Here is a 43,104-nt window from a genome sequence, read left to right on the forward strand (position 1 = left end):
CGCTGCGTTGGGACGAGATGTTGAGGGCGCCATCGGAGCGCAGGCTGCCCCAGGCGAGCCAGAGGAGGTAGGCGACGCCTGCGAATTTCACGATGTTGAAGAGGAGCGCGGAGGTGTGGAGGATCGCCGCCAGGCCAAGCGTGGCTGCGGCGAGGTGGGGGACGATGCCGAAGGTGCAGCCCAAGGCGGCCCAGAGCGCTGCGCGCCGTCCTTGGCCGAGGCCGAGCGCGAGGGTGTAGATCACGCCTGTGCCGGGTGCGATGACCACGACCAGTGCCGTGAGCAGGAATTGAAGGGAGAGCATTGCAGGACCTCGCGCGTTTATCGGACGAGGGTAGGCGGTTGGTGGGGATCGGTAAAGAGCGCAGAGGATGCCTTGAGCGTGTCGGTCCGCGTGATTTCTATACTGGCGATGCCCAAAGTGGCTTTGCGCGCGGCCAACATGCGCGGAGTGCTGCCGCAATGACTGGGCGGGGCCGGTCCTCAGGGGGCAGGACCGGCCCCATGGTCCGGCGCTTAGTTGGTTGCGCCGAACAGGGTTTGGTGCATGAGCGAATAGACATCCGTGGAGTCCATCAGCGGCGCGATCATGTCGCTGTTCAGGCCTGCGCCACGCACCAGGATGCCCCCGGCGACGTCGCTGTAGCCGGTCCAGGCAATGCCGAAGAATTGGGTATTGCCGTTCGCGTCCGGTGCCGTTTCGAACGCATCGCCGAATGTGCCCTGGACACCATGCAGAATGCCACCGCCTGAGGTCGTGGCTTCGACCGGGCCTTCCTCCTGATGGTAGACCTGCATACCACCGGCGTCGGAATCTGCGGCCATGACCAGCAAGGTATCGTCGCGGTCCTCAAGGAATTCGAGGATCGACCCGACGGCGGCATCGGCCCGGCTGAGCGCCTCCAGTGTACCTGCGGCGTTCATGTTGTTGGCGATGTTGTCTGTGCCCTCCTCTTCGATGACGGCGAAAAAGCCGTCTTCGTTGCGGCTGACGATTGCGAGGGCAACCTCGGTCATTTCGGCGATGGATGGGGCGTTTTCGTTGTAGGTGGGTTTGCCGTCGATCAGGTTCCGTTCGCGTTGCTGGTCGTTGAAGGTGTGGTTATGGGCGAAGATGCCCAGCAGCTTGTCGGTGCTGTCCGGGTCAAGCGCCATCAACTCGTCTCGGGTGTAGACGATGGTGTAGCCCAACTCTTCCGCTTTTTCGATGAGGTTCACGCCGTCTTCGCGCTCACCGGGGCCGTGCTGACCGTCGGTGCCCACGGGCAGCAGGTCACGTTCGCCGCCTGCCATGATGACCTGAGCGCCCGATTCGATCACCTGTTGGGCGATTTCCGCTGCGTTGCTGCGGCTTTCGTTGGAGGCCACGAAAACTGCTGTGCCGGGTTCCGAGATGTGGCCCGACTGGACCAGCGCCACAGCCTTGCCTGCCTCCATCGCCTCTTGCGCGATGGACATGTCCTGCCCCGACGCGGCGGTCAGCGGTTCGGTTCCGTTCATGCCGAAGCTGTCGGCCAGCACTTTGACCCCGTAGGCGTGCACGGTCGCACCGCCGTGGGAGGTGCCGCTTACGCGGTCGGCCATGTGGCCGGTATAGACGCCGAGTGCTGGAAGCTTGTCCCAGTTCAATTCGCCATCCGGACCCACCGTGTGCATGCGGGCAGCCAGCCAGTGATTGACCCCGGTGCCATCGGGATGGAAAAAGATGACGTTGCCCCGTTCCTGGGCAAAAGACGCCGCCGCGGAAACGAGGAATAATCCGGTTGCCAAGGCGATGCGTGCAGGTGTGCGCATTGTGTGCTCCGATCTTTGAGTGAGAGTTTGGGTAGCAGCTACCCAAACGACTTAAGAACAGGGGCACGTAACGGAAGTGTGTGGTCCTATGACGTATTCGTGATCGGGGTGGGCGTGGGCAAAATACCGCCCGCGCCGAGGCGCAAGGGACGTGTCAGGCCGGTTCGCGCAGGACGCGGGGCACCTTGAATTCCACGTTTTCGACTGCTGTTTCAACCATTTCCACAGTGACATCGTAGCGGTCGCGGAAGGCGTCGATCACTTCGTTGATCAGCACTTCGGGGGCGGATGCGCCTGCGGTAATGCCCATGGAGGTGATCCCGTCGAGCGCGCGCCAGTCGATGTCTGTCGCCCTTTGCACCAGCTGGGCATAGTTGCAGCCCGCGCGTGCGCCCACTTCGACCAGACGTTTGGAGTTGGAGGAGTTCGGCGCGCCGACCACGAGCATGGCGTCGCATTTTGGGGCCATCGCCTTGACCGCTTCCTGGCGGTTGGTGGTGGCGTAGCAGATGTCTTCCTTGTGCGGGCCGACGATGGCCGGGAAGCGGGACTGGAGCGCTGCCACGATGTCGGCCGTGTCATCGACCGACAGCGTGGTTTGGGTGACGAAGGCGAGTTTGTCGGGGTCGCGCACATCGACCGTTGCCACGTCTTCGACCGTTTCAACGAGCAGCACTTCGCCCTCGGGCAACTGTCCCATGGTGCCGACCGTTTCCGGGTGGCCCGCGTGGCCGATCATGATCATTTGCAGGCCGTTGTCGGCGTGGCGTTGCGCCTCGATATGGACTTTGGAGACCAGCGGGCAGGTGGCGTCCACATAGATCATTTCCCGCGCCTTGGCCGCGTTGGGGACGGATTTGGGCACGCCGTGGGCCGAGAAGATGACGGGGCGGTCATCGGGGCATTCGTCGAGTTCCTCGACAAAAACGGCGCCCTTGTCGCGGAGACCGTCCACGACGAATTTGTTGTGCACGATCTCGTGCCGGACAAAGACGGGTGCGCCCCATTTGTCGAGCGCCATTTCTACGATCTTGATGGCGCGATCGACACCGGCACAGAACCCGCGGGGCGCGGCGAGATAGAGGGTCAGTGCGGGCTGTGGCATGGCGGCTCCTGTTGTTGTCCCAGACCTAAGCGCTTGGGCGCATCGGGTAAAGGGTGCGCGCTAGTCAGGGTTGGCTTGGCCAAAGACCAGCCGCGCCGCTTCGGCCCGGTTGTGGATGCCCAGTTTGCGGTAGGCCGTCTTGGCGTATTCGCTGACGGTGTTGAGGCTGATGCCGCAGACGCGCGCGGCTTCCTTGCGGCTGAGGCCGCGGGCGAGCATGTAGATCACCTCCGCCTCGCGCGGGCTGAGCGCGTCGAGGGAGGCGGGCATTTCCGGGGCGATGAGGGCCGGGGCATGGTCGGTCTGGGTGCCTGCCAGTTCTTCGAGCCTGCGGTGGATCAGAAGGCAGAAGAGCCGGAACTGTTCGGCTTGCAGCCACATCTGTTCGAGGAACGTCTCCCGGTCGAGCGTGGTGCCGAGGTTGAAGCCGCCATAGCGGTCGGCACCGCGCAGGCGGGTTGGGATGCCGAAGCCTGTCAGAAACCCTTCGGCCCTTGCGGTCTTGATGAACGCCTTGGCCGCGTCGGGCAGGTAGTCGTGATCGGGCAGAAATTCGGGGCCGGTGCGCGTGATGTCGTAGCTGTTGCAGCAATGGCTGAGGAACGGGTCGGTGTCGGGGCTGGCCTGCGTGTAGAGCCCCGGACAGGTTGTCATAAGCACGCTACCCTGCGCCGGTGTCCCGGTCGCAGTGATATAGATCACGTGGCGAATGCCCCGTTTGCGCAACGTCTGTACCACGCCGTCCCACAATGCGTTGACGCATGTGAGGTGTTCCAGTTCTTCAGCATCACGAAACATGCTGCGATCCCCCCAATCGGGGGGATATTTACACAGTTGTTTTTGTTTTAAAACTGCGGGGTGTGTCAGAGATGAGGCACGCCATATTTGAGCACGAACCCATTTTTATATGACGGGCAGGGACATTGCGGTGTCACTGCCCGTTCATGCAGGGGCAATTTAGCCTTGTGCTTGCAGCTTCTGTTCCCGCTCGGGCATCGGTTCGCGCGGGGGGCGGCCGATGACGTCCTTCAGCTCGTCGAGCTCGATGAAGTTGTCGGCTTGGCGGCGCAGATCGTCCGAGATCATCGGCGGCTGGCTGCGAATCGTCGAGACGACAGACACGCGCACGCCCTGGCGTTGAAGGCTTTCCACCAGCGGGCGGAAGTCCCCGTCGCCCGAAAACAGCACGATGTGATCCACGCGCGGGGCGAGTTCCATTGCATCGACGGCGAGTTCGATGTCCATGTTCCCCTTGACCTTACGCCGACCCATGGAATCAGTGTATTCCTTGGCCGGTTTGGTCACCATGGTGAACCCGTTGTAATTCAGCCAATCCACGAGTGGACGGATCGGTGAATACTCGTCGTTTTCAAGCAGGGCTGTGTAGTAGAACGCGCGCAGCAATTTGCCTCTACGCATGAATTCTTGCCGCAGGAGTTTGTAGTCGATGTCGAACCCAAGCGCTTTGGCTGCGGCGTATAAGTTCGAGCCGTCGATGAACAGTGCTAACCGTTCGTCTTTGTAAAACATAAAATGTCCTTCCGAAAATTCGGGGTTCCGCCTGTGATTTCCGTGAGTGAGTGCGTAAAAACGCGAAACGGCGGTGGTTGAAAAATAGGTGTTTTTTATTATGTCGCAAGTCACGTCTGGGGTCAAAGCGAGCGAAACCCTGCCGCAAAACCCCTCAAACCTGGTGATTGCACTGGGGTCAAACAAGTCCTCTGACGTAGGGTCACCTGCAGAAACCTTGGAAAAAGCACTCGTGGAGCTAGAAGAATCGGGTGCATCAATTCGTGGGCAAAGCCGCTTTTTTCGGACACCTGCTGTGCCTGCGGGCAGCGGGCCCGACTTTGTGAATGCCGTTGTTTTGCTGAGTGCGACGTGGTCGGCGCCCGAGGCGATCACGCGTTTGCACGAGATCGAAGCCGATCTTGGGCGCCGTCGGATGGTCCGTTGGGAACAACGTGTGATTGATTTGGATCTTTTGGCCTTTGGTCACGAGGTAAGCCCAGACGTTGCGACGTTGCGTCAATGGATGGATTTGCCCCTGGATCAGCAGCAGAAAGCGGCCCCCGGTCAGTTGCTGTTGCCCCACCCCCGGTTGCATGAGCGTGCTTTTGTACTTGTTCCGATGGCAGAGGTCGTGCCGGATTGGGTGCATCCGATCACCCGGCGCACGGTCGTGGAGATGCGGGATGCCCTGCCAGCCGACGATTTGGCCGCCATCACCCCGTTGGAATAGCGACTTGTCATTCGCTGTAATCGGGCCTAGATAACGGCCTTCTATCCTATCTTGCCTAAGCTGGAGCATTCCCATGGCCCGCGTGACCGTTGAAGACTGCGTTGACAAGGTTCCGAACCGTTTCGAACTGGTGATGCTTGCCGCACACCGTGCACGCGAGATTTCCAGCGGCGCGCCGATTACCGTGGACCGCGACAACGACAAGAACCCTGTCGTGTCCCTGCGCGAAATTGCCGAGGAAACACAGTCTTCGGAAGAGCTGCGCGAGCGTTTGATCGAATCAAACCAGAGCCAGATCGAAGTGGACGAGGCCGAAGAGGACGCAATGGCGCTTCTCATGGGGGCCGAGCAGGACAAGCCGGAAGAAGACAGCATGTCCGAAGAGATGCTTCTGCGTCAGCTTATGGCCGCCCAAGGCCAGGGCTGACCCCACCCGGGATGCGGACCGCATGATATCTGCCGATGACCTGATCGCGCTGGTCCGCAACTATAACCCCAAAACGAACGAAGACTTGATCCGCCGCGCCTATGTGTTCGGCGGTGAGATGCATGAGGGGCAGTTCCGCCATTCGGGCGAGCCCTATTTCACGCACCCCGTTGCCGTTGCCGCCATTCTGACCGAGCAACAGCTGGACGATGCCACCATCGTCACCGCCCTGCTTCACGACACGATCGAGGACACCAAGGCCAGCTACGCCATGGTGGCCGAACAGTTCGGGGACGAGATCGCCAAGCTGGTCGATGGCGTCACCAAGCTGACCAACCTGCAACTCAGCAGCGTCGAGACAAAGCAGGCCGAGAACTTCCGCAAGCTGTTCATGGCCATGTCAAAAGACATGCGCGTGATCCTCGTGAAGCTGAGCGACCGTCTGCACAACATGCGGACCATCAAGTCCATGCGCGCCGAAAAGCAGGTGCAGAAGGCGCGCGAGACGATGGACATCTTTGCCCCCCTTGCGGGCCGCATGGGCATGCAGTGGATGCGCGAGGAATTGGAAGATCTGGCCTTCAAGACCCTCAACCCCGATGCGCGGTCGTCGATCATTCGACGGTTCATCACCATGCAGCGCGAAACGGGCGACGTGATCCAGCGTATCACCGGTGATATGCGGCATGAGTTGGAGAAGGTGGATATTGAGGCCGAGGTGTTTGGCCGGGCGAAGAAGCCCCATTCCATCTGGCGCAAGATGCAGGAGAAGGACCAGTCCTTTAGCCGTTTGTCCGACATCTACGGCTTCCGCGTCATCACCGACAGCGAAGAGGATTGCTATCGCGCGCTGGGGGCTATTCACCAGCGCTGGCGGGCGGTGCCAGGGCGCTTCAAGGACTATATCAGCCAGCCCAAGACCAACGGGTATCGGTCTATTCACACCACGGTGTCGGGCCGGGATGGCAAGCGGGTCGAGGTGCAGATTCGCACCCGGCAGATGCATGATGTGGCCGAAACCGGCGTTGCGGCCCACTGGTCGTATCGGGATGGGGTCCGGTCGCAGAACCCCTTTGCCGTGGACCCGGCCAAGTGGATCAGCCAGCTGACCGAGCAGTTCGACAGCGAAGAGGACCACGAGGACTTCCTCGAGGCCGTTAAGCTGGAGATGTATTCGGACCAGGTGTTCTGCTTTACCCCCAAGGGGGAGGTGGTGAAATTGCCGAAAGGCGCCACGCCCATCGATTTTGCCTATGCTATCCACACGCGCATCGGGAATGCGTGCGTAGGCGCAAAGGTTGATGCGATGCGGGTGCCCTTGTGGACACGGATCAAGAACGGTCAGTCCGTTGAGATTATCACCGCCGAAGGGCAGACCCCGCAGGCGACGTGGCTGGAGATTGCCACAACCGGCAAGGCAAAGACGGCCATCCGCCGCAGCCTGCGCGAGGCAGATCGTGACCGGTTCATCACCCTGGGCCGGGAATTGGCGCGCTCGGCCTTTGCTCATGTGCGCAAGAAAGCAACGGATAAGGCGCTTGAGGCCGCGGCCAAGCACCTGCGTCTCAAGGATGCGGACGAGGTGCTGGCGCGCTTGGGGTCCGCCGAGTTGACAGGGCGCGAGGTTGTGCAGGCGATCTATCCCGACCTGACGCCGAAGCCCGGCAAGGTGGTTGATGCGCAGCGGGCGGTGATCGGTCTGTTGCCCGGCCAGTCCTTTCAGCGCGCCACCTGTTGCGAGCCGCTGCCCGGTGAGCGGATCGTCGGCATCACCTTTCGGGGCGAGGGCGTCGTTGTGCATGCCATCGACTGCGGGCGGCTTGTGGAATACGAGAACCAGCCTGATCGCTGGCTGGACCTGCATTGGCATGATGGAACCCATCCTGCCGTGTATGGTGTGACCCTGGATGTGACCATCGGCAACGACGCGGGCGTGTTAGGGCGCATTTGCACATTGATCGGCGAAAGCAAGGCGAATATCTCGAACCTGGAGTTTGTGGATCGGAAACCTGACTTTTACCGATTGCTGGTCTACGTAGAGCTTCGGGATGCGCAACATTTGCATACGCTGATGGGCGCACTCGAGGCTGAGAGTGATGTGGCCGCCATCAACCGGTTTCGCCGTCCTGCCCCGTCCGCAGGTCAGGCGGTTGTGGCGGGTTAGGCGCAAGAAGGGGCGACAAGACATTGGTGTTCAAGCGCCGCGACCCCAAGACGTTTCCGCGCGCGGTGCTGGAGTTTATCTGGCCGCGCGGGGGCTGGGCGCGCGCCTTCCAATACGTCAAGCACCGCGTGCGCCGCTTGCCTGACCGTCCGGAACGGATTGCGCGCGGCATATGGGCCGGGGTCTTCACGACCTTTACCCCGTTCTACGGCCTGCATTTTCTGGTGGCTGCCGTACTCGCGACAGCGATGCGCGGCAATATCGTTGCCTCGCTGATGGCCACGTTTTTTGGCAATCCGCTGACGTACGTTCCTATTGGGGTCGTGTCCCTGCAGACCGGTCACTGGCTCTTGGGTACCGAGATGAAGGAAGAGACCGAACGGTCTTTTGGTGGGAAGTTCGTTGATGCGGGCGCTGATCTTTGGCTTAACCTCAAGCACGTGTGGCTGAGTGAGCCGCGGGACTGGACGAACCTGAGCATCTTTTATGATGAGGTGTTCTTTCCCTATCTGATCGGGGGCATCGTTCCGGGCATCGTGTCGGCCACTGTCTGTTATTACCTGTCCGTGCCCGTCATTCGCGCCTATCAGAAGCGCCGTAAGGGTGCGATCAAGGCCAAGTTCGAGGCGCTGAAGGCCAAGGCGGCGAGCAAGGCTGCAGGTGCAAAACCGAAGATCGACTGACGCCTTGGTACAATTTTGCGCCTTTGTCCGCATTTCCAGACGGTTGCATCCGCACTAGCTTGCGCGTGAGTGACATGGCTTGGAAGGACGAAAGCGATGACATCCCCTTTGGGTAAACTGCGCCTTGGTGTGAATATTGACCATGTGGCGACCGTGCGAAATGCGCGTGGTGGCGACACGCCCGATCCTCTGCGCGCGGCCAAGCTGGCCGAGGCTGCCGGAGCTGACGGCATCACGGCGCATTTGCGCGAGGATCGCCGTCACATCTCGGACGCGGATATCGAAGGGTTGATGGATGTGCTGTCGGTGCCCCTGAATTTCGAGATGGCCGCGACCGAAGAGATGCAGGGCATCGCGCTGCGCCATAAGCCGCATGCGGTGTGCATCGTGCCTGAAAAGCGCGAGGAACGGACGACCGAAGGGGGGCTGGAAGTCGCACGGGAAGAAAACCGGCTTGCCCATTTCATTGCCCCCCTGCGCGATGCGGGCTGCCGTGTGTCGATTTTTATCGCCGCCGACAAACGCCAGATCGAAGCGGCGCACCGGATCGGTGCGCAGGTGATCGAGCTGCATTCAGGTGCCTATTGCGATGCGCATCACGAGGGGCGTCTCGACGATCGGGATCGCGAGTTGGAGGCGATGCGGGAGATGTCGGCCTTTGCCTATTCCCTTGGTCTTGAGGTGCATGTCGGCCATGGGCTGACCTATGAAACCGTGTCGCCGGTTGCGGCCTTTCCGGAGGTGATGGAGTTGAACATCGGTCACTTCCTGATCGGTGAGGCGATTTTCCTCGGCCTGGACCCCGCCATTCGCGAGATGCGCCGTTTGATGGATGAGGCGCGCGCCTGATCGGCATGATCCCGTCGATCTTGGGACTGTTGCTTGTGCTTTTGGCGGAACCGTCCATTCTGGGGTGAATGTTGAGCGTGCCGGTGCCATGCCGTGTGCGGAAAAAGGGAGCCCAAAATGATCCGCCATTGCGTTTTCCTGCGTCTCGCCCCCAAGGCGGACAGCGCCGAGTTGGATAAGGTGATGCTGGGGCTGGCGGACGTGGTGCAACGGCTTCCGGGATGTTCGGGCTTTCGCGCAGGCCCAAACCGGGACTACGAGGGCAAGACGCCGGAGTACCCCTATGGCTTTACGCTGGATGCAATAGATGCCGAGGCACTAGCCACTTACGCGGTGGACCCTGAACATCAGGAACTGGGCGCGCGGCTTGTTGCGCTGTGCGAGGGTGGTGCGGACGGGATCACCGTTTTTGACATCGATGCGGTCTAGCGCCTCGTGAGGGTCTGGCTGGTCCCGATTGCTGCGCTCTTGGTCGCAGCCTGGGCCTTGTTCGTTCTGGAAGGCGCGCGCGCTGGGCTGACCATTGAAGAGCGCCTTGTCGGTGACACGCCCGTAACCGTTTATTTCAGCGAAGCAGGCGGCCCGCCGGTGATTGTCGCCCACGGCTTTGCAGGGTCACGCCAGATGATGCAGGGCTATTCCCTTGTGCTGGCGCAGGCCGGGTACACTGTTCACGCCTTTGACTTCGAAGGACACGGGATGCACCCGACGCCCATGGGCGGTGATGTGAATGCGATTGAGGGCACGACACAGCGGCTGGTGGATCAGACACGCGCGATGATCGATGATGTGGCGGGCGATCTGCCGGTGGCGCTGCTGGGCCACTCCATGGCGACCGATGTGCTGGTGCGTGCAGCACAAGATGATCCGCGCGTTGGTCCGCTTGTTTTGCTGTCTGCCTTTTCTTTGGCGATTGATGCCGGACATCCGGCGCATTTGCTGCTGATAACCGGGGCATGGGAACCGGGACTGACCGATTTTGCCCTTGAAGCGGCGCGGATGGTGGATGCGTCCGCGCGAGAGGGCGAAACGGTGCGGGATGGGGACGTGGCGCGCCGCGCGGTGCTGGCCCCTTATGCCGAGCATGTGGCGATTTTGCAGTCACGCGCTGGACGGGCGGAGGCGCTGGACTGGCTGAACGGGTATTATGATCGCGCGGGGGCTGCGACTGTCCCGGTGGCGGGGTGGGCGCTCATCGCGTTGCTCTTCGCGGTGACGGTTTTGGCGCGGCCTGTGGCATCCTTTTTGCCCGATCGTGCGGCACCTGAAGTGCCGCTGCGCTGGCAACGCTTTGCGTTGGTGGCCGTGGTCCCTGCAATCGGGGCACCGCTTTTGGCTGCCCCGTTGGACACCCGGGTCTTGCCGGTGCTGGTGGCGGATTACCTGGCGCTGCATTTGGCGATTTACGGGGCTCTTCAGCTTGGACTGTTGTACTGGGTTGGGGGGCGTGTGTCGCGACCGTCCGTGTTGGCCGTGTTCATTTTGATCATTTGGGCGTTGGGTGCATTCGGGTTGGCGTTGGATCGCTATGGTGCGAATTTTGTCCCGACCGGTGATCGGTTCGTGATCATTGCCGCGTTGGCGCTGGGGGCCGTGCCCTTTATGCTGGCCGACGCGCGCGCGGCCTTTGGCGCGCCGCTCTGGCAAAGGGTGGTGTTGCGATTGACGCTGCTGGTGTCGCTGGGCATCGCTGTCGCGCTGGATTTCGAGGGGCTGTTTTTCCTGATCATGATTGCCCCCGTTATCCTGCTGTTTTTCCTGACCTTTGGCGTGATGGGCCGTGCCTTTGCCGCGCGCTCTGGCCCGGCGACGTCCGGCTTGGCGTTGGGCCTTGTTCTGGCCTGGGCGTTGGGCGTATCCTTTCCGCTGTTTTCCGCGTGAGGCTTTGAATGATCCTGGGTATCGGCACCGATTTGGCCAACATTGAGCGTATTCAGGGCACACTCGATCGCTTCGGCGACCGGTTTCGCAACCGCGTTTTTACCGACATCGAACAGGCCAAGGCCGAGCGGCGGGCGGACACCGCGGGGACCTATGCCAAACGCTGGGCCGCGAAAGAGGCGTGTTCCAAGGCGCTGGGCACAGGCCTGCGCATGGGGATCGCATGGAAGGATATGGCGGTGTCCAATCTGAAGACAGGTCAGCCAGTGATGAAGGTGACAGGTTGGGCGGCAGAAAGACTGACCGAAATGACACCCGAGGGGCATGAGGCGATCATCCATGTCACCCTGACCGATGATCACCCTTGGGCACAGGCCTTTGTCGTGATCGAAGCGCGTCCTATTCAATCCGACCCGGTGGCTTGACACCCCCGCATGTCGCCCGCATGTAGCGCGGAACCCACCCCGAAGGAGCGCGCAATGGCCGCCAAGGAAAAGTCCCAAAATGGCGTGATCGAGACGATCAAGACCATCGTCTATGCGCTGCTGATTGCGGGTGTGTTTCGGACCCTGTTTTTCCAGCCGTTCTGGATCCCGTCCGGGTCCATGAAAGAGACCCTGCTGATCGGGGATTTCCTGTTCGTGAACAAGATGGCTTATGGCTATTCCTACGCCTCGTGCCCGTCGATCCCGGCGATTGGTTTGGATGCGCAGGGGCTGTGCGGCTTCATCGACGGGGACAACACCCGCATCTGGGCCGGGCAGCCCGAGCGGGGCGACGTGGTTGTGTTCCGGCATCCGGTGTCGGGCGCGGATTTTATCAAGCGTGTGATCGGTTTGCCCGGTGATACGGTGCAGGTGCGTGACGGCCAGATCATCCTGAACGGCGAGCCTGTGCCGCAGGAGCCAGCGGGCACTTTCACCGAGGTGTTTGACCGGCAGGGACCGCAGGGCCTGTTGCCCCGCTGCGAAAGCGGTGCCGTGGGCCAAGGGGCGGCCTGCACCAAGTCGCGGTTCACCGAGACTTTCCCGAATGGTACAGAGCATGTGGTGCTGAACGTAGGTGTTCAGCAATCCGACAACACGCCGATCTACCGCGTGCCGGAGGGGCACTTCTTTTTCATGGGGGACAACCGGGACAACTCGTCCGACAGCCGTTTGGCGCAGGTCGCTGGGGGCGTTGGCTATGTTCCGTTCGAAAACCTGATTGGCCGTGCGGACCGTATCATGTTCTCGTCCGCGGGCCGGTCCATGCTGTTCTTCTGGACTTGGCGCAGCGATCGTTACTTCAAGAGGATCGAGTGAAGCTGGGTGCCGAGCTTTCCGCCTTTGAAGGGCGGATCGGGCATAGCTTTGCCGCGCCCGAATTGCTGGTCGAGGCAGTGACCCATGCGTCGATGTCCTCGCCCACGCGGTCGGACAACCAGCGGCTGGAGTTTCTGGGGGACCGGGTTTTGGGTCTGGTGATGGCGCAGGCGCTTTTGGAGGCAGATACTGCCGCGTCGGAAGGCGCATTGGCGCCGCGTTTCAATGCCTTGGTCCGGAAAGAGACCTGTGCCGATGTGGCGCGTGATGTCGCGCTGGGTGACGTGCTGCGCTTGGGGCGGTCCGAGATGCTGTCTGGGGGCCGACGCAAGCAGGCCTTGCTGGGTGATGCAATGGAGGCGGTGATCGCTGCGGTTTATCTTGACGCTGGTTTCGATGCGGCCAAGGCGCTGATCCTGCGCCTTTGGGGCGACCGGATCGCGCTTGTCGATGCGGATGCGCGGGATGCGAAGACCGCCTTGCAGGAATGGGCGCAGGCCCGTGGCCTGACCCCGCCGCAATATGTTGAGACTGACCGGTCGGGGCCAGATCATCAGCCCGTGTTCACCATTGCGGCCCGCCTGTCGACGGGGGCGGAGGCCACTGCCACTGCCGGGTCGAAGCGCGAGGCGCAGCAGGCGGCGGCGCAGGCGTTGCTGAAGGAAGTGGAGGGGTCGGCATGACAACGCGCGCAGGTTTCATCGCCCTGATCGGAGAGCCCAATGCGGGCAAGTCCACGCTCTTGAACACGATGGTCGGTGCCAAGGTCAGCATCGTGACCCACAAGGTGCAAACCACCCGCGCCCGTATCCGCGGTGTGGCGATGGAGGGCGACAGCCAGCTTGTGTTTGTCGACACGCCGGGACTGTTTCAACCACGCCGTCGGTTGGATCGGGCCATGGTCGCGGCGGCCTGGGGTGGCGCGGCGGATGCGGATGTCGTGGTGCTGATGGTCGAAGCGCATCGCGGCGTAACGCCCGGTGTTGAGCGCATTCTGGAGGGCATGGCCGAGATCGGGCAGGGTCGGACCGTAGCGCTGGTCATCAACAAGATTGACCGGGTCGAAGCGCCCGTGCTGCTGGGTCTGACCAAGGATCTGAACGAGCGGTTCGAGTTTGTTGAGACGTTTATGATTTCCGCCGAGAAGGGCCATGGGGTTCAGACGCTGCGCCAATGGCTTGCCGAACAGGTGCCGGAGGGGCCGTGGCTGTACCCCGAGGACCAGATTGCCGACCTGCCCATGCGCATGATCGCGGCCGAGATGACGCGCGAAAAGCTGACCCTGCGCCTGCATCAGGAGCTGCCCTATCAGCTGACCGTCGAGACGGAGAGTTGGGAGGAGCGCAAGGACGGTTCGGCCAAGGTGGATCAGATCATTTATGTGTCGCGCGATGGGCACAAGGGGATCGTGCTGGGTCATCGGGGCGAGACGATCAAAGCCGTCAGCAAGGCCGCCCGCGAGGAATTGACCGAGTTTCTGGGCCGCAAGGTGCATCTGTTTTTGCAGGTGAAGGTGCGCGAGAAGTGGCTGGAAGAGGCCGAGCGCTATGACCAGATGGGTCTGGATTTCAAAGATGGAAATGCCTGAGCTTTTTGCTGACCGGCCCTCCGGGGGGGATTTTTTTGAAACAGGGAAGCGGGGGACGTGGTGCCTCGTTTGACCTCTCGTTTTTGGGTGGATGCGTATTTGGCGCGCTTGCGGTTTGCTGACATTCCGGGCTTTGTCGTGGCCCATGGGGATGACACGGGCGGGGCGGTTCTGGTGAAGCTGAACACGCTGGATGGCCAAGCGGTGCTCTATCAGCGGTCCTTTGATCTGATGACGGACACGCGGGTCTGGGCGGAGTTGGCCTCTGGGCCTGAGCCCGATGTGGATGCCGCTGTGACCCGGCAGCGTGGGTTTGATCCTGATCTGTGGGTGATCGAGGTGGAGGACCGTGCCGGGCGCCACCTGCTGGATCAGGAGGGGCTGGCCTGAGATGGAGTGGCGCGGCACGGGCATATTGCTGAACGTGCGGCGGCATGGAGAGACCAGTGCCATCATTGACGTTTTTACCGAAGAGAAGGGGCGTCATGCAGGGGTCGTGCGGGGTGGCACCAGCCGCAAGATTGCACCCATCCTGCAGCCGGGCGCGCAGTTGGATGTCGCGTGGCGTGCGCGGCTTGAGGACCATATCGGCAGTTTCGCCGTTGAGCCCGTGCGCAGCCGCGCCGCTTTGGTTATGGGCAACCGGTTGGCGCTGGCGGGGCTGAATGCTGTGACTGGTCTGTTGGTTTTTTGTCTGCCAGAGCGTGAGGCCCATGGCCCGCTATACCGGCGGACTGAGGCTTTGCTGGATCTGCTGGGACAGGATGAGATTTGGCCGTTGGCCTACCTGCAATGGGAGTTGGCGCTGCTTGAGGAGATGGGCTTTGGCCTCGACCTGACCACCTGTGCCGTGACCGGGGCGACGGAGGGGTTGGCCTATGTCTCGCCAAAATCGGGGCGGGCCGTTTCGAAAGCAGGCGCCGGTGTCTGGGCGAGCCGGCTTTTGCCTTTGCCACCTGTGCTGCGGCGCGAGGGGGATGCGCCAGACGCAGAGATTGCGCAGGGGTTGGAAACGACGGGGTACTTCCTGACCAATCATCTTGCACCGGATCTGGGATCAAAGCCGTTGCCTGAAGCGCGGGCGCGCTTTGTCGATGCGTTTAGTCGGACGTTGTGACCGCGATCGCGTCCTCGTCATCATTGCGCAGGAACAGAGCGCCCTCACGCACATCGGATGCCAGCGTGTCGAGATATGTGTTCGCTCGAACCAACGATACGGCATCGTGTTTGTGGTGTAGAGGCTGTTGTGCGGGCCTTGGTTCGATGCCGGATCACCCGCCGCGCATTCGAGCGTCACAGAGCCGAGCAATGCGGTGCCGTAGCGCGCCACGGTTTCGTTTGCCTGACAAGCCTGGAGCGACGCTATAAGGTTCAGCGCCGCGGCCCGGATTACATACGTGTCACTGATGGATCACTTAAGCGCCATCACCAGATCAACCAAGGCGGCAAAGGCAACAAGTGCCTCGCCGTCATCTGTTTGCATCTGTTTGAGGCCGACCAGGGAGCCATAGGCGGAGCGGGCGAAATCTTCGTTCGTGACACCGATGCCGGACATGAGGTCGGTCAGACGCGCAAGGCGTGCCTTGTCGACTTCACCCAGGGCCTTGGCAACTGCTTTGTCCTGCTGCGCCCAGGCGCGCAGGGCGGGGCCTGCGCTGTCTTCCTGCACGCTTTGTCCGAAGCGGATCATCTTGTCCGTCGGGGTGCCATCTTGTGCGCTGTCTTCGGCCAATGTGGCCATTGCACGGCTTTTCCATTCGGCCAGCAGGGCCTTTTGGAAGGCGGGTACATCCTTGAAATGCCAGTAAAAAGACCCTTTGGATGTCTTCAGGTGTCGTGAGAGTGGTTCTGCCCGGAGCGCAAGGGGCCCGTGGGCGGTGAGCTGTTCAAGCCCGGCGTCGATCCAGGCGGCGGGGGAGAGAGGTGCTTTGGCCATAATCGTGCGATACGCTTGGGTATGCAGGGGCGCAAGCGAAAGCGGCTGTGGCTTCCGCTATGAGCGTGTTGCCGCACATGGTGCGAAAAAAGTTGCCACTCTTGTGCGCAAAGCGGGCGTTTGGCGGGTCGTGGCTAGAGGCCGGATGCGACGGCCAAACCGACCACCAAAAGCATGGATGCGGCCATGGCATAGTTGATCCGCCGTTGCAGATGCGGGGCGAGGTCGAGGGCCTTGAGCTGGACGCCGAACCAGACCCACGCAATGTGTATCGGGATCCAGATTGCCTTTATGATCAGGAGCTTCCAGGCAAACTCTGCCATGACGGTCTCTGGCATGAGGGGGAACCCTGTGAAGAGAGCGGTGTTCACTGCGTAGCCCTTGGGATTGATGGGTTGCAGGAGGATGCCGGCCCATACGCCGGGCTCACGTTGCGCCTTGGCAAAGGCGACGTCGGAGCCTGCCAGTGCTATTCGAAGCGCGAGATAGAGAAGGTAGGCCGTTGATACTGTGAAGAGAATTGTGCGCACGATGGGGTTGGCGAGGATGAGCGCGGCCAGCCCGGCGATGACTGCCACGATCACGATGGTATTGCCCAGAAAGAGGCCAAGCACGTATCGCAAGCCGACCCGCATGCCAAAGGCGGCGCCCACGCCAGCAGCTGACAGCACGCCCGGACCCGGCGTGACGATCAGGAAAAAGACGGCGGCGGCGAAGGTGAGCATTGGGTCAGAATGGCGGAGCCTACGCCAAGGTCAATGCGGGAACGGGCACCGTACGCGCAACGGTTAACGGGCGTTTTGCGCGGGAGGGGCGGATATGCGGGTTAACGCCTTTGTTTGTTGGGAAAACGGCGATGCACCAGCCGTGCACCCCCTGTGCACCCCCCCGTACACCGTTTGTGCACCAAAGCGCGGGTTAACGGTGCGTGCGGTGGTGAAGGTTAAGGGTGGGTTAATGATGTATGGAGGGCCCAGATGCAGAGAGGCCGGGCTGACGCCCGGCCTGTGGTTTTGGTGATCTTGGGTGGCGGCGGGGTGAAACCCCGCCCTACCGGTTTTCGTCAGCCGAGGATGCGGCGGGCGATGACCTGCGCCTGAATTTCGGCGGCCCCTTCGAAGATGTTGAGGATGCGGGCGTCGCAGAGGACGCGGGAGATTTTGTACTCAAGCGCGAAACCGTTTCCGCCGTGGATTTGCAGACCGTTGTCCGCAGCGGCCCAGGCCACGCGGGCGCCGAGCAGCTTGGCCATGCCGGCCTCAACATCGCAGCGGCGGCCCTCATCCTTCTCGAAGGCCGAGAAATAGGTGAGCTGACGTGCCACCATGATCTCGACCGCCATCATCGCCAGTTTGTTGGCGACGCGGGGGAAGTTGATCAGCGCCTTGCCGAATTGCTTGCGGTCCAGTGCATATTGCATCGAGATGTCGAGCGCCGATTGCGCCACGCCGATGGCGCGGGCTGCAGTCTGGATACGGGCCGATTCGAAAGTCTCCATCAATTGCTTGAAGCCTTTGCCCTCTTCGCCGCCGAGCAGGTTTTCACCTTTGACGTGGAAGTCATCGAAACCCAGTTCGTATTCTTTCATGCCGCGGTAGCCGAGCACTTCGATCTCGCCGCCGGTCATGCCCTCGGTGGGGAAGGGGTTTTCGTCGGTGCCGGGTGTCTTTTCCGCGAGGAACATTGACAGACCCTTGTAGTCGGTCGTGTTCGGGTCGGTGCGCGCGAGCAGCGTCATCACTTGCGTGCGCGTGGCGTGGGTGATCCAGGTCTTGTTGCCTGTGATCTTGTAGTCGCCGTTGTCGTCCTTGACCGCGCGGGTGCGGAGCGAGCCGAGGTCGGAGCCGGTGTTTGGCTCGGTGAACACGGCGGTGGGCAGCGTTTCGGCGCTGGCCAGTTGCGGCAGCCACTTTTGTTTCTGCTCTTCGGTGCCGCCCGCGATGATCAGTTCGGCGGCAATCTCGGAGCGGGTGCCCAGCGAGCCGACGCCGATATAGCCGCGCGACAATTCTTCGGACACGACGCACATGGATGCTTTCGACAGGCCAAAGCCGCCGTATTCTTCGGGGATGGTCAGGCCGAAGACACCCATCTCGGCCAGTTCCTCGATCACCTCCATGGGGATGAGTTCATCCTTGAGGTGCCAGTCATGGGCAAAGGGCTCGACCTTTTCGATGGCGTAGCGGCGGAACTGTTCGCGGATCATTTCCAGCTCTTCGTCGAGGCCGGAGGCACCCACGGTGATTTCCGCGCTGCGTTCCTGCATCAACTCGACAAGGCGGATGCGCGCCGCTTGGGTGTTGCCGCCTTGGGTCAGCGTCATCACGGCGGGGTCCATCATGCCGCGCATGTCGTCTTGGGACAGGCCCAGATCCTGCAGGCGAAGCACTTCGCCCTGGTTCATCTGGATGCCGCCGTAGATCTGCCAGAGGTATTCGCCGAATGCGATCTGGTGAATCAGCGCCTCGACCTCGCCAAACTTGGATTGGGCATCCAGCGCGTCGGCCCATTTCTGCATTTGGAGCAGTGATTCGGAGTAGGTGGCCAACCAGGCCAGCCCATGTGCGGCCGTCTGATGTTCCTCGACCAGCGCACCGGACACGCGGCCATCGACGCTGAGTTGGTCGCGCAGACGGGTGCGGGCCAGTTCCGTGATCTCTTCGACCGGTTTGAGCGCTGCACGTGTCAGACCAAGCAGGTCATCCAGCAAAATGGGCGTGACCGCCCCCATATCCTGTCCGTCATGTGCCATGGCTTGGCTCCTCATTCTTAGCTCCGTCACGGCTTATCTAGTTCGCAGGTGCAGCGCAACAAATATTCATTTTGGTGCGGCCATTTGTTCGTTTCTTGCGTGGCACTATACTGCAGTGCAGCATGCAATTGGGTGGCTATAGTATTGCACAAAATAAAACCGCGCCCAAGTTGGGCGCGGCGTTACTCGTAAATCTCACTGAAAACTCATGCATTTGCCCCTGGCGTCAGGCGCTATGCATGTCCAATGGAGGTGATCAGGAGGCTTTGCGTGCGACCGTCAGGCCGGACACGTCCTCGATAAATGTCACGATGCGCGACTTGATTCTTTCGTCTTCGATCGTGGCCAGTGCGTTCACGATGTCGAGACCACGGTCGGCCCGAGGTGCAACTTCCTGTTCTGCCAGACCCTCGAAGAAGTATGAGGTGGGGACATCAAGAATGCGCGACAGCTCGTAAAGGCGGCTGGCAGCGATTCGGTTCGACCCGATCTCGTATTTCTGGATCTGCTGGAAAGACAGCTCCAAACGCTTGGCGACATCGGTTTGGGACATCCGCCGCAGGGTGCGAATTTGTTTCAGGCGCTTGCCAACGTGCGTATCGACGGGATGCGACATAACTAATTACCTCCGGTTGTTCTGATGGAAGTGATGGCTCAGTACACGCATTGGTTCAACTGAGTAGATTTACACCCCAGACCACACGTAAATGTTGCATTAGTGTATGATTCATTTAACATAGATGTATTGTGGATCATACATCGGGTTTGATCGTGAATGCACCAACACGCAATTTGACAGACGTAAATCAACCGCTTCTGTTCGAGATGATGCGCTCGTTCACGACGCTTGCGCAGACGCTGAACCTGTCGCACGCCGTGGCGGAGTTGAACAGCACGCGCCAGACCGTGCGGCGCCATATCTCGCAGTTGGAAGAGGCCAAGCAAGCCAAGCTGTTCACGGTTGAAAACAGACGGTACTTGCTGACCGACGCAGGGCGAAAGGCACTGCCCGAGGCATTGGATATCCTGGCGCGAGGCACTGGCTGGTTGACTGGACAGTCCGGGCAGATCAATGGCCTGCAATTTCTCAGGCACGAAGATACGAGTGGGTGGTGCCATTATCAGCAGCAGCACCCCATCGCGCGTGCGTTTTCGTCGACTGGGGACCTTCTGCATTCGGTTATTCGTGCGTGGTCAATGGCCGGAGGATACATTGAGGATGACGCATTCAAAGACGTGCGGCCCTACTGCACCGTATCGCGCTCAGTGAACGGTCGTTGGCTTTTCACCGAGGTAGGGGACTTAAGTTCGTATGTGAGTTGGTTTGGCTGGAAACGTGCACGGTCCAGCATTGGGGCGTCGCTCGGCGAGATGCCGGGCGGGAGTGGGTTTGGCCTTTTGGTGGACGCTGCATACCAAGAGGTCGAGGCGACTCAGTCGATGCGTTTGGACCACGTGTACACGTTGTTCCCCCGCGGGGATGACGGCGTACTATCGCCGATATGCTACGAAAGGTTGTTGCTGGGAGGCCGATATCCGGACCACAGTTATGCAATGATCACCGTCGTGCGCCGTACGTATGATGTGGAAATACACAGTGTTACCAACGACATGTTGCGTCTGATGCCGGAGGACATGCTCATGTAGGAGTACGTATTCACGAAATATGACAAATTTCGGCGACGCAACTTAAAATAGGTTAACTTCAGCCTTGAATGCAGAACGCAGGAGGGGCTAATGGCATTTCATGGAATAGGTGCGGCAGATAAATTCGAGGCCGCGAGTTCGGATATTTTCAACCGATTTGGTATACGGCTGACCTTAGGGCATGATTTTGATGAATATCGAGAATATGTCGCTGAGGCGAGGCCAGATCATGCTGTAGGTGATCCGTTCCGTACGGACCTGCATCGTTTGCACAATCGCAACGCTGTTTGGGTGATCGGCCGGGACGAGACCGGGCAAATCATGCATACGCAAGCACTGCGGGTATTGCCGACGGCGTCAGGTTCTGTCGCGGATTATTTCCGGGCGAAGTTTCACGGGTTTTCGCCCTCAGAAATGGACATAGACTACGAGCGGTCACGCTATCGTGCTGGACCCGGGGCCAAGCGCATTAAGGGCAAAGTGGTCTACTCCGGCGAGACATGGATTGGCGGTGACAAGAGCCGTTATCGTGGCTCCGGTTTGTCAAGTATACTGGGTCGCTACGCGCTACTGACTGCGCTCCGTGAGTTGGATGCAAATTACGTGGTGGGTTTCATGATTAAACCTGTGGCCTACAAGGGATTTTGCCTGCGCATGGGTTTCATGCACGCCGAACCGCTGGCGCTACGCTGGTATGTGCACGGCAAGCCGGATCCGATGGAGACCGTGATGGTATACATGAGCGACGAGGACATCCGCTTCCTTCTTGATCTGCCCACCTCTGAGGTCGAAGCCCTAGCGGCTTGATCCGCCAACAGTTTGTGTCCGGCGCGGATCGTGGAAAACGAAACTGCGATCCGCCGTTCTGACCTAGCCATATCTAGCGAGTGTTTCGTGGCGGTTGTAATGATCTTCCATGCCTTTGGCGTAATGCGTCAAAGGAGTGACATTTGTGACTGTGCAGCTTTCCGATCATGCGGCCCCGTTCATTGCGACGAGCCGTAAAATTCTGTTGTCTCAGGGAATCACCCTGACCACTGGAACCGACTTTGAAGCGTACAGGGATATCGTGGAAGAAGAGCGCCTTGTGCAGAAGTTGGGGGCGCCTTTTGATCCTGAAAGATACGGGCTGGGAAAGGCAAATGCGTTCTGGCTGATCGGACGAAGCGAAGATGGAGAATTGATTCACACGCAGGCGGCAAAGCGTGTTCGCCTATCCGCTCGCCCGCTCAGCGGCTATCTGCTGCGGCAGTTCCGGGCTTTTCCGCCGCCGCTGAAAGGTGTCGATCTGGACCGCTCGCGGTTTCGCGCGACACCCGGAACCCACAAGATCAGTGGTATGGCGGCGTACCACGGGGAGTTCTGGGTTGCGCCAGAGCGTGGCAAATATCGCGGCGTGGGACTGGCGCCCGTACTTGGTCGTACGGGTATGCTTGAGATGATGCAGCGCTGGGACCCGGACTGGATCTACGGCTTTATCCTGGATGTGGTGGCGTACAAGGGGTTTGCGGCGCGAATAGGATACCTGCACCTTGAGCCGAGCGTTTTGAAATGGGTGATAGAGGGGCGTGACGCCCCGATCGACACGTTCCTCGCCTATAACAGCCGCGAGGATCTAGAATACCTGTTGAATATACCGCTGTCGGATGTGGTGCCCGAGGCCGCCTGAGGCCCCGGGCGAGAGCCTTTAGCTGATGGCGGCGGCTTTCACGTCGTCATCAATATAGGGCAGGTACTGTTCGAAGTTGTTCGAGAACATATCGACCAGTTTGGCCGCCTGCGTGTCGTAGGCAGCGGCATCATCCCACGTCCGGCGCGGATCGAGCAGGATGTCTGCCACGCCGGGCACGGAGACGGGCACGTCAAAGCCGAAGTTGGGATCCTTGCGGAATTCGCCCTTGGCCAATGTGCCGTCCAGCGCAGCCGTCAGCAACGCGCGTGTGGCGCGGATCGGCATGCGGCTGCCTGTGCCGTATGCGCCGCCGGTCCAGCCGGTGTTCACCAGCCAGCAGGTCGCGCCGTGCTTGGCAATCTTTTCCTGCAGGAGCTTGCCGTACGTCTCGGGCCGACGCGGCATGAACGGTGCGCCGAAGCAGGTCGAGAATGTGGGCTCAGGCTCGGTCACGCCACGCTCGGTGCCCGCAACCTTGGACGTGAAGCCCGACAGGAAGTGGTACATCGCCTGCGCAGGCGTCAGCCGCGCGATTGGGGGCAGGACGCCGAAGGCATCGCAGGTGAGCATGATGATGTTCTTGGGGTGCCCGCCAAGCGCCGAGGACGACGCATTTGAGATATAGTGCAGCGGGTAGGCGCAGCGCATGTTCGCGGTCAGGCTGTCATCTTCGAAGTCGAGATCCTTGGTGTCGGGATCGAACACCATGTTTTCGATCACCGTGCCGAATTTCTCGGTTGTGGCGTAGATTTCCGGCTCAGCTTCCGCGCTGAGGTTGATGGTCTTGGCGTAACAGCCCCCTTCGAAGTTGAAGGTGCCGCGGTCGGACCAGCCATGTTCATCGTCGCCGATCAGCACGCGGCCGGGGTCGGCGGAGAGCGTCGTCTTGCCCGTGCCCGAAAGGCCGAAGAAAATCGCCGTGTCGACCGGGTTGCCCTGCGCGTGGTTGGCCGAACAGTGCATCGGCATCACGCCGCGGTCGGGCAGCAGGTAGTTGAGCAGGGTGAACACCGACTTCTTGTTCTCGCCCGCATACTCCGTGCCGCCGATCAGGATCATCTTGCGGTCGAAGTTCATGGCGATGACGGTCTCGGACCGGCAATTATGACGTTCGGGGTTCGCCTGGAAGGACGGGCAGTTGATGACGGTGAAGTCCGCGATGAAGTCCTTGAGGTCTTCGGCATCGGGGCGACGGAGCATGTGGCGGATGAAGAGGCCGTGCCAGGCCAGTTCGGTCACCATGCGGACGTTGATGGAGTAGCTGGGGTCGGCACCGCCGGTCAGGTCCTGCACGAAGTACTCGCGGCCCTTCATATGCTCCAGCATGTCTTCGTAGAGGGCATCGAAGCCTTCCGGCGACATGGCGGCGTTGTTGTCCCACCAGATGCTGTCGGCGACGCTGTCGGTTTTGACGACATGTTTGTCCTTGGGCGAACGGCCTGTGAACTTGCCGGTGGTCACGAGGAACGTGCCGCCCTTGCCCAGCGTGCCTTCCTTCCGTTCGAGCGCGCGCTCGATCAAGGCGGGTTCGATCAGGTTGTAATAGACATCGCCCAGCCCATTGATCCCTTGATCTTCGAGGCGGAACTGCGGGTTTACCCGTCCAAATGTCATGTGAACTCTCCTGAAGCCGCCATGCGGCGTTGTTGGTAAGAGGCTGGCCCGAAGGCCAGTAAGCGACATCGCGTCGCCGTATTCCGGCGTCTTAACACGCGGATTCACAAGGTGAATAGGGCTGCCGCCAAGGTTAGCGCCATCATCGCGACCGGTTGCGCAAACAGTGTTTCAGGGCTGTGCACTCTCGGCGAGAATGTGCGGCAATTTAGTCATTCCTAACCACTTTCTGGTCAGTCTGACCGAGGATTTACCCACTGATTCGCACTTATGGATTGATTCGAAAGGCCAAAACCGAGACAATGGCCGAAAAAACAAATGGTACGAGCAGTATAAGGAAACAGGCAATGTCAAAAATTGCACTAGTGGATGACGACCGGAATATCCTCACGTCCGTCTCCATGACGCTCGAGGCAGAAGGGTTCGAGGTCGAAACATATAACGATGGTCAGGCCGCATTGGATGCGTTCAATAAGCGTCTGCCGGACATGGCGGTGCTGGACATCAAGATGCCGCGTATGGACGGCATGGATCTGCTGCAGCGGTTGCGCCAGAAGACCACTATGCCGGTCATCTTTCTGACGTCCAAGGACGACGAGATTGACGAGGTTCTGGGCCTGCGCATGGGCGCGGACGACTATGTGAAAAAGCCGTTTTCGCAGCGTTTGCTGGTCGAGCGTATCCGCGCGCTGCTGCGTCGGCAGGACGCTGTTGCAGGTGATGTGGTTGGTGACAGCGAAGAGACCAAGGTGATGGAACGCGGCGATCTGCGCATGGATCCGCTGCGTCATGCGGTGAGCTGGAAGGGCAAGGATGTGTCGCTGACGGTGACGGAATTCCTGCTGCTTCAGGCGCTGGCTCAACGCCCCGGGTTCGTGAAGTCGCGGGATCAGTTGATGGACGTTGCCTATGACGATCAGGTCTATGTCGACGACCGCACCATCGACAGTCATATCAAGCGTTTGCGCAAGAAGATGCGCAGCGCCGACGATGAATTCTCGGCGATTGAGACGCTGTATGGCATCGGATATCGTTACAACGAAGAGTAACGCATAGAGGGCGCGCCCAGAATGGGCGCAGGCCGAAAGGGCAGCAGTGCGAGACACAAGCACACCTCCTTCCCGCGACGGTGACGTCCTGCTTGGGGAAGACTGGGTCGCACCGGAGACATCCGCGGCGACAGAGTTGCGTGATGGGCGCGCGCGGCGTGGCCTGATGTCACTGCGCGCCTCGCCGCTGGCGCGCAAGATCATCACGTTCAACCTGATTGCGTTGAACGTTCTGGTCGCTGGCATCCTGTATCTCAATTCGACGCGCGAAAGCCTGGCAATGCAGCGCCTGTCGGCTCTGGTCGCGCAGGCCGAGTTGGTGGCCGATGTGATCGAGGCGCAGTTGCCGACTGGCGCGCCGGTCAGCCTTGCCACCGGTGACGGTGCCAACATACCTGACACCCTTGCCGCGCTTGATCTGCGTGCCGGGCATGAGGTCTATGTGTTTGACCCCGAGGAGGTTCTTGTCGCCCAAAGCGAAGGGACCCTTGCGCCGCTGCCCAACCAGGCAACCGGAACCGAGAATAGGGCGCTTCTCACGGATGGCCTTGGCTGGTTGTGGGAACAGATTTCGCATCCGTTTTCGAGCGCCGAAGAAGCCGAATTTGCGTCTGTAGAAGACCAGCTACGTCCGTTTGTCGCGCGCAGCTTGGCGGGTGACACGCAGATTAGCGAGAACCTCACCGTTGCCGGCGGGGTGATGTTCAGCGTCGTGACCCCAATCGAGCATGATGGCGGGTCCGTGGGCGTGATTGCCCTCACCAGCGCTTCAGGTGAAATCGACGCGCTGGTGCGGGGTGAACGCGAGCGGGTGTTGCAGATGTTTGTCATCGCGACGCTGGTGTCGATTGGCCTGAGCCTGGTGCTCGCCTCGACCATTGCGAATCCCTTGGCCGACCTCGCCGCGGCTGCGGAGCTTGGGCGGGACAAGAATGCGCGCAAGGTGAACCCTGGGCGCATCCGGATCCCCGACCTGACAGCCCGCCCGGACGAGATTGGCCGCCTGTCGGGCGCTTTGCGCGGCATGATCGCGGCGCTCTACAATCGGATCGATGGGAACGAACAATTCGCGGCTGACGTCGCCCATGAGATCAAGAACCCGCTCGCCTCGCTGCGGTCTGCCGTGGGCACGTTGCGGATGATCAAGCGGGAAGATCAACGCGAGAAACTGCTCGACGTGATCGACCACGATGTGCGGCGCCTTGATCGCTTGGTCAGCGATATTTCGAATGCGTCCCGCCTGGACAGCGAGCTGGTCAAGGAAGAGGAAGAGCCGTTCAACCTGCTGCAAATGCTCGGAAATCTGAGCCAGTACCTGGGCGAGGACGCGCGCGGCAAGGGGATCGAATTCATCACTGACCTGCCTGCGCATCCCATCGAGGTGCAGGGGCTGGAGGCGCGGCTGGCGCAGGTCTTTGTCAACCTGATCACCAACGCCATTTCGTTCTGCGAGGATGGCGATGCGATACGGGTCTGGGCGCGCAAGCGCGAGAACCGCGTGCTGGTGGTGGTCGAAGACACCGGTCCCGGCATCCCCGATCAGGCGCTGACCAAGATTTTCAAGCGGTTCTACTCGCAACGCCCCGAAGAGCATTTTGGCAACAATTCAGGCCTTGGCCTCGCCATCTCCAAGCAGATAGTCGAGGCGCATGGCGGCGTGATCTGGGCTGAAAACATTCGCCCCACGGACGCTGACATCACGTCCGAACCCTTGGGCGCCCGCTTTGTTGTTGGCCTGCCCGTCTAACCTCGCATGACCGATACTTTGCGCCTGCATGCCAGCGCAGTCGCCGTGGATGGGCGCGGTGTTCTGATCCGTGGTGCATCCGGCAGCGGAAAGTCCAGCCTGGCGCTACAGCTGATGGGGCTGGGGGCGAGCTTGATCTCGGATGATCAAACGGACCTCACACACGAAACAGGCGGGATTCTGTTAAGTGCACCAACCACGATCCGCGATCAGATCGAAGCGCGTGGGGTGGGCATTCTGAACGCCAAGAGTGTGACGGCGCCGCTGCACCTGGTCGTTGATCTGGACGTGCTGGAGACCCAGCGCTTGCCCGTCCCACATCAAGCCGTCATCCTGAACCAAGCATTTCCGTGTATTCACAAAGTGGACACCCCGGCTTGGCCCTTTGCCGTGTTGCAATACGTGAAAGGCGGACGAAGCGACACGGAGTGAGACCGCGATGCCCACTGCCCGCCGCCTAGTACTTGTGACCGGCCCGTCGGGGGCGGGGCGCTCCAGCGCCATCCGTGTGCTCGAAGATCTTGGCTATGAGGCCATCGACAACATGCCGATGCGGCTGATCCGCGCCCTGTTGGATGACCCGTCGCGCGAAACGCCAGTGGCGCTGGGGCTGGACCCACGAAACCGGGATTTCACCGCGACTGCGATCAACGATGCGTTGGGGCAGATCGCGGCAGTGCCCAGCGTGATGCCGGAGCTTTTGTACCTCGATTGTCAGACCGACGTGCTGCTCAACCGATTTTCCGAAACGCGCCGTCGCCATCCGCTTGCCGAAGCCGACCGGGTGGAGGCGGGTATCTTGCGCGAAAAGGACCTGCTTGCCCCTGTCAGGGCGCGGGCGGATGTGTTGATCGACACGTCTGATTTGAACGTGCACCAACTGAGGGCCGAGGTGGAACACTGGTTCTCACCCGGTGAGCAAAGCCAGTTGGCCGTGTCGGTGCAAAGCTTCAGCTACAAGCGGGGCCTGCCGCGATCCGTGGACATGGTCTTCGACTGCCGGTTTTTGAAGAACCCGTATTGGAAACCTGCGCTGCGTCAGAAAACGGGTCTGGATGCCGACGTGAAAGAGCACATCGCGTCCGACCCACGCGCCCGGGAGTTCGAGACACGATTGCGTGATTTGCTGCTCTGGCAGTTGCCCGCTGTGCTGGATGAAGGCAAATCTCACCTCTCGGTTGCATTCGGTTGCACGGGCGGCCAGCACAGGTCGGTTGCCATGGCGGAAACCGTCGCGGCAGCCCTTGCGGAGGCTGGCTGGCAGGTGTCTATTCGGCATCGGGAACTGGATCGCCGCAAACGCGAAGAGGCATCAGCTTGATCGGGATCGTGATTGTCGCACATGGCGGGCTCGCGGGGGAATACCTTCGCGCGATTGAGCATGTTGTGGGGGCACAACCGGGTGTGCGCGCCATCGCCATCGAGGCTGATCATGACCGCAAGGCCAAGGAAACCGAGATTTGCACCGCAGCCGATGACGTTGATACCGGCGATGGCGTGGTTGTGGTGACCGACCTTTTCGGCGGTTCCCCGTCCAACCTGAGCCTCCTGGCTTGCAAGCCGCAGAACCGGCGGATACTTTATGGTGCCAACCTGCCGATGCTGATCAAGCTGGCCAAGAGCCGGAAGTTGCATGTGTCGGATGCCGTACAGGCCGCCCTGAGCGCAGGTAAGAAATATATCGACAGCCAGAATATAGGCGCAGATACCTGACTATGTCCCAACGCAAGCTGGAAATCGTGAATATCAAAGGATTGCACGCGCGTGCATCCGCCAAATTGGTCGAGGTGGTTGAGGCGTTCGATGCCCGCGCCACCGTCAGCCAGGATGGTATGTCTGCATCAGGCGACAGCATTATGGGCCTTTTAATGTTGGCAGCGCCGAAGGGAAGTTTTATTGACGTTGAAACTTCGGGCCCAGATGCCGAGCCGTTGGCAGATGCGCTCAGCGCGTTGGTGGCTGACAAGTTCGGGGAAGACGCCTGAGCCAACCGGGCCGGCATGGTCCATACGCCGATAGAAGGTGACGTCGCTTGGTCGATAGCACACATAATATGACGAAGGTTGCAAAGCCGGAACCTGAAACGGTGTCGTTCAATACGTATGACCGCCGTAGCCTGTCCTATGCGTCGACCTTTGATGACCCGTGGAAGGCGAGCTTTATCCGGGTGATGGAGGCCTTTACCGGCAAGTTGACCATCCTGCGCCTGATCCGCAAGTTTGAACGGCAGGGCGCACCCAGTGGCCAAGCCTTCTGGCGTGCCTGTCTGGACGTGATGGGCATTGACCTGACCACACCGCAGGAGCAGCTTGATCGCCTTCCCAAAGAGGGTCCGGTGATTGTTGTGGCCAACCACCCGCATGGGATGGTGGATGGGATGATCTTTGCGGATCTGATTGGCCGCGTGCGCCCGGATTACCGCATTCTCACCCGTTCACTTCTGACCGTTATTGACGAGGTGGCAGGCAGCTACATGATCCCTGTTCCGTTCCCGCACGACGCTGACGCGCAGCGTAAAGGGGTCGAGATGCGGGCCAAGGCGATGGCGCATCTGAAAGAGGGGGGTGTGGTTGCCCTGTTTCCGTCAGGCGTTGTCGCCACGTCCGAGACGTGGTGGGGACCGGCGGTTGAGGCCGAATGGAACGTCTTTACCGCGCAGTTGATCCGACGGTCAGGTGCGACCGTCGTGCCGATGCGCTTTCCCGGTTCGAACAGTCGCGCCTACCATATCGCGGACAAGGTGTCGCCGATGCTGCGGCAGGGGTTGCTGCTGCATGAGATCGTGCGGTCGTGCAACAAGCCGCAGGCTCCGATTGTCGGCCATCCGCTCGATCCGGAACTTGTGACGGGCTACAAGGATGACCCGCGGGGGTTCATGGCGTGGCTGCGGGACCATACGATGGCCCTCAAGGACTGAGGGCCCCGGAATTTTACAAAAATTCCGGTCCGTTTTCTGTGTCAGAAAACGCTACCGCGTTGGAACAGGCGTTTCGCCCCGATAGTCGTAGAACCCGCGCTGCGTTTTGCGCCCCAGCCATCCAGCTTCGACATATTTCGTAAGCAGGGGGCAGGGGCGATACTTGGTATCTGCCAGCCCGTCATGCAACACGTTCATGATGGCAAGGCAGGTGTCGAGCCCGATGAAGTCTGCCAGTTCCAGCGGGCCCATCGGGTGGTTTGCGCCCAGCCGCATGGACGAGTCGATGGATTTGACCGACCCGACCCCTTCGTAGAGCGTATAGACCGCCTCGTTGATCATCGGCATCAGGATGCGGTTGACGATAAAGGCAGGGAAATCCTCGGCCGTGGCAGCCGTCTTGCCCAGCTTTTCGACGACGGTTGCGCAGGCTTCAAAGGTTTCTGTGTCGGTCGCGATGCCCCGGATCAGCTCGACCAGCTGCATCACCGGTACGGGGTTCATGAAGTGGAAGCCCATGAATTTTTCGGGCCGGTCCGTGCGGCTCGCCAGTCGCGTGATCGAGATGGACGATGTGTTGGACGTCAGGATCGTGTGCGGCTGCAGATGCGGCACCAGGTCTTCGAAGATGGCTTGTTTCACCGTCTCCCGTTCGGTCGCGGCTTCGATCACCAGATCGGTTTGGCCCAGATCGGGGAGGGTCTGTGTGGTCTGGATGCGCGCAAGTGCTGCGGACTTGTCCTCGGCGCTGATCTTGTCGCGGCTCACTTGCCGTTCGAGGTTGCGATCAATCGTTGCCATCGCGGCGGCCAGCGCCTCGCCCGAGATGTCATTCAGCATGACGTCGTAGCCTGCCAGCGACATCACGTGCGCGATGCCGTTGCCCATTTGCCCGGCACCTACAATCCCGACCGTCTCGATGTCCATAGCCGCCCTCATGTCCAGTCGCCGCACCATAGGGTCAGCCGCACACCGGGGGCAAGGGGATGCGCTGCCTTACTAACGCCCAAATTCGTTAGGGCTTCGTCAACCCACCGCTGCGATGATGATTGCGGGAAAAATAGTGAGAGTGGGTCTCATGAGTATTGAGTCGTTGGGTCCGGGGGGACTTGACTATCTGCCGTGCAGGTACGGCAATTCGAAAGTTTTGTTTCGCGGGCCGCGTCGGTCTCTGGACGGACCGTTTGTTGCGTTCTTTGGTGGGTCAATCACCTACGGGAAATTTGTTGCGTCGCCCTTTCCAGACCTGGTTGAGCAGGCCACGGGTATCACGTGCGTGAATTTTGGCTCGTTGAATGGCGGGGTCGATGTCTTTGCCACCGATCCGTATTTGCGGGATGTGTCGGGTATGGCGCAAACCACGGTGATCCAGATCACCAGCCCACGCAACATGTCGAACCGGTTCTACCGCGTGCATCCGCGCCGCAATGATCGCTTTGTCGAAGCGTCGTCGCTCTTGCGCGCGATCTACCGCGAGGTAGATTTTGCCGAGTTCAACTTCACCAATCATATGCTGGCGCGGTTGGAGTTGATCTCTCCCGAACGGTTCGAGACGGTTGTGGAAGAGTTGCAAACGGCGTGGGTGGCGCGGATGCGACTGGTGCTGAGCCAGATCAAGGGCCGGACGGTACTTCTTTGGGCATCGCGCCAGACACCGGAAGCGTCCGCGACGGATCCGGAGGCGGACTTGGCGTTTGTCTCACGGGAGATGATCGACAAGGTGTCGGAGCTGGCCACCGAATATGTCGAGACGGTTATTTCAGACAGCGCGATCGATGCTGGCACCGATGGCATGGTGTTCAACGAGATGGACGCGCCGGCGGCCAAGCTGATGCTGGGACCTGTGGCTCACAACGAAATTGCCCAATCCCTTGTGCCCGTCATGAATTGAAAAAGCCCGCCGAGGGATCGGCGGGCTTTCAAATCGTTGCATGTCAAAAAAGCGCTTACAGCTTTTCGATCATCTCCGGCACGGCGTCGAACAGGTCGGCGACCAGCCCGTAATCCGCCACCTGGAAGATCGGGGCTTCTTCGTCCTTGTTGATGGCGACGATGACTTTGGAGTCCTTCATGCCTGCAAGGTGCTGAATTGCGCCCGAGATGCCCACGGCCACATAGAGGTCTGGGGCGACAACTTTACCGGTCTGACCCACCTGCCAGTCGTTCGGTGCATAGCCCGAGTCGACAGCGGCACGGGACGCGCCAACGGCGGCGCCCAGCTTGTCCGCCAGCTTTTCGATAAGCGCAAAGTCGTCTTCTGAGCCGACACCGCGCCCACCGGACACAACCACGCCAGCCGAGGTCAGCTCGGGACGGTCGCTTTCGGCCACCTTGTCTTCGACCCAAGCCGACAGGGCAGGATCTGCCGCAGCACCAATGGTTTCGACCGAGGCCGAACCGCCGGTGCCAGCCGCATCGAACGTGGACGTCCGGAAGGTGATGACCTTCTTGCCGTCGCCCGTTTTCACGGTCTGGATGGCGTTACCCGCGTAGATCGGGCGTTCGAACGTGTTGCCGTCGACAACCGCTGTTGCATCCGAGATCACCATCGCATCCAGCAGGGCTGCAACGCGGGGCATGATGTTCTTGGCGTCGGTGGTGGCTGGGGCAACGATGTGTTCGTAGTCGCCAGCCAGCGACACGATCAGGTCCGCGACCGGCTCGGCCAAACGCTTGCTGTACAGCGCATCCTCGGCGCAAAGCACCTTGGCCACGCCTTCAATTGTGGCAGCCGTTGCGGCGGCATCGGCGCAGGTTGCACCGGTGGCCAGAATGGTTACGTCATCCAGCGCTTTGGCGGCGGTCACGGCCTTGGCCGTGGCGTCCATTGCCAGTTCGCCGTCGTTGATTTCTGCGAGAAGAAGAACAGCCATTACACAGCCCCCGCTTCTTTGAGTTTTTCCATAAGCTCTTCGACCGAGCCCACCTTGATGCCTGCAGCGCGTGCTTCGGGCTCTGCCGTTTTCACGATTTCAAGCCGCGGCGCTGTCTCGACGCCGTAATCAGCGGCTGTTTTCTCATCCAGCGGCTTTTTCTTGGCTTTCATGATGTTGGGCAGCGACGCATAGCGCGGTTCGTTCAGGCGCAGGTCAACCGAGATGACGGTCGGCATGTTCACCTCGATGGTCTGCAGACCACCGTCAACCTCGCGGGTGACTTTCGCTTTGTCGCCAGCAACCTCAACCTCGGAGGCGAACGTGGCCTGGCTCCAGCCCAGCAGGGCCGACAGCATCTGGCCGGTGGCGTTCATGTCGTTGTCGATCGCCTGCTTGCCGCACAGCACGAGGCCGGGCTGCTCTTCCTCGACCACTTTGGCGAGGATCTTGGCAACCGTCAGCGGCTCGATATCGGTGTGCACGTCGTCCGCAGCGATGACGAGGATTGCGCGGTCCGCACCCATGGCCAGCGCCGTGCGCAGCGTTTCCTGGCTTTGCTTGACGCCGATGGACACGGCGACGACTTCCTCGGCCTGACCTGCTTCTTTCAGGCGGATGGCCTGTTCGACGGCAATCTCGTCAAACGGGTTCATCGACATTTTCACGTTGGCGAGATCGACCCCGGAACCGTCCGCTTTCACGCGCACCTTCACGTTGTAGTCGATCACGCGTTTGACGGGCACAAGCACCTTCATGAGCGTTCCTCTCCTCAAATTAACGACTCAGCTTTGACAGCCGAACTAGAGTATCCCGCACGGTTTACCCAAGACGCCGTAACGGAAACAGGACAAAATCGTCGCGTCATCGTCTTTGAACGCCGCGTTTTCAACGCGATGCGGCTGAACGGAAACTTTGATACACTGTTGGAAAGCTGGACGGAGGGGCGGGAATGGAAAAGGTGACGGGATTTGGGGGCTTTTTCTTCCGGTCGAAAGACCCGGAAAGCCTCGCCATGTGGTATCGCGATATGCTCGGTATCAATCTGGTGCCCACGGCCACGGACCAGACGCCGTGGATGGCCAAGGGGGGCGCGACCGTGTTTGCGCCATTTGCCGCCGACACAGAGTACTTTGCCGCTGACAAGGCGTTCATGTTGAACTTCCGGGTCCCAAACCTCGACAAGATGGTCGCGCAGCTTGAGGAGGCGGGCGTCTCGGTCGAGAAAGTCGGTGATGTGCCCGAGATTGGACGCTTTGCGCATCTTGCCGATCCCGAAGGCACACCAATTGAGTTGTGGGAGCCGTTGCAGGGTTAGTCGCGGTTTGCTCCGGGTACCCAGAGGACATCATCCTTGCCGCCGTTGTTCGCGATACGCGCCGCCACAAAGAACCAGTCGCTCAGACGGTTCAGGTATTTCACCGCTGCGGGGTTCACCGCCTCCATCGTTGCCAGTTCCACGGCCAGCCGTTCGGCGCGGCGTGCGACGGTGCGGCACACATGCAGATGGGCCGAGAGGGCAGACCCACCTGGCAGAATGAAGCTGCGCAGGGGCTCAAGGTCACCGTTCATGGCGTCAATTTCTGCCTCAAGCCGTGACACTTGCGCGTCGGTCATGCGCAGTGGCGGGTATTCGGCCTCGGCATCTTTTTCCATGTCTGGGCGGCACAGGTCAGCGCCCAGGTCGAACAGGTCGTTCTGGATACGGCTTAGTGACACATCAATGTCGCCCGTCGCTTCCAACCGAGCGACACCGAGAAAGGCGTTCAACTCGTCCGCTGTGCCATAGGCTGTGACCCGCATCGCGTGTTTTGCCACCCGTGCGCCGTTTCCCAGGGCCGTTTCGCCCGCGTCACCCGTTTTCGTGTAGATCTTGTTCAGTACAACCATGCTCAGTTCCCCGTTCCGCGCAGTGCCACATAGGCCAAGATCAATAGGACGGCCACAAATTGTGCGCCGATCCGGTAACGCATCAGTTTGTTCGAATTGGCCTTGGCCCAGCCCGAGCCTTTGGCAAAGCCGCCAAGGCCCAGCATCAGCACGACAACCACGGCCAGACAGGCCAGTACGATCAAGATGAATAATGCGTCAGAACCCATGGTTCACTGTCCCTTTTTCTTGTCTTGGCATCATGTAGGCGGCGCATGTTCAAAAGCGAACGCGGCGTTGGGTCACCCGCGAGAAAGCACCCAGTCGAGCGCGCGCACGGGCAAGATGCGGCGGAGTGCGGCCATCAAATAGGTGGGCGTTGTCACCATGTAGACGGGGCGCGGTTTCGGCGCCTCCAGCGCATGGCGCAGTTTTCTGACGACCGCATCGGCAGGCAATTCGAACGTATCGGGTCCGCTGTCTTCATACAAACGCTTGCGCAACTTCTTGCGATACTGAACGACACGCACCGATCCTTCCCAATCAATCCAGCGCTCGAAATGCGGGATCGAGTTGACCCTGATCTTGCTCGTGATCGGCCCCGGCTGGACCGAGACCACGTGGATCGGCGTGTCCCGCATCTCGACCCGCAGGGTCTGTGTCAGCCCCTCAAGCGCGTATTTGGTGGAGTTGTAAGCCCCCCGCCACGGCATAGTCACAAAACCCAGAACCGATGAACACTGCACGATGCGCCCATGCCCTTGTTCCCGCATTACTGGGATGACGGCGCGCGTCAGTTCGTGCCAGCCAAAGAAATTGGCGTCGAAAATCGCCCTGAGTGCATCGGTTGGCAAGTCTTCCACTGCGCCGGGTGTGCCAAAGGCCCCGTTGTTGAACAGAGCATCCAACGTGCCGCCCGTGGCCTGCAGTATCTCAGCCAGTCCCGCGTGGATCGTGTCGGCATCCGCATAGTCGATCCGGGGGCTGTCGAAACCTTCAGCTTGCAGACGAAGGCAATCCTCGGCCTTGCGACAAGATGCAAAGACCCTCCAACCGGCCTCCCGCAATCCATGTGCCGCCGCGTATCCGATCCCCGAGGAGCACCCGGTGATCAAAACCGATCTTTGTGTCATGGTCTGTCCTGCTCGTTTCCGAGCGGGACAATAGCGCGCGGTGCGCCCTCTGCAATCAGCCTTCGCTCAAAAGGAAATCTGCCATCCAGCCGACTGTGCCGCCGCCGACGGGGCGCAACTTGACCCAGCCATTGCCGGGGTCCTGCAGGATTTCGACAGCATCACCACGTGTGAGGCGGTTGACCACGGAAAAGTCCGTTCCGGGGCCGCCGCGCACGTTGACGCTGCGCGCCGTGACCTCACGTACTTCTTCAGTGCTCTCTTCGACCGCGGCGCGCGCGTTGAAATCCACAGGTGTGATCACCGCCGTGTCCAGGATCAGGCTGGGCAGGATGACGGTGGGTTCCTCTTCGGACAGGGCGACATCGGTCGCAGCGCTGTCGTCAGCCGCGGGCAGTTGGCGTGCGGGGGTTGTAGGCACGTTGCGCTGCGGGCGCAGCACGTCATTCACGCTGTTGAGGTTCAATGACACGCGCGTGACATTCTCAGGCAACACGGCTTGCTGGGCCGGGGCCGCTTCAACCACGCGCTCCAGTTTGTCTTCTTCAACCGCAACCGGCACGTCAATCCGAGCCAACCGGGTGGCTTCAGCATCGAAATCTGCACCCCCGCTCATCTCGTAAAAGGCGAAGGCCAGAAATCCGAACGTCACAATGATAAAACGCCACATACCGTGTGTTTCCCCCAAACATACCCGATGCGTCACAAAAGCAGCTCAATGACACTGGAAACACGATAACAAACCGAACGATTCCAAACACTGGTAAATGTCGGTCAGTTTTCCCCGCGCTGCTGTGCTGTGGTGTCAGGGCAACGCGCCGCGTCGGTCATTGGTTCCGCCACGGCAGAACGATCACCTGACCGCTTGTTCCCGGCCAAGGGGGCGGCTACACCTCATCTATGTCTGATACGACCGACACCCCCAACATGGACCTGTCCGAACCCCTGCGCCGCGCGCTGGGGGAACGGTATCTGACCTATGCGCTGTCGACGATCATGCACCGGGCACTGCCGGATGCGCGCGACGGTCTGAAGCCTGTGCACCGGCGCATCCTGTTCGCCATGCGGGAGCTGCGCCTGTCCTCAACTGGGGGCTTCCGCAAGTCGGCCAAAATCTCGGGCGATGTGATGGGCAACTATCACCCGCACGGCGATGCCGCGATCTACGACGCGATGGCGCGGCTCGCGCAGGACTTTAACGTCCGTTACCCGCTGGTCGACGGGCAGGGCAACTTCGGCAACATCGACGGCGATAACCCAGCCGCCTCCCGTTATACTGAGGCGCGGATGACCGCCGTGGCCGAGGCGCTGCTTGAGGGCCTGAACGAAAACGCTGTGGACTACCGGGAAAACTACGACGGCACGCTGACCGAACCGGTTGTCCTGCCTGCGCAGTTCCCGAACTTGCTGGCCAATGGGTCGTCTGGGATCGCCGTAGGCATGGCTACCAACATCCCGCCCCACAACATCGCAGAACTCTGCGACGCCTGCCTGCACCTGATCAAGACGCCCGATGCCCGCGACGACACACTTCTGAACTACGTGCCCGGCCCCGACTTCCCCACCGGGGGCATCATCGTCGAACCAGCCGAAGCCATCGCGCAAGCCTACCGCACCGGCAAGGGCGGCTTCCGCCTGCGCTGCCGGTACGAGGTTGAGGATCTGGGCCGCGGCCAGTGGCAGATCGTCGTCACCGAAATCCCCTATCAGGTCCAGAAATCCAAGCTGATCGAAAAGCTGGCCGAGGTCATCCAGACCAAGAAGGTGCCGATCCTTGGCGATGTCCGGGATGAGAGCGCTGACGACATCCGCCTGATCCTTGAACCCCGGTCCAAGAACGTGGACCCCGACGTGCTGATGGGCATGCTCTATCGCAATTCGGACCTCGAAGTGCGGTTCTCACTCAACATGAACGTGCTGATCGACGGCGTCACGCCCAAGGTCTGCTCGATGAAGGAAGTGCTGCGCGCCTTCCTCGATTTCCGGCGCGAGGTGCTGATCCGCCGCAGCCAGCACCGCATGGAAAAGATCGACCACCGGCTGGAGGTGCTGGAGGGGCTGATTGTTGCCTTCCTAAACCTCGACCGCGTGATCGACATCATCCGCTACGACGATGATCCGAAGGCCGCGCTGATGCGCGAGGATTGGGGGAAGGATCATCCGCGGGCGATGACCGAGGCGGATTATGTGCCGCCTGCTCCCGGCAGCGGCGAACTCAGCGAGGTGCAGGTCGAAGCGATCCTAAACATGCGCTTGCGCTCCCTGCGGCGCCTCGAAGAGATGGAGCTGTTGCGCGAGCAATCTGAACTCATGGAGGAACGCGCCGTCCTCGAGGACCTGCTCGACAGCGAGGATCTGCAATGGCAGGCCATCGCCGATCAGATGCGCGAGACGAAAAAGAAGTTCGGCAAGGACTACGAGGGTGGCGCACGTCGCACCACCTTCGCCGAGGCGAGCGAGGTCGAGGACGTCCCGCTTGAGGCGATGATCGACCGTGAACCGATCACTGTCGTGTGCAGCCAGATGGGCTGGATCCGCGCGATGACGGGCCACATCGACCTGACCCGCGAGTTGAAGTTCAAGGACGGCGACGGTCCGCGCTTCATCTTCCATGCCGAAACCACCGACCGGCTGATTATCGTGGGCTCAAACGGGCGGTTTTATACCGTTTCCGCCTCGAACCTGCCGGGTGGGCGGGGCATGGGTGAACCTCTGCGCCTGATGATCGACCTGCCGAACGAGGTGCAGATCCACTCGCTGCTGACCCATAAACCCGGTCGTAAGCTTTTGGTCGCATCGTCTGCGGGCGACGGATTCATCGTGCCGGAGGATGAGGTGATCGCCCAGACCCGCACGGGCAAGCAGGTGCTGAACGTGCGGGGCGACGTGAAGATGGCGGTCTGCAAACCGGCGGACGGCGACTGCATCGCCGTCGTGGGTGAGAACCGCAAAGTGTTGGTGTTCGGACTTGAGGAATTGCCCGAGATGGCGCGGGGCAAGGGCGTACGTCTGCAAAAGTACAAGGACGGGGGCCTGAGCGATGCAACCACCTTCACCCTGGCAGACGGGCTCAGTTGGCTCGATCCCGCAGGACGGACAAGAACCGAAACCGACCTCGCCGAGTGGCGCGGAAAGCGCGCAGGCGCAGGGCGGATGGCCCCCCGCGGCTTCCCACGAGACAACACCTTTACCTGACGGCGCGCTGCCTATTGGCTTTGTCGGCCGCCGGGGTGCCGTGTTCTGGCTGGCGTTGAAAACCGGCTTCTGGTCGATTCTCACGCTGGGGTTTTACCGTTTCTGGATGAAGACGCGCCTGCGCCGCTATTTCTGGTCGTCGATCCGCCCGGGCGGGCACCCTATGGAATATGTCGGCGACCCGTGGGAGAAGCTGCTTGGCTTCTTCATCGCGGTGGTGATCCTGACCTTCTACATCGGGGTCGTGAACCTGATCCTGATGTTCATCAGCTTCTCGGTCTTCGACGGCAACGTCGCGGGCTACTTCCTCAGTTTTTTGGGCGTTATCCCGCTGTGGTTCTATGCCCGCTACCGTGCCTGGCGCTACGTGTTGGGCCGCACCCGCTGGCGCGGCGTACGGTTCGGGCTTGAGCCCGGCGCGTGGGGCTACGCCTGGCGGGCCTGCGTGCATTGGCTGATCACGGTCTGCTCGGCGGGCATCCTGTGGCCGCGTATGACCTTCTATCTGGAGAAATACCGCACTGACAGGACCTTCTTTGGCTCGGCCAAGCTGATGCAAGGCGGGCACTGGACAATGCTTTACCGTCCTATGGTACCGCTTTTCCTGGCGGTTGTGGCATGCGGTCTCTGGACGCTTTGGGTGATGGTCCTGCAACCCATCGGCCCGTTTTTCGACCTTTTCTTGCGCGGGTTTGTCGCCGGCGCCACCGGTTTAGAGATTGACGTGGAGGGGCTGGAGGACGGCCCATCGCAGGCGATCTGGCGGCTGTGGTTGTTGCTGCCTCTGGTCCTCGCCGTCTATGTCGGCGTTGTTCACTACATTTTCGGCGCACGGCGCATGATGGCCAACCACAAGTCTGCTCCCGGCGTCACCTTTGCCTCCAAGCTCCGCACCGGGCGCGTGGCATGGATCTATGCGGGTGGTACGATCCTCGCTTATCTCGTCCTGGTTTTGGGGTTGTTGCTGCTGTTGATCATCCTAGTGCCCGTCATCGGTCTGAACGTCCTGAACAACGTGGGCGGCATCGACGCCGGTGTCATTGGTACTGCGCCGAGGTGGCTAACCATTACAGCATCCGTAATCCTGTACTTCGGTGTGTTCCTGATGTGGTCGGTGGTCTACAACACCTTCGTCACCTTCCCGCTGATGCGCCACATGGCGGGCACCCTGTCGCTGCCCACGCATGATGGATTGCAGGACGTCAGTCAGGTGGCCCGCGACGAATTTGCCGAGGCCGAAGGCTTTGCCGAAGCCCTCGATCTGGGGGCCGCGATATGACCAAGGCCACCTATTTCGATGGCGACAAGCCAACGCCCGTACCGGTCTACATCACGCCGTCTTCGGATCGGACCCATCTTGTTCTCGCGCGCGACGGCGCTGCGGACATCTTCTGGCCCATGGCGGATGTCCGCGCTGTCGAGGATCATCCTGCCGGGATCGACACCGTCCTGCGGCTGACCACCGATCCCGTTGCGCGGCTCTATGTCGCGGATGCAGGTACGTTGCCACCATCGCCCAATCTTAACCGCGCTGCCCCGCCCAAGGGCCGTGGACGGCTTGCCCTTTGGGCCGCGGGTGCGGTCGCTGCTGTCGCACTCCAGATTGGTGTCCTGATCCCGCTCATGGCCGACCAGCTTGCCAACTTCATCCCACCCCGCGCCGAACGCGCGCTGGGTGAGGCGACGTTCAATCAGATCCGCGACGCGCTGGGAAACAACGCTCTTGGCCCCCTCCGCGTCTGCGAAGCGCCCGAAGGACGGGCCGCGCTTGACGCCATGGCGGCCACGTTCGACCCTGCCATGCCCGAAGGCACGGAAATGTCGGTTTTCGTCCTCAACCACCCGATGATCAACGCCTTCGCTCTGCCCGGCGGCTATGTCGTATTCCTCCGCGGCCTGATCGACGCCGCCGAAACGCCCGAAGAAGTGGCGGCCGTCTATGCCCACGAGTTGGGCCACGTGGTCAGCCGCGACCCCACGCGCCACGCCCTGCGGTCGGCGGGCAGTATCGGCGTTCTGGGCCTGCTCTTTGGCGACTTCGCGGGCGGCGCGGTGGTCCTGTTCCTGGCCGAACGTCTCATCGACGCGAACTATTCCCAAGGCGCTGAGGAAGCCGCCGATGCCTTCGCGCACGAAGCGCTGGAGCAAGCCAACATCTCGCCCTCCGCACTCGGCGATATGTTCCAACGGCTCCGCGACAAATACGGCGACAATGACGGGGTCCTGTCGCATTTCATGTCGCACCCGTCACTGTCCGACCGGATCGACCGCGCACGGGCCGCTGTACCCGAGGGCGAAAGTTGGACGCCCGTTCTGACCGACGCCCAATGGACCGCATTGCAAGACATCTGCGAGGACGACTAGGCCGCCTCTGCCGTCAGCCACACCCCGCCTTCGGGGCGCAAGGTGAGGATCATCACCGGCTCTGGCTCTTTGCCCGGCACGGGCGCAAACCGGAACCGGTTGATCAGCGTGGCCAGGATGATCACCGCCTCCTGCAAGGCAAAGGACGCCCCGATGCAAATGCGCGGTCCGTCCCCAAAGGGCATATAGGCATAGCGATCCACCGACTTCCGGTCGGCAAAGCGATCCGGATCGAAGGCATCCGGGTTGTCCCATAACAGCTTCGAACGGTGCAGCGCGTAGATTGGGATGATGCAGGTATCGCCCTTCCTGATCTCGCGCCCGCACAGCACATCGTCGGCCATCGCTGTACGCGATACCATCCCGGCGGGCGGATATAGACGCAGCGCCTCATCTATAATGCAGCGGATGAACGGCAGGTCCGCAACATCCTCTCCCGTCGCCGCGCGCCCTTGCAGCACTGACTGCGCCTCCGCCCGGGCGCGCTCCTGCACCTCCGGATCATAGGACAGCAGGTACATCGACCACGCGAGCGTCAACGCGGTCGTCTCATGCCCCGCCACGATAAAGGTCAGCAAATTGTCCCGCAGCTCGGCGGTTGTCATCTTGCGCCCTGACTTTGGATCCTCACCCGCCATCAACAAATCCAGCAGATCCGGCACGCCATCATGGGCCCGCGCCGCACGATCCTCGATGGCGCGGTCGGCCACCGCCTTTGTCTCGCGCATCGCCTGACCCGAGATCACGCGCCCCGGGCGCGGCACCCAGTCCGGTGCGCCGATAATGTCGAACAGCGACACCTTCCCGGCCTCGGCGATGTAGTCTTCGATGGCCCGGTGCACGCCTGCCCGGTCAAACGCCTCACCCCCGGAAAAGGTGACATCGGCGATCACGTCAAAGGTGGTGTTCACCATCTCGTCCAGCAAGTTCACCGCCCGCGGCCCCGCCGCAGCAATACGGTCGGCACAGCGTTCCGCGGCGCCGGTCATGATGGGTGCCAGATTCATCATGTTGCGATGGGTGAACACTGGCGCAGCGGTGCGGCGCTGCCAGCGCCACTCGGCCCCTTCGGCAATAAAGATTGACTCGCCAATGGCAGGCTTCAGCAGGTTCTTGGTCACCAGCGATTTCGGGTAATTGTCCAGATTGTCCAGGACCATCCGTTTGATGGCCTCGGGGTCGGTGATCATGTGCCAGCGCTTGCCGGTCTTGCCGGATACGATGGGCTGCCGGGTCGTCACGTCGGGGATGATGCGCAGGACGTTCTTGCGCGCCTCCCGCAGGCTTTTCCAGATCCCCCATTCGCCATCAACAAGCGGAACGCGCACAGGCAGCGGGCGGGGCAGGGCGGTATCGGGCATGTTTCCCTCCATTACCCTACGGGATATAGCCGCGACATGGCCGTGAGCAATTGCACCAACGCCGCACCTGAGCTATCCGGGGAGCCAAGAAAACGGGGAGCGTGCAGTAATGATGCGTTGGGTTTTGGGCCTTGTGATGATGGCCGCACTGTCGGCATGTGCCAGCAACCGTGATCTGAACGACGCACCGGTGCCCCTGGGCGACTTCCGGCTTGAGCATAATATCGTCGTGGCCGAGAACGCGCAGCGCGGCCCGCTAAGCCGCCCCGCTACCGAACAGGAACTGACAACTGCCGTCAAAGCGGCAATGGCTGAACGGTTCGGGCGGTATGACGGGGCCAGCCGCTATCATTTCGGCATTTCGGTCGAAGGTTACGTTTTGGCCCAACCCGGCATCCCGCTGGTGCTGGCACCCAAATCGGCGCTTATCCTCAACGTCACGGTTTGGGATGATGCCGCGGGTGGCAAGCTGAACGACGAACCCGAACAGATCACCGTGCTGGAAACCTTCGGCACCGCGCCCATCATAGGCACCGGCTACACGATGACGGCAGAAGAGCAACTCAAGGAACTCAGTCAGAACGCGGCCAAGGCGGTCGAGCGGTTCCTTGTGAAGCAAAACAGGGAAGAGGGGTGGTTCACACCGGACCCCGATGCCATTGCAACCGCATCTGATGCTGCCGCAGAAGAGGCTGTAGATACACCTGCCGACCTGTAGGCTCTGCGCACTCCCGCGCCCGCGATTTCGTCTGGCCCGCCGGACTGCATCGCACCCGATGAGGGTGTTGTCGCGCGGGGCCCAGTCTCTTGCTTCGATCCTACCCAAGCCTGCTTGATTTTCCTCGCCAATGGCAATACATGCCGCCGGCAGTGAAGCACGGGGCGCGGTCCCCAGATCAACAAAGGGCGTCTGACAAGATGGCAAAGGAAAAGTTTGA

At 60.9% G+C, this 43,104-nt stretch carries 47 protein-coding genes (1 of these 47 cut by a window edge); 29 read left to right on the plus strand and 18 right to left on the minus strand.

Features of this window, described 5'->3' with window-relative positions; all coding sequences use genetic code 11:
• The 5 genes from RA29_RS01500 to RA29_RS01520 form a co-directional block, all read right to left on the minus strand.
• Window positions 1–304: the beginning of a LysE family translocator gene (locus tag RA29_RS01500; protein ID WP_039682223.1), read on the minus strand. 311 nt of this gene lie to the left of the window's left edge; the window shows 304 of its 615 coding nt (coding positions 1–304); the start codon lies at window positions 302–304; its stop codon lies off the left edge, out of view.
• 212 nt (window positions 305–516) lie between these two features.
• Window positions 517–1,794 (minus strand): alkaline phosphatase, encoded by a 1,278-nt coding sequence (locus tag RA29_RS01505; protein ID WP_039682225.1) that lies wholly within the window; start codon window positions 1,792–1,794, stop codon window positions 517–519.
• Between the two features lie 154 nt (window positions 1,795–1,948).
• The gene (gene ispH / locus RA29_RS01510) at window positions 1,949–2,899 is read right to left on the minus strand and encodes a 4-hydroxy-3-methylbut-2-enyl diphosphate reductase (protein WP_039682233.1); all 951 of its coding nucleotides are present in this window, start codon (window positions 2,897–2,899) and stop codon (window positions 1,949–1,951) included.
• 60 nt (window positions 2,900–2,959) lie between these two features.
• Window positions 2,960–3,697: a LuxR C-terminal-related transcriptional regulator gene (locus tag RA29_RS01515; RefSeq protein WP_052249402.1), complete on the minus strand. Its 738-nt coding sequence runs from the start codon at window positions 3,695–3,697 to the stop codon at window positions 2,960–2,962.
• A 159-nt stretch (window positions 3,698–3,856) separates the two neighbouring features.
• Window positions 3,857–4,429, minus strand: a complete 573-nt coding sequence (locus tag RA29_RS01520) for an NYN domain-containing protein (protein WP_039682235.1) — start codon at window positions 4,427–4,429, stop codon at window positions 3,857–3,859.
• 100 nt (window positions 4,430–4,529) lie between these two features.
• Between RA29_RS01520 and folK the strand changes: the two genes are divergently transcribed.
• From folK to recO, 13 genes are all read left to right on the plus strand, one after another.
• Entirely contained in the window at window positions 4,530–5,141 is a 612-nt protein-coding gene (folK, locus tag RA29_RS01525; protein WP_052249403.1) for a 2-amino-4-hydroxy-6-hydroxymethyldihydropteridine diphosphokinase, read from the plus strand.
• Between the two features lie 73 nt (window positions 5,142–5,214).
• Window positions 5,215–5,568: a DNA-directed RNA polymerase subunit omega gene (gene rpoZ, locus RA29_RS01530; RefSeq protein ID WP_039682236.1), complete on the plus strand. Its 354-nt coding sequence runs from the start codon at window positions 5,215–5,217 to the stop codon at window positions 5,566–5,568.
• Between the two features lie 22 nt (window positions 5,569–5,590).
• A complete protein-coding gene (locus tag RA29_RS01535; RefSeq protein WP_039682237.1) occupies window positions 5,591–7,732 on the plus strand; it encodes a bifunctional (p)ppGpp synthetase/guanosine-3',5'-bis(diphosphate) 3'-pyrophosphohydrolase in 2,142 nt (713 codons plus the stop codon).
• A gap of 23 nt (window positions 7,733–7,755) precedes the next feature.
• Entirely contained in the window at window positions 7,756–8,415 is a 660-nt protein-coding gene (locus RA29_RS01540) for a DUF2062 domain-containing protein (protein WP_039682238.1), read from the plus strand.
• A 96-nt stretch (window positions 8,416–8,511) separates the two neighbouring features.
• Complete coding sequence (locus RA29_RS01545) at window positions 8,512–9,264, plus strand: pyridoxine 5'-phosphate synthase (RefSeq protein WP_039682244.1); 753 nt, start codon at window positions 8,512–8,514, stop codon at window positions 9,262–9,264.
• Between the two features lie 117 nt (window positions 9,265–9,381).
• The gene (locus tag RA29_RS01550) at window positions 9,382–9,693 is read left to right on the plus strand and encodes a Dabb family protein (RefSeq protein WP_039682246.1); all 312 of its coding nucleotides are present in this window, start codon (window positions 9,382–9,384) and stop codon (window positions 9,691–9,693) included.
• A 6-nt stretch (window positions 9,694–9,699) separates the two neighbouring features.
• Entirely contained in the window at window positions 9,700–11,145 is a 1,446-nt protein-coding gene (locus RA29_RS01555; RefSeq protein WP_082029395.1) for an alpha/beta hydrolase, read from the plus strand.
• 8 nt (window positions 11,146–11,153) lie between these two features.
• Window positions 11,154–11,570, plus strand: a complete 417-nt coding sequence (gene acpS / locus RA29_RS01560; RefSeq protein WP_039682248.1) for a holo-ACP synthase — start codon at window positions 11,154–11,156, stop codon at window positions 11,568–11,570.
• A 54-nt stretch (window positions 11,571–11,624) separates the two neighbouring features.
• Complete coding sequence (gene lepB / locus RA29_RS01565; RefSeq protein ID WP_039682252.1) at window positions 11,625–12,449, plus strand: signal peptidase I; 825 nt, start codon at window positions 11,625–11,627, stop codon at window positions 12,447–12,449.
• Complete coding sequence (gene rnc / locus RA29_RS01570) at window positions 12,446–13,132, plus strand: ribonuclease III (protein WP_039682253.1); 687 nt, start codon at window positions 12,446–12,448, stop codon at window positions 13,130–13,132. The genes lepB and rnc overlap by 4 nt, the downstream gene beginning before the upstream one ends.
• Window positions 13,129–14,037 (plus strand): GTPase Era, encoded by a 909-nt coding sequence (gene era, locus RA29_RS01575; RefSeq protein ID WP_039682255.1) that lies wholly within the window; start codon window positions 13,129–13,131, stop codon window positions 14,035–14,037. Before rnc ends, era begins: the two co-directional genes overlap by 4 nt.
• Window positions 14,038–14,097: 60 nt before the next feature.
• Window positions 14,098–14,427 (plus strand): DUF1491 family protein, encoded by a 330-nt coding sequence (locus tag RA29_RS01580; protein ID WP_039682394.1) that lies wholly within the window; start codon window positions 14,098–14,100, stop codon window positions 14,425–14,427.
• 1 nt (window position 14,428) lies between these two features.
• Window positions 14,429–15,154 (plus strand): DNA repair protein RecO, encoded by a 726-nt coding sequence (gene recO / locus RA29_RS01585; protein ID WP_039682257.1) that lies wholly within the window; start codon window positions 14,429–14,431, stop codon window positions 15,152–15,154.
• A 294-nt stretch (window positions 15,155–15,448) separates the two neighbouring features.
• On the opposite strand, the gene RA29_RS01590 is transcribed toward recO, so the two are convergent.
• The 4 genes from RA29_RS01590 to RA29_RS01605 all read right to left on the minus strand — a co-directional run bounded on the left by RA29_RS01590 (window position 15,449) and on the right by RA29_RS01605 (window position 19,341).
• Window positions 15,449–15,973, minus strand: a complete 525-nt coding sequence (locus RA29_RS01590; RefSeq protein WP_039682259.1) for a TetR/AcrR family transcriptional regulator — start codon at window positions 15,971–15,973, stop codon at window positions 15,449–15,451.
• A 134-nt stretch (window positions 15,974–16,107) separates the two neighbouring features.
• Window positions 16,108–16,698: a LysE family translocator gene (locus RA29_RS01595; RefSeq protein WP_039682260.1), complete on the minus strand. Its 591-nt coding sequence runs from the start codon at window positions 16,696–16,698 to the stop codon at window positions 16,108–16,110.
• A gap of 338 nt (window positions 16,699–17,036) precedes the next feature.
• The gene (locus tag RA29_RS01600; RefSeq protein WP_039682262.1) at window positions 17,037–18,725 is read right to left on the minus strand and encodes an acyl-CoA dehydrogenase family protein; all 1,689 of its coding nucleotides are present in this window, start codon (window positions 18,723–18,725) and stop codon (window positions 17,037–17,039) included.
• Window positions 18,726–18,981: 256 nt separating this feature from the next.
• Window positions 18,982–19,341, minus strand: a complete 360-nt coding sequence (locus RA29_RS01605) for a helix-turn-helix transcriptional regulator (RefSeq protein WP_039682264.1) — start codon at window positions 19,339–19,341, stop codon at window positions 18,982–18,984.
• Window positions 19,342–19,496: 155 nt separating this feature from the next.
• Here RA29_RS01605 and RA29_RS01610 point away from each other — a divergent pair, with 155 nt between their 5' ends.
• The 3 genes from RA29_RS01610 (at window position 19,497) to RA29_RS01620 (ending at window position 22,041) form a co-directional block, all read left to right on the plus strand.
• A complete protein-coding gene (locus tag RA29_RS01610) occupies window positions 19,497–20,372 on the plus strand; it encodes a LysR family transcriptional regulator (RefSeq protein ID WP_241462528.1) in 876 nt (291 codons plus the stop codon).
• Between the two features lie 90 nt (window positions 20,373–20,462).
• On the plus strand, window positions 20,463–21,179 hold the full coding sequence (locus RA29_RS01615) for a hypothetical protein (protein ID WP_039682267.1): 717 nt from the start codon (window positions 20,463–20,465) through the stop codon (window positions 21,177–21,179).
• 145 nt (window positions 21,180–21,324) lie between these two features.
• On the plus strand, window positions 21,325–22,041 hold the full coding sequence (locus tag RA29_RS01620) for a hypothetical protein (RefSeq protein ID WP_039682396.1): 717 nt from the start codon (window positions 21,325–21,327) through the stop codon (window positions 22,039–22,041).
• A gap of 18 nt (window positions 22,042–22,059) precedes the next feature.
• Here the strand turns inward: RA29_RS01620 and RA29_RS01625 are convergent, their stop codons facing one another.
• Window positions 22,060–23,658, minus strand: coding sequence for a phosphoenolpyruvate carboxykinase (locus tag RA29_RS01625; protein WP_039682269.1), 1,599 nt, complete (start codon window positions 23,656–23,658; stop codon window positions 22,060–22,062).
• Between the two features lie 347 nt (window positions 23,659–24,005).
• Between RA29_RS01625 and RA29_RS01630 the strand changes: the two genes are divergently transcribed.
• The 7 genes from RA29_RS01630 (at window position 24,006) to RA29_RS01660 (ending at window position 29,371) form a co-directional block, all read left to right on the plus strand.
• Complete coding sequence (locus tag RA29_RS01630; RefSeq protein WP_039682270.1) at window positions 24,006–24,707, plus strand: response regulator transcription factor; 702 nt, start codon at window positions 24,006–24,008, stop codon at window positions 24,705–24,707.
• A 46-nt stretch (window positions 24,708–24,753) separates the two neighbouring features.
• Window positions 24,754–26,454: a sensor histidine kinase gene (locus RA29_RS01635; protein WP_039682271.1), complete on the plus strand. Its 1,701-nt coding sequence runs from the start codon at window positions 24,754–24,756 to the stop codon at window positions 26,452–26,454.
• 6 nt (window positions 26,455–26,460) lie between these two features.
• The gene (locus tag RA29_RS01640; RefSeq protein WP_039682272.1) at window positions 26,461–26,886 is read left to right on the plus strand and encodes an HPr kinase/phosphatase C-terminal domain-containing protein; all 426 of its coding nucleotides are present in this window, start codon (window positions 26,461–26,463) and stop codon (window positions 26,884–26,886) included.
• Between the two features lie 7 nt (window positions 26,887–26,893).
• The gene (gene rapZ / locus RA29_RS01645) at window positions 26,894–27,775 is read left to right on the plus strand and encodes an RNase adapter RapZ (protein ID WP_039682273.1); all 882 of its coding nucleotides are present in this window, start codon (window positions 26,894–26,896) and stop codon (window positions 27,773–27,775) included.
• The gene (locus tag RA29_RS01650; RefSeq protein WP_039682274.1) at window positions 27,772–28,167 is read left to right on the plus strand and encodes a PTS fructose transporter subunit IIA; all 396 of its coding nucleotides are present in this window, start codon (window positions 27,772–27,774) and stop codon (window positions 28,165–28,167) included. Before rapZ ends, RA29_RS01650 begins: the two co-directional genes overlap by 4 nt.
• Window positions 28,168–28,169: 2 nt before the next feature.
• Window positions 28,170–28,439 (plus strand): HPr family phosphocarrier protein, encoded by a 270-nt coding sequence (locus tag RA29_RS01655; RefSeq protein ID WP_039682276.1) that lies wholly within the window; start codon window positions 28,170–28,172, stop codon window positions 28,437–28,439.
• Between the two features lie 68 nt (window positions 28,440–28,507).
• Window positions 28,508–29,371, plus strand: a complete 864-nt coding sequence (locus tag RA29_RS01660; RefSeq protein ID WP_152612890.1) for a lysophospholipid acyltransferase family protein — start codon at window positions 28,508–28,510, stop codon at window positions 29,369–29,371.
• Between the two features lie 51 nt (window positions 29,372–29,422).
• On the opposite strand, the gene RA29_RS01665 is transcribed toward RA29_RS01660, so the two are convergent.
• Entirely contained in the window at window positions 29,423–30,298 is an 876-nt protein-coding gene (locus tag RA29_RS01665) for a 3-hydroxybutyryl-CoA dehydrogenase (RefSeq protein ID WP_039682279.1), read from the minus strand.
• 151 nt (window positions 30,299–30,449) lie between these two features.
• On the opposite strand from RA29_RS01665, the gene RA29_RS01670 reads away from it, so the two are divergent.
• A complete protein-coding gene (locus RA29_RS01670; protein WP_039682281.1) occupies window positions 30,450–31,262 on the plus strand; it encodes a DUF6473 family protein in 813 nt (270 codons plus the stop codon).
• Between the two features lie 55 nt (window positions 31,263–31,317).
• Here RA29_RS01670 and RA29_RS01675 read toward each other — a convergent pair whose 3' ends face one another.
• Window positions 31,318–32,244, minus strand: a complete 927-nt coding sequence (locus RA29_RS01675; protein WP_039682282.1) for an FAD-binding protein — start codon at window positions 32,242–32,244, stop codon at window positions 31,318–31,320.
• The gene (locus RA29_RS01680) at window positions 32,244–33,002 is read right to left on the minus strand and encodes an electron transfer flavoprotein subunit beta/FixA family protein (RefSeq protein WP_039682284.1); all 759 of its coding nucleotides are present in this window, start codon (window positions 33,000–33,002) and stop codon (window positions 32,244–32,246) included. Before RA29_RS01680 ends, RA29_RS01675 begins: the two co-directional genes overlap by 1 nt.
• Window positions 33,003–33,196: 194 nt before the next feature.
• Here RA29_RS01680 and RA29_RS01685 point away from each other — a divergent pair, with 194 nt between their 5' ends.
• Entirely contained in the window at window positions 33,197–33,562 is a 366-nt protein-coding gene (locus tag RA29_RS01685) for a VOC family protein (RefSeq protein WP_039682286.1), read from the plus strand.
• On the opposite strand, the gene RA29_RS01690 is transcribed toward RA29_RS01685, so the two are convergent.
• The 4 genes from RA29_RS01690 to RA29_RS01705 all read right to left on the minus strand — a co-directional run bounded on the left by RA29_RS01690 (window position 33,559) and on the right by RA29_RS01705 (window position 35,916).
• The gene (locus RA29_RS01690; protein ID WP_039682288.1) at window positions 33,559–34,134 is read right to left on the minus strand and encodes a cob(I)yrinic acid a,c-diamide adenosyltransferase; all 576 of its coding nucleotides are present in this window, start codon (window positions 34,132–34,134) and stop codon (window positions 33,559–33,561) included. The two genes, RA29_RS01685 and RA29_RS01690, sit on opposite strands and share 4 nt — an antisense overlap.
• Window positions 34,135–34,136: 2 nt before the next feature.
• Entirely contained in the window at window positions 34,137–34,343 is a 207-nt protein-coding gene (locus tag RA29_RS01695) for a twin transmembrane helix small protein (RefSeq protein ID WP_039682290.1), read from the minus strand.
• A gap of 72 nt (window positions 34,344–34,415) precedes the next feature.
• Window positions 34,416–35,246: an SDR family NAD(P)-dependent oxidoreductase gene (locus tag RA29_RS01700; protein ID WP_039682292.1), complete on the minus strand. Its 831-nt coding sequence runs from the start codon at window positions 35,244–35,246 to the stop codon at window positions 34,416–34,418.
• A gap of 55 nt (window positions 35,247–35,301) precedes the next feature.
• Entirely contained in the window at window positions 35,302–35,916 is a 615-nt protein-coding gene (locus RA29_RS01705) for an SH3 domain-containing protein (RefSeq protein ID WP_039682294.1), read from the minus strand.
• Between the two features lie 230 nt (window positions 35,917–36,146).
• Here RA29_RS01705 and RA29_RS01710 point away from each other — a divergent pair, with 230 nt between their 5' ends.
• From RA29_RS01710 to RA29_RS01720, 3 genes are read left to right on the plus strand one after another with little or no spacing between them, the layout of a single operon-like run.
• Window positions 36,147–38,441, plus strand: a complete 2,295-nt coding sequence (locus RA29_RS01710) for a DNA topoisomerase IV subunit A (protein WP_039682295.1) — start codon at window positions 36,147–36,149, stop codon at window positions 38,439–38,441.
• Between the two features lie 13 nt (window positions 38,442–38,454).
• A complete protein-coding gene (locus RA29_RS01715; RefSeq protein WP_275041496.1) occupies window positions 38,455–39,720 on the plus strand; it encodes a DUF898 family protein in 1,266 nt (421 codons plus the stop codon).
• Entirely contained in the window at window positions 39,717–40,805 is a 1,089-nt protein-coding gene (locus tag RA29_RS01720; protein ID WP_039682297.1) for a M48 family metallopeptidase, read from the plus strand. Before RA29_RS01715 ends, RA29_RS01720 begins: the two co-directional genes overlap by 4 nt.
• On the opposite strand, the gene RA29_RS01725 is transcribed toward RA29_RS01720, so the two are convergent.
• Window positions 40,802–42,166, minus strand: coding sequence for a cytochrome P450 (locus RA29_RS01725; RefSeq protein ID WP_039682400.1), 1,365 nt, complete (start codon window positions 42,164–42,166; stop codon window positions 40,802–40,804). The two genes, RA29_RS01720 and RA29_RS01725, sit on opposite strands and share 4 nt — an antisense overlap.
• Before the next feature lie 109 nt (window positions 42,167–42,275).
• On the opposite strand from RA29_RS01725, the gene RA29_RS01730 reads away from it, so the two are divergent.
• Window positions 42,276–42,884, plus strand: a complete 609-nt coding sequence (locus RA29_RS01730) for a hypothetical protein (RefSeq protein WP_039682299.1) — start codon at window positions 42,276–42,278, stop codon at window positions 42,882–42,884.
• Window positions 42,885–43,104 lie beyond the last annotated feature (220 nt).

Origin of the sequence: Tateyamaria sp. ANG-S1 (genome assembly GCF_000814025.1) — a bacterium.
GTDB lineage: Bacteria > Pseudomonadota > Alphaproteobacteria > Rhodobacterales > Rhodobacteraceae > Tateyamaria.

Coding starts and splice junctions, on each gene's coding strand:
- RA29_RS01600 (WP_039682262.1), bottom strand. CDS start 18,725: ATGGCACATGACGGACAGGATATGGGGGCGGTCACGCCCATTTTGCTG.
- folK (WP_052249403.1), top strand. CDS start 4,530: ATGTCGCAAGTCACGTCTGGGGTCAAAGCGAGCGAAACCCTGCCGCAA.
- RA29_RS01535 (WP_039682237.1), top strand. CDS start 5,591: ATGATATCTGCCGATGACCTGATCGCGCTGGTCCGCAACTATAACCCC.
- RA29_RS01655 (WP_039682276.1), top strand. CDS start 28,170: ATGTCCCAACGCAAGCTGGAAATCGTGAATATCAAAGGATTGCACGCG.
- rpoZ (WP_039682236.1), top strand. CDS start 5,215: ATGGCCCGCGTGACCGTTGAAGACTGCGTTGACAAGGTTCCGAACCGT.
- RA29_RS01710 (WP_039682295.1), top strand. CDS start 36,147: ATGTCTGATACGACCGACACCCCCAACATGGACCTGTCCGAACCCCTG.
- RA29_RS01685 (WP_039682286.1), top strand. CDS start 33,197: ATGGAAAAGGTGACGGGATTTGGGGGCTTTTTCTTCCGGTCGAAAGAC.
- RA29_RS01550 (WP_039682246.1), top strand. CDS start 9,382: ATGATCCGCCATTGCGTTTTCCTGCGTCTCGCCCCCAAGGCGGACAGC.
- RA29_RS01675 (WP_039682282.1), bottom strand. CDS start 32,244: ATGGCTGTTCTTCTTCTCGCAGAAATCAACGACGGCGAACTGGCAATG.
- RA29_RS01520 (WP_039682235.1), bottom strand. CDS start 4,429: ATGTTTTACAAAGACGAACGGTTAGCACTGTTCATCGACGGCTCGAAC.
- RA29_RS01665 (WP_039682279.1), bottom strand. CDS start 30,298: ATGGACATCGAGACGGTCGGGATTGTAGGTGCCGGGCAAATGGGCAAC.
- RA29_RS01730 (WP_039682299.1), top strand. CDS start 42,276: ATGATGCGTTGGGTTTTGGGCCTTGTGATGATGGCCGCACTGTCGGCA.
- RA29_RS01680 (WP_039682284.1), bottom strand. CDS start 33,002: ATGAAGGTGCTTGTGCCCGTCAAACGCGTGATCGACTACAACGTGAAG.
- lepB (WP_039682252.1), top strand. CDS start 11,625: ATGGCCGCCAAGGAAAAGTCCCAAAATGGCGTGATCGAGACGATCAAG.
- recO (WP_039682257.1), top strand. CDS start 14,429: ATGGAGTGGCGCGGCACGGGCATATTGCTGAACGTGCGGCGGCATGGA.
- RA29_RS01605 (WP_039682264.1), bottom strand. CDS start 19,341: ATGTCGCATCCCGTCGATACGCACGTTGGCAAGCGCCTGAAACAAATT.
- RA29_RS01690 (WP_039682288.1), bottom strand. CDS start 34,134: ATGGTTGTACTGAACAAGATCTACACGAAAACGGGTGACGCGGGCGAA.
- RA29_RS01725 (WP_039682400.1), bottom strand. CDS start 42,166: ATGCCCGATACCGCCCTGCCCCGCCCGCTGCCTGTGCGCGTTCCGCTT.
- RA29_RS01640 (WP_039682272.1), top strand. CDS start 26,461: ATGACCGATACTTTGCGCCTGCATGCCAGCGCAGTCGCCGTGGATGGG.
- RA29_RS01660 (WP_152612890.1), top strand. CDS start 28,508: ATGACGAAGGTTGCAAAGCCGGAACCTGAAACGGTGTCGTTCAATACG.
- RA29_RS01590 (WP_039682259.1), bottom strand. CDS start 15,973: ATGGCCAAAGCACCTCTCTCCCCCGCCGCCTGGATCGACGCCGGGCTT.
- era (WP_039682255.1), top strand. CDS start 13,129: ATGACAACGCGCGCAGGTTTCATCGCCCTGATCGGAGAGCCCAATGCG.
- ispH (WP_039682233.1), bottom strand. CDS start 2,899: ATGCCACAGCCCGCACTGACCCTCTATCTCGCCGCGCCCCGCGGGTTC.
- RA29_RS01545 (WP_039682244.1), top strand. CDS start 8,512: ATGACATCCCCTTTGGGTAAACTGCGCCTTGGTGTGAATATTGACCAT.
- RA29_RS01515 (WP_052249402.1), bottom strand. CDS start 3,697: ATGTTTCGTGATGCTGAAGAACTGGAACACCTCACATGCGTCAACGCA.
- RA29_RS01700 (WP_039682292.1), bottom strand. CDS start 35,246: ATGACACAAAGATCGGTTTTGATCACCGGGTGCTCCTCGGGGATCGGA.
- RA29_RS01705 (WP_039682294.1), bottom strand. CDS start 35,916: ATGTGGCGTTTTATCATTGTGACGTTCGGATTTCTGGCCTTCGCCTTT.
- RA29_RS01695 (WP_039682290.1), bottom strand. CDS start 34,343: ATGGGTTCTGACGCATTATTCATCTTGATCGTACTGGCCTGTCTGGCC.
- RA29_RS01595 (WP_039682260.1), bottom strand. CDS start 16,698: ATGCTCACCTTCGCCGCCGCCGTCTTTTTCCTGATCGTCACGCCGGGT.
- RA29_RS01505 (WP_039682225.1), bottom strand. CDS start 1,794: ATGCGCACACCTGCACGCATCGCCTTGGCAACCGGATTATTCCTCGTT.
- acpS (WP_039682248.1), top strand. CDS start 11,154: ATGATCCTGGGTATCGGCACCGATTTGGCCAACATTGAGCGTATTCAG.
- RA29_RS01630 (WP_039682270.1), top strand. CDS start 24,006: ATGTCAAAAATTGCACTAGTGGATGACGACCGGAATATCCTCACGTCC.
- RA29_RS01625 (WP_039682269.1), bottom strand. CDS start 23,658: ATGACATTTGGACGGGTAAACCCGCAGTTCCGCCTCGAAGATCAAGGG.
- rapZ (WP_039682273.1), top strand. CDS start 26,894: ATGCCCACTGCCCGCCGCCTAGTACTTGTGACCGGCCCGTCGGGGGCG.
- RA29_RS01670 (WP_039682281.1), top strand. CDS start 30,450: ATGAGTATTGAGTCGTTGGGTCCGGGGGGACTTGACTATCTGCCGTGC.
- RA29_RS01615 (WP_039682267.1), top strand. CDS start 20,463: ATGGCATTTCATGGAATAGGTGCGGCAGATAAATTCGAGGCCGCGAGT.
- RA29_RS01720 (WP_039682297.1), top strand. CDS start 39,717: ATGACCAAGGCCACCTATTTCGATGGCGACAAGCCAACGCCCGTACCG.